The sequence below is a fragment of the Acinetobacter sp. UBA3106 genome, from assembly GCA_002365595.1.
Lineage (GTDB): Bacteria > Pseudomonadota > Gammaproteobacteria > Pseudomonadales > Moraxellaceae > Acinetobacter.
Genome location: DFAM01000002.1, coordinates 1 through 57671, shown reverse-complemented (window position 1 = coordinate 57671; position 57671 = coordinate 1). Strand labels below are relative to the sequence as shown.

General features: G+C 41.4%; 50 protein-coding genes and 2 tRNA genes (1 of these 52 running past the window's edge). 20 read left to right on the top strand and 32 right to left on the bottom strand.

Translation table 11 applies throughout. From position 1 onward, the window contains the following. On the bottom strand, window positions 1-179 hold the start of the coding sequence (locus B4C48_RS01035; RefSeq protein ID WP_291352565.1) for an ABC transporter permease. It extends 2302 nt beyond the left edge of the window; only the first 179 of its 2481 coding nucleotides appear in the window; it begins with the start codon at window positions 177-179; the stop codon falls past the left edge of the window. Between the two features lies 1 nt (window position 180). Then, window positions 181-909, bottom strand: coding sequence for an ABC transporter ATP-binding protein (locus tag B4C48_RS01030; RefSeq protein WP_291352564.1), 729 nt, complete (start codon window positions 907-909; stop codon window positions 181-183). A 56-nt stretch (window positions 910-965) separates the two neighbouring features. Here B4C48_RS01030 and B4C48_RS01025 point away from each other — a divergent pair, with 56 nt between their 5' ends. Next, window positions 966-1550 (top strand): arylesterase, encoded by a 585-nt coding sequence (locus B4C48_RS01025; protein ID WP_414631489.1) that lies wholly within the window; start codon window positions 966-968, stop codon window positions 1548-1550. 35 nt (window positions 1551-1585) lie between these two features. Here B4C48_RS01025 and B4C48_RS01020 read toward each other — a convergent pair whose 3' ends face one another. After that, window positions 1586-2200, bottom strand: a complete 615-nt coding sequence (locus B4C48_RS01020; protein WP_291352560.1) for a carbonic anhydrase — start codon at window positions 2198-2200, stop codon at window positions 1586-1588. 306 nt (window positions 2201-2506) lie between these two features. Between B4C48_RS01020 and B4C48_RS01015 the strand changes: the two genes are divergently transcribed. Then, complete coding sequence (locus B4C48_RS01015) at window positions 2507-3535, top strand: alpha/beta fold hydrolase (RefSeq protein WP_291352558.1); 1029 nt, start codon at window positions 2507-2509, stop codon at window positions 3533-3535. 15 nt (window positions 3536-3550) lie between these two features. After that, window positions 3551-4558: a hypothetical protein gene (locus B4C48_RS01010; protein WP_291352556.1), complete on the top strand. Its 1008-nt coding sequence runs from the start codon at window positions 3551-3553 to the stop codon at window positions 4556-4558. 93 nt (window positions 4559-4651) lie between these two features. Here B4C48_RS01010 and nfuA read toward each other — a convergent pair whose 3' ends face one another. Then, window positions 4652-5290 (bottom strand): Fe-S biogenesis protein NfuA, encoded by a 639-nt coding sequence (gene nfuA, locus B4C48_RS01005; RefSeq protein ID WP_291352554.1) that lies wholly within the window; start codon window positions 5288-5290, stop codon window positions 4652-4654. 158 nt (window positions 5291-5448) lie between these two features. Here nfuA and B4C48_RS01000 point away from each other — a divergent pair, with 158 nt between their 5' ends. Further along, a complete protein-coding gene (locus B4C48_RS01000; RefSeq protein ID WP_291352552.1) occupies window positions 5449-6066 on the top strand; it encodes a rhomboid family intramembrane serine protease in 618 nt (205 codons plus the stop codon). Window positions 6067-6668: 602 nt separating this feature from the next. Beyond that, window positions 6669-8219 (top strand): hypothetical protein, encoded by a 1551-nt coding sequence (locus B4C48_RS00995; RefSeq protein ID WP_291352550.1) that lies wholly within the window; start codon window positions 6669-6671, stop codon window positions 8217-8219. A 173-nt stretch (window positions 8220-8392) separates the two neighbouring features. Here the strand turns inward: B4C48_RS00995 and B4C48_RS00990 are convergent, their stop codons facing one another. Beyond that, window positions 8393-10012, bottom strand: coding sequence for an inorganic phosphate transporter (locus B4C48_RS00990; protein WP_291352548.1), 1620 nt, complete (start codon window positions 10010-10012; stop codon window positions 8393-8395). Between the two features lie 468 nt (window positions 10013-10480). Between B4C48_RS00990 and metH the strand changes: the two genes are divergently transcribed. Further along, on the top strand, window positions 10481-14170 hold the full coding sequence (metH, locus tag B4C48_RS00985; RefSeq protein WP_291352546.1) for a methionine synthase: 3690 nt from the start codon (window positions 10481-10483) through the stop codon (window positions 14168-14170). Between the two features lie 61 nt (window positions 14171-14231). Here the strand turns inward: metH and B4C48_RS00980 are convergent, their stop codons facing one another. Beyond that, window positions 14232-16640 carry an AAA family ATPase gene (locus B4C48_RS00980; RefSeq protein ID WP_291352544.1) on the bottom strand — a complete coding sequence of 803 codons (2409 nt, stop codon included), beginning with the start codon at window positions 16638-16640 and terminating at the stop codon, window positions 14232-14234. Window positions 16641-17030: 390 nt separating this feature from the next. On the opposite strand from B4C48_RS00980, the gene dhaK reads away from it, so the two are divergent. Beyond that, complete coding sequence (gene dhaK, locus B4C48_RS00975; protein ID WP_291352542.1) at window positions 17031-18761, top strand: dihydroxyacetone kinase subunit DhaK; 1731 nt, start codon at window positions 17031-17033, stop codon at window positions 18759-18761. A gap of 223 nt (window positions 18762-18984) precedes the next feature. Here dhaK and B4C48_RS00970 read toward each other — a convergent pair whose 3' ends face one another. Together B4C48_RS00970 and def are read right to left on the bottom strand one after the other, a co-directional pair. Next, window positions 18985-20199 (bottom strand): GGDEF domain-containing protein, encoded by a 1215-nt coding sequence (locus tag B4C48_RS00970; protein ID WP_291352540.1) that lies wholly within the window; start codon window positions 20197-20199, stop codon window positions 18985-18987. Between the two features lie 82 nt (window positions 20200-20281). Then, on the bottom strand, window positions 20282-20764 hold the full coding sequence (gene def / locus B4C48_RS00965) for a peptide deformylase (protein WP_291352538.1): 483 nt from the start codon (window positions 20762-20764) through the stop codon (window positions 20282-20284). Between the two features lie 218 nt (window positions 20765-20982). Here def and B4C48_RS00960 point away from each other — a divergent pair, with 218 nt between their 5' ends. Continuing rightward, a complete protein-coding gene (locus B4C48_RS00960) occupies window positions 20983-21186 on the top strand; it encodes an amino acid transport protein (protein WP_291352536.1) in 204 nt (67 codons plus the stop codon). A 139-nt stretch (window positions 21187-21325) separates the two neighbouring features. After that, a complete protein-coding gene (locus tag B4C48_RS00955) occupies window positions 21326-22648 on the top strand; it encodes an MFS transporter (RefSeq protein ID WP_291352534.1) in 1323 nt (440 codons plus the stop codon). 40 nt (window positions 22649-22688) lie between these two features. On the opposite strand, the gene B4C48_RS00950 is transcribed toward B4C48_RS00955, so the two are convergent. The 3 genes from B4C48_RS00950 to pnuC all read right to left on the bottom strand — a co-directional run bounded on the left by B4C48_RS00950 (window position 22689) and on the right by pnuC (window position 24201). Next, a complete protein-coding gene (locus tag B4C48_RS00950) occupies window positions 22689-23186 on the bottom strand; it encodes a DUF2505 family protein (RefSeq protein WP_291352532.1) in 498 nt (165 codons plus the stop codon). A gap of 137 nt (window positions 23187-23323) precedes the next feature. Next, complete coding sequence (locus B4C48_RS00945) at window positions 23324-23599, bottom strand: hypothetical protein (protein WP_291352530.1); 276 nt, start codon at window positions 23597-23599, stop codon at window positions 23324-23326. Window positions 23600-23616: 17 nt separating this feature from the next. Further along, window positions 23617-24201, bottom strand: coding sequence for a nicotinamide riboside transporter PnuC (pnuC, locus tag B4C48_RS00940; RefSeq protein WP_291352528.1), 585 nt, complete (start codon window positions 24199-24201; stop codon window positions 23617-23619). A gap of 223 nt (window positions 24202-24424) precedes the next feature. Between pnuC and B4C48_RS00935 the strand changes: the two genes are divergently transcribed. The 3 genes from B4C48_RS00935 to B4C48_RS00925 are packed head-to-tail and all read left to right on the top strand — an operon-like array spanning window position 24425 to window position 26728. After that, on the top strand, window positions 24425-25210 hold the full coding sequence (locus tag B4C48_RS00935; RefSeq protein ID WP_291352526.1) for a crotonase/enoyl-CoA hydratase family protein: 786 nt from the start codon (window positions 24425-24427) through the stop codon (window positions 25208-25210). 44 nt (window positions 25211-25254) lie between these two features. Next, on the top strand, window positions 25255-26157 hold the full coding sequence (locus B4C48_RS00930; protein ID WP_291352524.1) for an alpha/beta fold hydrolase: 903 nt from the start codon (window positions 25255-25257) through the stop codon (window positions 26155-26157). A 13-nt stretch (window positions 26158-26170) separates the two neighbouring features. Beyond that, window positions 26171-26728 carry a TetR/AcrR family transcriptional regulator gene (locus tag B4C48_RS00925; RefSeq protein ID WP_291352522.1) on the top strand — a complete coding sequence of 186 codons (558 nt, stop codon included), beginning with the start codon at window positions 26171-26173 and terminating at the stop codon, window positions 26726-26728. Between the two features lie 80 nt (window positions 26729-26808). Here the strand turns inward: B4C48_RS00925 and B4C48_RS00920 are convergent, their stop codons facing one another. Then, window positions 26809-27291 carry a hypothetical protein gene (locus B4C48_RS00920; RefSeq protein WP_291352520.1) on the bottom strand — a complete coding sequence of 161 codons (483 nt, stop codon included), beginning with the start codon at window positions 27289-27291 and terminating at the stop codon, window positions 26809-26811. A gap of 338 nt (window positions 27292-27629) precedes the next feature. On the opposite strand from B4C48_RS00920, the gene B4C48_RS00915 reads away from it, so the two are divergent. Then, a complete protein-coding gene (locus tag B4C48_RS00915; RefSeq protein ID WP_291352518.1) occupies window positions 27630-28580 on the top strand; it encodes a DMT family transporter in 951 nt (316 codons plus the stop codon). A gap of 80 nt (window positions 28581-28660) precedes the next feature. Here the strand turns inward: B4C48_RS00915 and pgaD are convergent, their stop codons facing one another. From pgaD to B4C48_RS00875, 8 genes are all read right to left on the bottom strand, one after another. Further along, the gene (pgaD, locus tag B4C48_RS00910; RefSeq protein WP_291352516.1) at window positions 28661-29074 is read right to left on the bottom strand and encodes a poly-beta-1,6-N-acetyl-D-glucosamine biosynthesis protein PgaD; all 414 of its coding nucleotides are present in this window, start codon (window positions 29072-29074) and stop codon (window positions 28661-28663) included. After that, a complete protein-coding gene (pgaC, locus tag B4C48_RS00905; protein ID WP_291352514.1) occupies window positions 29064-30356 on the bottom strand; it encodes a poly-beta-1,6-N-acetyl-D-glucosamine synthase in 1293 nt (430 codons plus the stop codon). The genes pgaD and pgaC overlap by 11 nt, the downstream gene beginning before the upstream one ends. Window positions 30357-30367: 11 nt before the next feature. Next, entirely contained in the window at window positions 30368-32362 is a 1995-nt protein-coding gene (gene pgaB / locus B4C48_RS00900) for a poly-beta-1,6-N-acetyl-D-glucosamine N-deacetylase PgaB (protein ID WP_291352512.1), read from the bottom strand. Between the two features lie 253 nt (window positions 32363-32615). Next, window positions 32616-34412 (bottom strand): sensor domain-containing diguanylate cyclase, encoded by a 1797-nt coding sequence (locus B4C48_RS00895; protein ID WP_409449770.1) that lies wholly within the window; start codon window positions 34410-34412, stop codon window positions 32616-32618. 205 nt (window positions 34413-34617) lie between these two features. Then, entirely contained in the window at window positions 34618-34956 is a 339-nt protein-coding gene (locus B4C48_RS00890; RefSeq protein ID WP_291352510.1) for an FKBP-type peptidyl-prolyl cis-trans isomerase, read from the bottom strand. 85 nt (window positions 34957-35041) lie between these two features. Next, window positions 35042-35665 (bottom strand): MgtC/SapB family protein, encoded by a 624-nt coding sequence (locus B4C48_RS00885; RefSeq protein ID WP_291352508.1) that lies wholly within the window; start codon window positions 35663-35665, stop codon window positions 35042-35044. Window positions 35666-35754: 89 nt separating this feature from the next. Next, the gene (locus tag B4C48_RS00880; protein WP_291352506.1) at window positions 35755-36285 is read right to left on the bottom strand and encodes a YaeQ family protein; all 531 of its coding nucleotides are present in this window, start codon (window positions 36283-36285) and stop codon (window positions 35755-35757) included. Window positions 36286-36347: 62 nt separating this feature from the next. Beyond that, window positions 36348-37358 carry a CobW family GTP-binding protein gene (locus B4C48_RS00875; RefSeq protein ID WP_291352504.1) on the bottom strand — a complete coding sequence of 337 codons (1011 nt, stop codon included), beginning with the start codon at window positions 37356-37358 and terminating at the stop codon, window positions 36348-36350. A 593-nt stretch (window positions 37359-37951) separates the two neighbouring features. On the opposite strand from B4C48_RS00875, the gene B4C48_RS00870 reads away from it, so the two are divergent. Next, complete coding sequence (locus B4C48_RS00870; protein WP_291352502.1) at window positions 37952-38170, top strand: hypothetical protein; 219 nt, start codon at window positions 37952-37954, stop codon at window positions 38168-38170. 327 nt (window positions 38171-38497) lie between these two features. Beyond that, complete coding sequence (locus tag B4C48_RS00865) at window positions 38498-40105, top strand: bifunctional 3-(3-hydroxy-phenyl)propionate/3-hydroxycinnamic acid hydroxylase (RefSeq protein WP_291352500.1); 1608 nt, start codon at window positions 38498-38500, stop codon at window positions 40103-40105. Window positions 40106-40200: 95 nt separating this feature from the next. Here the strand turns inward: B4C48_RS00865 and B4C48_RS00860 are convergent, their stop codons facing one another. The 8 genes from B4C48_RS00860 to B4C48_RS00825 form a co-directional block, all read right to left on the bottom strand. Beyond that, window positions 40201-40815, bottom strand: coding sequence for a glutathione S-transferase family protein (locus tag B4C48_RS00860; RefSeq protein ID WP_291352644.1), 615 nt, complete (start codon window positions 40813-40815; stop codon window positions 40201-40203). A 142-nt stretch (window positions 40816-40957) separates the two neighbouring features. Beyond that, window positions 40958-41851 carry a LysR substrate-binding domain-containing protein gene (locus B4C48_RS00855; RefSeq protein WP_291352498.1) on the bottom strand — a complete coding sequence of 298 codons (894 nt, stop codon included), beginning with the start codon at window positions 41849-41851 and terminating at the stop codon, window positions 40958-40960. 15 nt (window positions 41852-41866) lie between these two features. Continuing rightward, window positions 41867-43060, bottom strand: coding sequence for an MFS transporter (locus B4C48_RS00850; protein WP_291352496.1), 1194 nt, complete (start codon window positions 43058-43060; stop codon window positions 41867-41869). A 27-nt stretch (window positions 43061-43087) separates the two neighbouring features. Further along, window positions 43088-43651: a TetR/AcrR family transcriptional regulator gene (locus B4C48_RS00845; RefSeq protein ID WP_291352494.1), complete on the bottom strand. Its 564-nt coding sequence runs from the start codon at window positions 43649-43651 to the stop codon at window positions 43088-43090. A gap of 154 nt (window positions 43652-43805) precedes the next feature. Next, window positions 43806-44327: an acyl-CoA thioesterase gene (locus tag B4C48_RS00840; protein WP_086199282.1), complete on the bottom strand. Its 522-nt coding sequence runs from the start codon at window positions 44325-44327 to the stop codon at window positions 43806-43808. 367 nt (window positions 44328-44694) lie between these two features. After that, window positions 44695-44892, bottom strand: a complete 198-nt coding sequence (locus B4C48_RS00835; RefSeq protein ID WP_291352490.1) for a hypothetical protein — start codon at window positions 44890-44892, stop codon at window positions 44695-44697. 319 nt (window positions 44893-45211) lie between these two features. Beyond that, window positions 45212-46204, bottom strand: coding sequence for a patatin-like phospholipase family protein (locus tag B4C48_RS00830; RefSeq protein ID WP_291352488.1), 993 nt, complete (start codon window positions 46202-46204; stop codon window positions 45212-45214). 307 nt (window positions 46205-46511) lie between these two features. Further along, the gene (locus tag B4C48_RS00825; protein ID WP_291352486.1) at window positions 46512-47819 is read right to left on the bottom strand and encodes a DcaP family trimeric outer membrane transporter; all 1308 of its coding nucleotides are present in this window, start codon (window positions 47817-47819) and stop codon (window positions 46512-46514) included. A gap of 392 nt (window positions 47820-48211) precedes the next feature. Here B4C48_RS00825 and B4C48_RS00820 point away from each other — a divergent pair, with 392 nt between their 5' ends. Then, a complete protein-coding gene (locus B4C48_RS00820) occupies window positions 48212-48919 on the top strand; it encodes a nitroreductase (protein ID WP_291352484.1) in 708 nt (235 codons plus the stop codon). Between the two features lie 49 nt (window positions 48920-48968). Here the strand turns inward: B4C48_RS00820 and B4C48_RS00815 are convergent, their stop codons facing one another. Beyond that, entirely contained in the window at window positions 48969-50186 is a 1218-nt protein-coding gene (locus B4C48_RS00815; RefSeq protein ID WP_291352482.1) for a multidrug effflux MFS transporter, read from the bottom strand. A 135-nt stretch (window positions 50187-50321) separates the two neighbouring features. On the opposite strand from B4C48_RS00815, the gene yccS reads away from it, so the two are divergent. The 4 genes from yccS to B4C48_RS00795 all read left to right on the top strand — a co-directional run bounded on the left by yccS (window position 50322) and on the right by B4C48_RS00795 (window position 56859). Further along, window positions 50322-52496, top strand: a complete 2175-nt coding sequence (yccS, locus tag B4C48_RS00810) for a YccS family putative transporter (RefSeq protein ID WP_291352480.1) — start codon at window positions 50322-50324, stop codon at window positions 52494-52496. An 85-nt stretch (window positions 52497-52581) separates the two neighbouring features. Further along, a complete protein-coding gene (locus B4C48_RS00805; RefSeq protein WP_291352477.1) occupies window positions 52582-53142 on the top strand; it encodes a hypothetical protein in 561 nt (186 codons plus the stop codon). Between the two features lie 168 nt (window positions 53143-53310). Further along, window positions 53311-55971: a sulfite reductase flavoprotein subunit alpha gene (locus B4C48_RS00800; RefSeq protein ID WP_291352475.1), complete on the top strand. Its 2661-nt coding sequence runs from the start codon at window positions 53311-53313 to the stop codon at window positions 55969-55971. Window positions 55972-56076: 105 nt separating this feature from the next. After that, entirely contained in the window at window positions 56077-56859 is a 783-nt protein-coding gene (locus B4C48_RS00795; protein WP_291352472.1) for a YdcF family protein, read from the top strand. Window positions 56860-56861: 2 nt separating this feature from the next. Here B4C48_RS00795 and B4C48_RS00790 read toward each other — a convergent pair whose 3' ends face one another. The 3 genes from B4C48_RS00790 to B4C48_RS00780 form a co-directional block, all read right to left on the bottom strand. Then, window positions 56862-57323, bottom strand: a complete 462-nt coding sequence (locus B4C48_RS00790) for a DUF2750 domain-containing protein (RefSeq protein ID WP_291352470.1) — start codon at window positions 57321-57323, stop codon at window positions 56862-56864. Between the two features lie 74 nt (window positions 57324-57397). After that, window positions 57398-57473: transfer RNA gene (locus B4C48_RS00785), tRNA-Val, on the bottom strand. Window positions 57474-57563: 90 nt separating this feature from the next. After that, window positions 57564-57640: transfer RNA gene (locus tag B4C48_RS00780), tRNA-Asp, on the bottom strand. Between the last annotated feature and the right edge of the window lie 31 nt (window positions 57641-57671).

Below are 57671 nucleotides of genomic sequence, written 5' to 3'. Positions count from 1 at the left end.
AGTACTAGATCCCCTGCCAGCATTTCTGCGGCCTGTAAAGCTACGGCATTTTGAATCTGTTCATTGCTAAATTTCAGCGCAGTAGTGGCACTAATCGCCAGGGTCAAGGCAATGATCAGTAGATAAACACCCGTACTTTTAAAACTTTGAGTCAGCAATGGCCGAAATAACGGATTCATTTCAGCTCTCCCTCTGGTCATGTTCTATGAAATGACCATCGCGCAGTTCAAAATGTCGTTGGCATTGCTCGGCCAATGTCGAATCATGGGTCACCAGCACCAGTGTGGTACCGAATTCACGATTCAGCTGAAACAGCAATTGTTCAATTTCCTTCGCCGTTTGTGCATCCAGATTACCGGTGGGTTCATCGGCAAAAATAATTTGCGGATCGCTAATCAAGGCACGGGCAATCGCTACCCGCTGTTGTTCCCCACCAGACAGGACTTTAGGCGTTTGCGTGGCCTGACGTTCCAGGCCGACTTTTTTCAGCAAGGCCAAAGCCTTTTTTTCAGCTGCGGCAAAGTTAAAATTCTGCTGCAAACGTAGCGGTAACATCACATTTTCAACCGCCGTTAAGTGCGGTAACAGCTGAAAGGACTGAAACACAAAGCCAATATTTTTTAAGCGCACCAGTGCACGTTGTTCTTCGTTTAACTCTGCAATTGATTCACCACATACGACCAGTTTGCCTGAACTGGCCTGATCCAGTGTGGCCAGAATGCCCAGCAAGGTGGATTTACCTGAACCCGAACGTCCGGTAATTGCTACCTGTTCACCACGATAAATATCAAAGCTTAAATTTTCAAAAATGCTCAGCTCTTTTTGGGCAAATTTTATCTTTTGCGTCAGCTGCTGTGCAGAAATAATCACTTGTGGCATGATGGAATGGTCGCTATTAACGTGGGTCATAAAATCCCTATATGCAAAATCGCAATCTGAAAACTCTTGTATTTCCTTGCTTGGCCATGCTCAGCCTGGGTCTTACTCCAGTCATGGCATCTGCGAAAACCATTATGATCGTGGGTGACAGTATTAGTGCGGGTTATGGCATACAGGCACAGCAAGGCTGGGTAGCATTATTACAGAAACGTCTAGACCAACAGTATCCGAAACAGCATAAAGTGGTCAATGCCAGTGTCAGTGGTGAAACCACCAGTGGTGCCGTTGCGCGTTTACCGAAATTGCTGCAAACCCATAAGCCGCATATTGTGGTGATTGAACTGGGCGGAAATGATGGTTTACGCGGTCAGCCACCCCTGTTGATTCAAAAAAACCTGGCGACCTTAATCCAGCAAAGTCAGAAAACTAAAGCCAAGGTAGTGGTTTTGGGAATGAAAATTCCGCCCAATTACGGAACCGCTTATAGCAAGGCCTTTGAAAAAAATTATAAGATTGTCAGTCAGCAACACAATGTGCAATTGCTGCCATTCTTTTTAGAAGGTGTAGCCGGCAAGAAAAACCTGATGCAAGCCGATCTGGTTCATCCCAATACTTCTGCACAAAGCATCTTATTGAACAATGCTTATCCCTATATAAAAGGCGCTTTATAAAGCGCCTTTTTAAGAATCAGAAAATGTCTTCTATTTTAGAAGTCAAAAAAAGTAACTTCACCGGTTTCAAGCGAGTACTCAGCACCTACTACTTTTAATTTGCCTTGGGCAATCAGGTTTTCTAGTACTGCAGAACCATGACGCAGCTGATTCACCGATGCAAAAACGTTAGAGCGTACTGCATGTTTAGACAGTTTATCCAAATCATCTTTCAGCTCAGTTTGCATTAAAATTTCAACTGAAGGACGCACACGGTTCACAATTGACATTAAATTTGCTGAAGGCGGAGTCGCTGGATTGGTTAATGCATCTATCGTGGAGTGAATAGCACCGCAATGGGTATGGCCCAACACAATCACGACTGGACAGCCAAAACTGTCTGCGGCAAATTCAACACTACCAACCTGTGATGGCGCAACAATATTACCTGCTACACGAATAACAAATAAGTCACCTAGCCCCTGGTCAAAAACCATTTCAGCCGGTACACGCGAATCTGAACAACCCAATACGATGGCAAACGGCTCTTGGCTTTCTGCCATTTCTGCGCGTTGCTGGTGAGATAAAAGCTTCAAATGGGTCGTTTCACCGTTTACAAAACGCTGGTTCCCTTTTTTTAAACGATCTAAAGCTTCTTCTGCTGTTAGCATGCTGGTCTTCCAATGTTTTAAGTTGCAATATTTTAATGCCATCAAAACCGAAAGTCACTTGCAAAAAAGCATAGCTGTGCAGTTTATAACAACGTTACAAAATATTTTTATTAAGCCAAAAAATGACTCAGTTCACACTTTAAAGCCTTCAAGCTACCAGGTTCAAAAAACAATTGAGTGACATTTCTTTAATAATATTTACAATAAACTACAGACATTTAAAAAAATTAAATGCTGTCTGAAATTAGATAATTTTATTCTTTGCTTATAAAAATTATCGTCATGAGTCTTCAAGGATGATCATCAATGACACAGCACCGTTCAAATTTTTCTCAATTTGTACGCAACCTCTGTTTTGTTACCGCCTGCTGCTTAAGCAGTCTAACGCTGGCTCAAAGCAATAAGCCCAATATAGAAAAAATAAATTTGCAAAACTATCTGATTCAGGAACGCAATGAAGCAGGTTTAAAAGCTAAAACAATTCAAGTGGGTGAAATTAGCTGGACATATAATGAAGGGGGTTCACGGCAAAAACCGACCATTCTGCTGATTCATGGTTTAGCCGGAAATCGGGACAACTGGAATCGGGTGGCGCATTTTTTAACGCCCTACTATCACGTGATCATTCCAGACTTACCCAACAATGGTGACACCAGAACGCCTGAAGATTTTGATTCTTCGGTACCAAATGTCACAGAAAGCTTGCGCCGTTTTGTCGAAGCCATCGATGTTGAAGATAAGTTGAATGTAGCAGGGCATTCTTTAGGTGGATCGATTGCCACAGTTTATGCCTCACAATATCCATTTGATACCCAAAGTCTGTTTCTGCTCAATAGTGCCGGTATTTATACCAAGGCCAATACCCGTTATTCCAAGGATCTCTTGACCCTGAAACAGCTAATTGTGTCTAAACCTGGCGATCTGGAACAGGTGATGCATCGGGTCATGCAAAATCCACCCTACCTATCCAACGCCTTGAAATCCGCGCAAGAAAATTACCTGATTTCTCAAGCGGCAAAAAATGGCAAGCTGATTGATCAGCTGGTGGCACTGAACCGTATTTATACGCCAGAATCCTTTGCCCGTCTGACTCGAACGGTAGAAGCCCCTACCCTGATTCTTTGGGGCAAGCAGGACAAAATTATTAATGTTGAAGTGGCAAATGAATTAAAATCATTATTGAAACGCGCTGAGGCTCCTGTCATTCTTAACAATGTAGGACACATGCCAATTTTGGAAGCAGAGCAAGAAGTGGCAGCCTACTATTTACCCTTTCTTGCCAAAACCCAAAAAATGAAAAACCCGCTAGCGGATAAACTTATTCCATTAAATTAATTTTTTCGAGAAAGTATGCAAAAACATCCGATGATTGAGCAGTTGATTGAAGCTCATCTTGACTTTTTAGAGCAGGAGTTTGCACATACTGCAACGATTCAAACTGAATTCCTAAATTTTTATCAATGGTTTAGAAAGCAGCCGCTACAACAGATCTGGTCATTTGAGCAAATCAATGCGCTGCTGCAAAAGCAGATTTTAGCCACTCCCGCGAGTAGCTTTTTAATTGAACAGATTACCGAACATTTGCGTTTTGCCTTGATTCATCCGCTCAATGAAAGCACTAAAATCGCGGATGTCATTCCAGTTTTAACCATCGACAAGATTGCCCAGTACGTAGCAAGCAAAAGTGATCACCGTCAGCGTTTAATTAAAACCGTGGTGAATAATCCTGCTTTTTCCGCCATGATTACCCAACTTATTCAGCATTCCATTCAAGACTATGTCGATAATTCAGTCATGGCGAAACGGGTGCCTGGCGTGTCCCGTTTTATGAAAATGGGCAAATCGGTGTTGGAAACCGTGACCGATTCAAATCTGGATGAAACCATTGCGCATTATTTGCAAAAGAATATTTTAAAACTGAGCCAGATGAGCGAGCATGTGCTCAATCAGCATTTTGATGACGAAAAGCTCTATCATTTTCAGGCCAATCTTTGGCATAAAATTAAAGATATGCCTTTAACGGTACTGAAAAATTATATTGAAGTTCAAGACCTATCGAATACAGTAAATCTAGGTCATGAAATCTGGGACCATATCCGTCAAACGGACTATCTGAAACAGCAAGTGCATGATGGGGTCTATGCCTGGTACATCCGCAACCAGGAACGCCCGTTTGATCTGTTGCTGCGTGACCTGAATATTGATGAAGCCTTAATCCAAAATGAATTACAGCAGCTATTAGCGCCTGTGGTGCAAAAACTGGTTTCATCTGCATATTTACGTGAACGTGCCAGAGCATATTTAGAGAAATTTTATTATGCGGAAAAGGCACAGAACATTTTAAATCTGGATGCTTAATTGTCCATTATAAAAAAGCCGCATGATGCGGCTTTCTTGACTCATATATAAAAAATAACCTCCGTCATGGAGGTTATTTTTTATTATTCAGGCTTATTTAAAATAAGCACCTTCCGTGTTGCTGTGATCCGTTTGGTCAACTACACGTGCCAATTCAGGAACATGCTGTTTCAAGGTGGTTTCTACACCCTGTTTTAAGGTCAGGTCAATCGATGAACAGCCCTGGCAACCACCACCAAATTTCAGTACCGCAGTTAAACCGTGTTCTTCATCTTCAACCACTTCAACCAGTGCACAGTTACCGCCATGTCCTGCAAGTCCCGGGTTAATTTCAGACTGAAGTACATAGGTAATACGCTCTTCTACCGATGCATCTGGACCTACACGCGGCACTTTTGAATTTGGAGCACGGAATGTCAACTGACCACCAAAACGGTCTTTATTGTAGTCAATCACGGCATCCAGCAAATATGGAATAGACGGTGTGTCAATAAAGGCAGGAAAATCTGGGTAGTCCTGTTTATAGTCAGTTGGAACAACTTCGTCAGGTGCACTATATGCCATACAACATTCAGCACGTGGCGTACCAGGATTTTCCACAAAAACACGCACCCCAATACCTGGTGTATTTTGCTTATCTAACAAATCCTTTAAATACTCTTGAGCAGTCGGAGTAATCAATAAGTTTGGAATCTCTTCTGCAACTGCAGTGCTGGTGTTCTCAGTCGACATAACAATTTTTCCTCAAGCTGAAGTTGCCATTTTAACTGAAGATGCGGGGTAATTTAAGAAATTCAACTAAAATTGTCGGATTTATTGTGAAAGTTCAACTTGAGCTGCCATTTAATGGCATTATGAACCATAGATTTTGAAATGTAGAACTTGCTTTTATGTTGGATTTACCTTTTAACCATACCGTTACCCTGATTCTTATTACCGTCATTATCTCGCTGATTGCATTTTCAAAGCAGAATGTCATGAACCGACTTATTTTCTGGCCACCTGCCATGCAACGCGGACAATATGATCGTTTTATTACTCATGGTTTTGTCCATGCAGACGGGACGCATCTGTTATTTAACATGATTACCCTGTTCTTCTTTGGCAGCGTGATTGAAAGTTTTTACCGCCAATATTTTTTTAATCTGGGCTTTGTGCTGTTTTATTTGGGTGGTCTGATTTTTGCCATTTTGCCCAGCTACTTACAACACCGTAATGATCATCAATGGGCCAGTTTAGGCGCTTCTGGTGCTGTTGCAGCGGTACTGTTTGCCTATATTTTATTTGAACCGTGGAAACTGATTTTCGTGTTCTTTATACCCGTACCGGCAATTATTTTTGCGGTACTTTATATTGCATATAGCATCTGGTCTGGTAAACGTGGCAACTCCAATATCAACCATAGTGCCCATCTCTGGGGGGCGGCTTACGGTGTCATCATGACCATTATTATAGAGCCACGACTTATTCCTCACTTTTTCAACAAGCTGATGCAAGTGCCCTTTTAATATTTACTCTTAATACAAATTTTTTAAAGATGCTGCTCGTTCAGCATCTTTTTTATGGGGAAAATAAAATAATTTCTATTTGTTAATAATTGTCATTTGAATGGGTTTAATGATTTGTTAGTCTTCTGCAAATAGTCAAATACGATAATTTTTGAATAAAAACTAAAGCATTGATTTTAAGCTTTATCTGCGCTTCATTGGGTGTGACGGGTATAGTACATAGTGCAAATTTCACTTTAAATCGTGGTGCGGTGCATACATAAAAAAATGCGACTAAACAAGGCATTAAAGATTATTCCATATTAGGACAGTCTGAAGCCGCAAAGAAATAAAGTGATTTTTGTCGATGCCGATTCCTGGTATCTGATAGGTGCCGGTCTAAATAATACGGCATTTATGCTTAAAGAGATTTCAGTGGCTATGCAAAATCAAATTAGCAAGGTTCAGGATCTATTTAACAATCAAAGAGTTTAGGCTGCTTTTTCCGCTTTATTTTGAATAAAGATTTACATAATTTTGTCATTAAATGCTACCCCCACAATCAATTTGGCATAGATAATGTAGACATCTGTATATTAACGCGCAAAAAAGAGATATTTTGCATGTCTACTTCCTTAGATGGTCTTCAATTCCCCATCAATCCTACCAGCAAAAAAGCCAGCACTTCCCAAACAGGCAAGGAAATTATTGCTGAAGCCCTATCTATTGTTGACAACAAGTCCTCCATGGATGCACTTGCTGAAAAAAACTGGCGCAAGCACTATCCGATCTACTTCAAAGCCTTGGTAGAACACGGTATTCGCACTATCAACAACTCTATTACCATTGCCAAACAAGGCTTGCATAAAGCTCATCATAGTTTTGACTTTTATCGTAATGGTCAACGCTATTTACTCAAAGACATCATGAAAGATGTCGATACTGCCACTTTGTATACCATTCAGCTGAAAGGTGAAAGTGACACTGCACCAGAATGGTATGTACCTTATAAAGGGCAAAAATTACAAGGTCAGGCTTTACTGGATCAAATCCAGATCTGGCAAGATGCCGGCATTATTGAAAGCAGTCATGCCGATGCCTTACGTACAGCGCAGGCGCATCCGGAATGGTTTGATCTTTCTGACCGTACCATGGTGTTATTTGGGGCAGGATCTGAAGCCGGCCCGCTAACCTGGCTGGCACGATGGAAAGCTAATATTGTCGCTGTAGATTTACCCAACACTCGGGTATGGGACAAAATCTTAAACACCATTCAACAAGGTAATGCCACCCTCTATGCACCATGCGCAGAAAAATTGGCAGAAGATACCTCCACCACTGAACTGAAAGAAAAATTAGGTGCAGATTTACTGACCCAGACACCTGAAATTGCCCATTGGTTAAGCCAGAGTGAACATCAGCTGGACCTGGCTGCCATTGCCTATGTGGATGGCGAAAAGCATGTCCGTGTGGCCATGGCCATGGATAGCATTATGGAATATGTCAGTGAGCAAAAATCTGATACCAGTTTAATGTTTATGTGTACGCCCACCGATGTGTATGCCATTCCCAAGGAAGTGGTAGCAGCGTCTTATGACAAGTTTCAATGTCGTTCCAAATTCCGGCAGATGCTGAGTAAAGGCATTTCAACCATTAGCGCTCAGCACTTTTTCAGACAGAATTTGCATAACCTTATTCCTTCAGATAATGGTCAGGAATACGGTATTGCTGACTGTTTAGTGGTCGAGCAAGGTCCAAACTATGCCCTCGCCAAACGTATCCAGCAATGGCGTGCAACCCTGGCCCGTCATTATGGTCAACGTGTCAGCATTAATATTGCGCCTTCGACCACCACCCATTCAGTGACCAAAAATCCGTTATTGAAAGCGGCGTTTAATGGCGCCAGCCTGTTTGATGTGGAATCTTTTCATCCTGAAACCACCAATGCACTTATGGCGGCTTTATGGGTATATGACCTGCGTCACCCTGAATCGGTGGCAAATCCTGAAACTCATCTGGATCATCCCTTAGAATTGATGATGAAAGGTGCTAACCATGGCGGATTGTGGCGTGTGCCTTACTTAGCGCGTACTGCCCTGCCTTTTGCCGCACTGTATGGTTTTGCCAATGAAAAATTGCCGATTAAGCACGTGTTAGGCAAATTTAAGAAATAAGGTGGATTTTTCTCCCTTGATGAATATTTTTATTATCCTCTTGTTTTAGTCCTTCTCCTTCTAGGAGAGGGTCAGGGAGAGGTCAATATTGTTTAACTACTCCAAGGCGAGGACTTTATGAATGAGCATAAAAAACGCTGCAATTGCAGCGTTTTTTGTTTCAAACAGCAGTCTTAAACAAACTGTAAGAACAACCAGTACAGACCACCAGATAAACAGATCGTCGCTGGTAAAGTGAAAATCCATGCCGATAAAATCGTACGCACCATTTGTAAATTCAGACCTGATTTATTGGCGACCATGGTACCTGCGACTGCACTATTTAAAACGTGTGTTGTCGATACAGGCATACCCAAACCATCAGCAGCAGCAATCGTCGTCATTGCGACAAGTTCAGCTGACATGCCCTGACCATAAGTCATATGGTTTTTACCAATACGTTCACCGACAGTGACCACAATACGCTTCCAGCCGACCATGGTACCCAGACCAAGTGCAAGAGCAACGGCCACTTTCACCCAGGTCGGAATGTATTGCAGGAATGAATCCAGGTTTTTACGATATTCTTTAACTAACTTGTCTTGATCTTTTGACATTGCAGGAAGCTGTTCAGCTTTATCTAAACGCTTAAATGCAGTCGTGCTGAGATACATGTCATTACGGATCACAGAAACTTCAGCCTCTGGAATATTATCGATATCGCCATATTTGGCAACACGCTCACCCAAATGATCTGTCAAGCCCGCTAAAGCTGGAACCACTGCAGGGTTCATTTCTTTAGTTTGAATATATTTGGTAATGACAGTACGTGCCTGCTCATCCGTAATATTTTCATGCTGCGGATAAATAGCCGTAGCCGTTTGCTGAGACAATTGCTGAAAAGACTGAATATGTGCATTGTCTAAGTTCTTATTTAAAGAATACGCTAATGGTACACAACCAATCAAAATCAGCATAATCAAGCCCATACCTTTTTGACCATCATTTGAACCATGCGCGAAACTTACGCCAGTACAAGTGAAAATCAAAATCGCACGAATTAACGGCGGTGGCGGCTTATTGCCTTCAGGCGGATGAAAAAGCTCCAGCTGTTTACGGAAGATTTTTTTCACCAGTAAAAACAGGACAGCAGCAAAAGCAAAACCAATCAGCGGAGAAAACAGCAGTGCTTTACCCACTTTCATCACCTGCTCCATATCTATGCCGCTTGCGCCAGCGCCTGAATGAAGCAGATAGTTCATAATACCCACGCCTAAAATCGAACCGATTAAAGTATGTGAGCTTGATGCCGGAATACCCAAAAACCAGGTACCCAAATTCCACAGAATCGCGGCAATCAGCATGGCAAAAACCATGGCAAAGCCTGCGCCTGAACCGACATTCATAATCAGTTCGACAGGCAATAAAGCAATGATGCCGTAGGCTACTGCCCCACTTGCAACCATCACCCCGAGAAAATTACAAAAACCTGCCCACATTACAGCAACAGGGGCAGATAAAGCATTGGTATAAATAACTGTTGCTACTGCATTGGCCGTGTCATGAAAACCATTAACGAATTCAAAACCTAAAGCAATTAACAACGCAGTCGCTAAAAGAATAACGGAATATAAACTTAAGCTTGGAACATGAGCCAAATCGGTAGAAAGCTGAAAACCGATATACACCAAAGTAGAAATAATCACCGTGATAAACACCGGCATAAAAAATTTCGGTGTAGCAACATGCACATTCGTCGATTTCGCTGGTGCTGATGGCACCTGATCTTGGACGGGAGGAATATTAGAATTCATGCAGACGGTTCAAGGGGGATAATAAAATCCCCACTATTGTTCAGTTTAATTGTGACAATTATATGACAAACAGCTGTCATATAAAGCAATATTTCGTACTTTATTTGCTAAATATCCCGCTCGAATCCCGAGAAAACCACTTAACTTAAATTATATTTTTCATGTACTTAAAATAAAATCCTCATTTCCAATTGTCTATACTTCAGCCATTTTCAGTAATATTACAAAGCATGAAATAAATGACAGCCAAACTCTGCTGACTGAGATTCCACCTAGCATGCAGGCTAAAGATGACAACTTAATGAAGAATTTATGACAGCTGATTTAAAGGCCTGTCTTTAGGGCGTAAGGCTATTTATTCGGCAAGGTCGACAGTGCGCTCAGGAAATGTACCGAATATCAGTCATTATGAACTGAATTCTGTTAATATATTTGCCGATTTTATATTCCATCGGATTGGGGTTATTTATGTCCACGCTTGCCACCCTAAAAGAGCTGCTCGCTCAACGGATTCTGATTATCGACGGTGCAATGGGCACCATGATTCAGCGTCATAAACTCGAAGAAGCCGACTACCGTGGTGAGCGTTTTGCTGACTGGGCATCTGACTTAAAAGGTAACAATGACCTTTTGGTTCTGACACAACCGCATATTATTCAAGGTATTCACGAAGCTTATCTTGAAGCGGGTGCCGACATTATTGAAACCAACAGCTTTAACGGCACCAAGGTTTCAATGTCTGACTACCATATGGAAGATTTGGTTTCAGAGATTAACCGTGAAGCGGCGCGTATTGCCAAAGAAGCCTGCCAAAAATATTCAACCCCAGAAAAACCGCGTTTCGTAGCGGGTGTACTTGGCCCGACATCGCGTACCTGTTCAATTTCACCAAACGTGAATGACCCGGCTTTCCGTAACATTACGTTTGATGAACTGAAAGAAAACTATATTCAAGCTGCACACGCCTTGATTGAAGGCGGTGCAGATATTCTGCTGATTGAAACGGTATTCGATACCCTGAACTGTAAAGCAGCGATCTTTGCGGTGAAAGAAGTCTTCAACCAGATTGGTTATGAATTGCCATTGATGATTTCAGGCACGATTACCGATGCTTCAGGCCGTACCTTGACCGGTCAAACAGCAGAAGCGTTCTGGAACTCGGTTCGTCACGGTGACTTGCTGTCGATTGGTTTCAACTGTGCGCTTGGTGCAGATGCCATGCGTCCGCACGTAAAAACCATTTCCGATGTCGCCGATACCTTTGTTTCTGCCCATCCAAATGCCGGCTTGCCAAATGCCTTCGGTGGGTATGATGAAACTCCCGAAGAAACTGCGGCATTCATTAAAGAATTCGCAGAAAGCGGTCTGATTAACATTACTGGCGGTTGTTGTGGAACTACGCCGGATCATATCCGCGCCATTGCCAATGCAGTTAAAGACATCAAGCCGCGTCAGGTGCCTGAAACCAAACCGGCGTGCCGTTTAAGCGGTTTAGAACCATTTAACATTACTGAAGAATCATTATTCGTGAACGTCGGTGAACGTACCAACGTGACCGGTTCTAAGAAATTCTTACGCTTGATCCGTGAAGAAAACTTTGCCGAAGCCTTAGAAGTTGCACAGCAGCAAGTTGAAGCCGGTGCGCAAATCATCGACATCAACATGGATGAAGGCATGCTCGATTCACAAGGTGCAATGGTGCACTTCCTGAATCTGGTGGCATCTGAACCTGAAATTTCCCGCGTACCCATCATGATTGACTCGTCTAAATGGGAAATCATTGAAGCAGGCTTGAAATGCGTACAAGGTAAGCCGGTGGTTAACTCGATTTCCTTGAAAGAAGGTTATGACGAGTTTGTACACAAAGCGCGTCTCTGCCGTCAGTACGGTGCAGCTGTGATCGTGATGGCATTTGACGAAGATGGTCAGGCGGATACAGCGGCGCGTAAACGTGAAATCTGTAAGCGTTCTTATGATGTCTTGGTCAATGAAGTCGGCTTCCCTGCTGAAGACATCATCTTTGACCCGAACGTGTTTGCCGTGGCAACCGGTATTGAAGAACACAACAACTATGCTGTGGACTTTATTGAAGCCACAGGCTGGATCAAACAGAACCTTCCACATGCCATGATTTCTGGCGGTGTGTCGAATGTATCGTTCTCATTCCGCGGTAATGAACCTGTACGTGAAGCGATTCACTCGGTATTCCTTTACCATGCCATCAAACAAGGCATGACCATGGGTATTGTCAATGCGGGTCAAATGGCGATTTACGATGACATCCCAAGCGAATTAAAAGCTGCGGTTGAAGATGTCATCTTGAACCAAAACCAAGGCGAAAGCGGCCAGGAAGCAACAGAAAAACTGCTTGAAGTGGCGGAGCAATACCGTGGTCAGTCTGGCGCGCAAAAAGCCGTTGAAAATCTGGAATGGAGAGCCGAGTCCGTTGAAAAACGCCTTGAATATGCTTTGGTGAAAGGGATTACCACCTTTATTGATGAAGATACTGAAGAAGCGCGTTTAAAAGCCAAACGCCCATTGGATGTGATTGAAGGTCCGCTAATGGACGGCATGAATGTGGTCGGTGACTTGTTCGGTTCAGGTAAAATGTTCCTGCCGCAAGTGGTGAAATCTGCACGCGTAATGAAACAGGCTGTGGCCTGGTTGAACCCGTATATTGAAGCAGAAAAATCTGGCGGTCAGTCTAAAGGTAAAGTGTTGATGGCGACCGTAAAAGGCGACGTACACGATATCGGTAAAAATATTGTAGGCGTAGTACTGGGCTGTAACGGTTATGACATTGTTGACCTGGGCGTAATGGTGCCAGCAGAAAAAATCCTGCAAACTGCCATTGATGAGAAAGTCGATATTATTGGTTTATCTGGCTTGATCACTCCGTCACTGGATGAAATGGTCTTTGTTGCTAAAGAAATGCAGCGTAAAGGTTTTAATGTGCCGTTGATGATTGGCGGTGCAACGACTTCTAAAGCGCATACAGCAGTGAAAATTGACCCGCAATATTCAAATGATGCAGTGATTTATGTGGCCGATGCTTCACGTGCGGTAGGTGTTGCAACAACTTTACTTTCTAAAGAGATGAAGCCGAAGTTTGTTGCCGATACCCGTGCTGAATATGAAAAAGTGCGTGAACGTATTGCCAATAAACAGCCGAAAGCAGCCAAACTGTCTTATGCAGAATCGGTTGAAAATGGCTTGAAAATTGACTTCGCAGCCAACAAACCGGTGAAGCCAAACTTTATTGGTACGCAGACACTGACCAACTATCCACTGGAAACATTGGTGGAATACTTCGACTGGACGCCGTTCTTTATTTCCTGGAGCTTGGCAGGTAAGTTCCCTGCAATCCTGAAAGATGAAGTGGTCGGTGAAGCTGCGACTGACTTGTATAACCAGGCTCAGACAATGCTGAAAGACATCATCGAGAATAAACGTTTCGATGCGCGTGCGGTGTTCGGCATTTATCCTGCCAACCGTTCAGCTGCTGATTCGGTTGAAGTGTATGATGAAACAGGCGCAAGCGTAACGCATACCTTCCAGCACATTCGTCAGCAATCGGACAAAGTGACTGGTAAACCAAACTTGTCATTGGCGGATTTTGTTGCACCTAAAGGCGTAGCTGAAGATTACCTGGGTGGTTTCACCGTTTCAATCTTCGGTGCGGAAGAAATGGCGAACGAGTACAAAGCTAAAGGCGATGACTACTCTGCGATTCTTGCACAATCTTTAGGTGATCGTTTTGCCGAAGCCTTTGCCGAACACTTGCATGAGCGTATTCGTAAAGAGTTCTGGGGCAACCAGGCAGCTGAAACTTTAAGCAATGAAGAATTGATTAAAGAGAAGTATGTCGGTATCCGTCCTGCACCGGGCTACCCTGCTTGTCCTGAGCATTCGGAAAAAGCGCCATTGTTTGATTGGTTAGGTTCGACTGACAAGATCGGTACGCAATTGACGACCAGTTTTGCAATGTGGCCACCTTCATCTGTCAGCGGTTTCTATTATGCCAACCCTGAGTCGCAATACTTTAACGTGGGTAAAATTGCAGGCGATCAGCTTGAGGATTATGCGAAGCGTAAAGGCTGGACTTTGGATGAAGCGAAACGTTGGTTAGCGCCGAATTTGGATGATTCAATTGTTTAATTGATTCAGCAAGTTTAGAAATAAAAAATCCCCTCTAGTGAGGGGATTTTTTTATAATCAGTCAAACAACGGATTTGAGCAGAGCATCATATTGTTCCGGATCACTTGCTTGCAAAATATCCAAAATAGCCTTAGCTAACTTCTGGCTTTCAGGTATATCTAAAACTGAAATTCCTCTATCAAAACATTCTTGTAGATGTGACATTTCATTAGAAATCCTTTGGCATATTGTTGTAACTTTTGGATCAGAAATAAACTTTAAAAGTTTATCTTCATCCGATATTTTATTCGTTGGATATTTAAAATATAAATGAGCTTCCAAAAATTTTCTTAAATTATTCCCAAAACTATATACGTAATCTTCATTTAAATCAGATAATGGAATGGTAGCAACCATTAATATCTTAGAAAATAGATAATTATATTCCGTAGAGAAATTTTTCATGTATTTAGGCATAGGCTTTAAAAAGCTTTTGTCAATTGGACGTTCAAGAATAAAATATGAACACTCATTGCTATCAACTCTTTTAGTGCATTGTGGCGCATGGGTACAAGGTTGTACCAGTTGATCTTTCTTTACTATTGGCTGAGAAATTCTGTGTAAATATTTTAAAAAATCCAAATTATGAGTACTAATAAATAGCTGTTTATACTTATACTCTTTAGGCTGATTCGGCAGAATTATTGGTTTAGCTAGTTCATTTTCAATAAGGCTAAAAATATAAAAAATGTGATTTGAATCTAAACTACTAATTGGATCATCTATCCATATAATTGTATCTTTAAGGTTTTCCAATTCCTTCAATTTCGCCATAAAGTAACAGAATGAAATAAGGCTACATTCACCCTCACTTAGATGATGAGCCAACTCCCCATTTCTTTCAACTTTAAATGAAGAACCGTTATCACAATCAATCAGTCTTAAATGATTAATGGCAAAATAATGTTCTAAATAATTATTAACAAAGCCTATACCTGATATCTCTGATACTTTTTTCTTCCTTAATTCATCAATTGCGCTAGAAAAAATATTTCTTCTTTCATCAATTTCTCGTTTTTTTCTTCGGGCTTTATCAATTTCTTCAGAGTGTAAATTCAATTGCTTAAAATTTGTTTCATAATCATTTTTAACGATAAATTCAAAAATTGCCTGTATAGTTAAGCTATTCTTTTCTGCATCAATACTTTCATTAAATTGCTCTGATCTTAGGTTATGTTCTTCTATAATTTTTTCTACTTCTATAAAACTTAACTTCTTTGGAGCTTCACTAATATTAGAATCTATGGTGATAAAGAGATTTTTTAGCTTCTCTTCTAATTTTTCTTTCAAATCTTTTAGCCAAAGACCATTTTCTGTAATATTAACTTTTAACTTTGACAGTTCATCTTGGTACATTAAAGATAGATCTGAGTAGAAAAGTGAGCTATCGGGTAAAGATTTTAATAATAATCTTAGTTCACTCATATAATTTTCAATATGCATCATCAATTTTTGAATTTCCTTTTGGAAATCTAAAACCTCTTTATTAAAATATGCATCTAAATCTTCCAATGTTGTTTTTTCTAATTTTGAACCACAGAAACTACAGTTTTTTATATCATTTTGTTTATGAATATGAATACCATTTAGTACCCAATCTTCCACTAGAGGTGTATTTATCCTTTCCAATGTTATTGAAGGCTTAACTACTTTGTTAAGTAAGATTTTAGCTATGTCTTTTACTTCTTCTAAGTTAAATTCTTTTTCAAGCTTAAATCCTACTTTATTCTTTATAACTTCTTTAACTTTAATTTCTTTTAATTCTCTTGTTTCATCTGAAAATGGAACATATGTTAGATTTAATATCTCTCTTATCTTTTGCTCCAGTTGATCTTGCCTAAAAGTAACTGGCACATGAAAATATTTCGTATTATTCTTCATATAAACAGCATATTCTGCCAAAGTTCCCCTTATTTTTTTCTCTAATGCTGTAAATTTTAAATTTTCCTTATTTAACTCCTCAGAAGCTTCCTGAAGATAAGACTCGAAGGTATTAACAGTTTGGAGTTCAGTTTCTAAGTACTTTTCTAAAAAATTAAGTTGTTGTTCTATGTCTACATTGATTTCACCAACCACAGAAAAAGGTCTAATATTTCCATTTATATCGCTTTGCCAATCTAAATTCTTTTTTATGAAATCAACATTGTACACTTTTATATTTTTAGTACTTTGACCTATGTTATTTAATGAAGACTGAGTATCTTGAAAGTAAAAATTACATTCTGCATTTGGATAATAAGGATTTTTTTGCTTTTCTTCTATACATTGTACAAGTCTAGATAAAGTTGTTTTACCTGAATAATTTCGCGCATAAATAATATTCATTTTAGTAAATTTAAGAATATTATTTCCTTGATCTCTGACTACTTCATCCCAGTTAAAATTATGAAATAACCCGAAATTTTTAATATTACTAAAATTCAGTAACACATTTACCCCCAACATTTAAAAGTTTTTATATTTTTCAAGTTCTTATGTAAATATAAATTCAGTACGAAAAATTAACAAGACAAACAAGACTATTAATTAAATGCCATCTTAAATTTCTATCAATTCCCTCACCCCCGCCCTCTCCCAAAGGAACAGGGAGTTACATTTGATTTAAATACTTACATGACTTTAATAATGGAAGTACCCTCTCCTTTTAGGAGAGGGCTAGGGAGAGGTAAAATTAAGCAAGCAATAAAATCAACCGCCCCTTTTCTAACCCATCAATCCCAAACTATTCGTTTTTACACTTTTAAGTCAGCAAAAATCATCACTTTCATGAATAATAGACCAATAAATTTATCTCCCAAATCAATGACTATTGGTGTTCCAATGAAAAAACTCATGAACAACGCAGAAAATCTCGTTGTCGAAATGTGCAAAGGTTTTGTTCTTGCTCACCCTGAACTTAGCTTTAACGAATCTTATAAAATTATTTCACGTAAAGAAAAACACCAAAACGTGGCTTTAATCAGTGGCGGCGGCAGCGGTCATGAACCAGCGCATGCCGGCTTTGTCGGTACAGGCATGCTTGACGCTGCGGTGTATGGCGATGTATTTGCATCCCCTTCACAGATTCAGGTCTATAAAGCCTTGCAGCAAGTGGCATCGGACAAAGGCGTGCTGATGATCATCAAAAACTATTCTGGCGATATGATGAATTTCCAGAATGGCGCAGCACTTGCAACTGAAGACGGCATTAAGGTCGATTATGTGAAAGTCGCAGATGATATTGCCGTCAAAGACAGCTTATATACCGTAGGTCGCCGTGGTATTGCCGGAACAATCTTCGTGCATAAAATTGCCGGTGCAGCAGCCGCTAAAGGCTATGAATTGGCGCAAGTTAAAACCATTGCCCAAAAAGCCGCAGACAATGTCACGAGCTTAGGTTTTGCCTTTAACTCGTGTACCGTTCCTGCCAAAGGTACACCGACTTTCTCTTTAGCTGAAGATGAAATGGAATATGGGGTCGGTATTCATGGTGAACCGGGAATCCGCCGTGAAAAAATTCTGCCATCGAGTGAGCTGGCACAGCGCATTGTCGATGACCTGTTTTTAGACCGTCCAAACTTGACTGAAGTTGCAGTGCTGATTAACGGTTTTGGTTCAACGCCAATGCAAGAACTGTATCTGTTCAACCACGACGTATGCCAGCAGCTTGCTGCCAAAGGCATCAAAATTTACCGCACATTCGTTGGTAATTACATGACCAGTATCGATATGGCGGGTGCTTCGGTTTCCCTATTGGCTTTGGATGATGAACTTAAAACGTATTTAGATGCCGAAGCAAATACTCCTGCATTTAAATTGGATGGTGCAGCTGCTCTGCCTGTGGAGTTTGCAGTAAATGATGCACAAGCTGAACAGACTTTAAATACTGACATTGAAACCCTTGCAGAACATGCCGAAATTGTGAATGAACAATTCACCATTGAAAACATGCGCTATATCGTGGACGTGATGAGCGCCTGCATTATCAAAAATGAAGTGCCCTTCTGTGAACTCGATGCCCACGCCGGCGATGGCGACTTTGGCATGAGTGTGGCCAAAGGCTTTAAACAGCTGAAACGCCAGTGGCAAGAACTTGTTCAAACTGAAAATATGGATGATTTCTTGCTGAACTGCTCAATGATTATTATGGAACATTGTGGTGGTGCTTCAGGTCCAATCTGGGGCTCAGCATTCCGTGCTGCCAGCAAATCGGTCAAAGGTAAAGCAACCCTTTCTGTAGCTGATTTTGCTGCAATGCTACAAGATGCAGTCAAAGGCATTCAAACCACGGGCGAGCGTTCATTCGGTCGTGGTGCTGTGGTCGGTGATAAAACCCTGATTGATGCTCTGGTGCCTTGTGCAGATTCTTGGTCATCCAACACTAACAAATCATTTAAAGAAAACTTTGTACACGGTGCGCAAGCTGCCGTTCAAGGCGCTGAATCCACTAAAGACATCGTGGCACGTATGGGTCGTGCCGGTACGGTCGGTGAGCGTAGCCTTGGCTATCCCGATGCTGGTGCACATGGCTTAGGTGTAATCTTTACGGAAATTGCCGAGCATATTAAATAATACCTAGCCCATTCAAAAAAGCACCGAATCTATTCGGTGCTTTTTTATGCCTACTGATATTTACTCCCTTATAAGGTCATATTTCTTAGCTTTAAAAAAGAAGATGAATACCAAGCTGCTCAAGCTATATGAATGAAGTCTATGCAGTTATTTGTAGTTTATGATCCAGCTTAATGTGTGCCAGTATTTTTCTTCAATATCAGGAATCTTGAGGAATATAAACTTAAACAGCAGGATTTAAGTTGAGCTCCAACTCCAGATAATGCCGTACCTGATTACGTCCCCGCTGTTTGGCCAGATATAAGGCGCGGTCTGCCATACGAATGGTGTGTTCTTTTTTGGCATTCTCCTGAGCAAGTGCGACTCCAAAACTTGCACTGGTTTTTAAAGTTTCACCAGTTTCCAACACAAATTCTTCTTGTTCTATAATTTTACGGCAGCGTTCTGCAATCTCGATCGCCTGCTGCAAGTTTTGATCCTTTAAAATCAAAATAAACTCTTCACCACCAAAACGCCCAACCACATCCTGTATCCGTGTGGTGGTACATAAAATTGTTGCCACACGCTGCAAAACTTCATCTCCCACTTCATGCCCATAATCATCATTAATTTTTTTGAAGTAGTCTAAATCCAGCAGCACCACGGCATACGTTGCCTTTTTCTTGCTTTCCAAAGTGCTCAGCTGTTCACCAATATAACGACGATTAAAGACATTGGTCAGCGCATCGGTCTGACTCATTTTCTTAATCTTCATTTCACGCCGGCGCCACTGTGAGAGCAAAATTTCAAAAAACAGAATCGAAACCAGCAGAATAGGCAGATAGACCTCAGCCATGCTTTTGATCCAGAATGGATTATGATAAAACTCACTATGCGTCAAGCTATCACTAAACACAGGCGCATAACGGATGATCTCATTAAAAGTTAAGTAACTGATAATGAGGGTAAAAATGGAAGCAAAAACGGCCATGCCATAGATTATTTTTCGTGAATAAAATACCAGGCCAATCAGCACAATATTGACGAAACCGGCAATAGTGGCAGGACTATAAATCCCCACGGTATAACCTGCGTAAATCATTACAGCACCAAAAAACATAGGTGAAAAATAAGCAACAAATTTACGGAATTTTGCATTGCGTTTATATCTATAACTTAGCGCAATCAGGGCGATAAAAATGATTAAGGTAGCAAATACCGTAGTAATACGGATGAAAAAAAAGTCATGATTAATCCAGACCCGATTGTCTTTTGAATAGCAACTAAACAGATACCATTTAATCGCACTGACTTGGCATAAGGCTCCAAAAAAGCAGAGCAATACGCCCTTATCGAAGTTGGGCCACGTAATAATTAAGTTATCTGACTCAAATAAATGAAACTTGAATCTGCCCCAATAATAAGAAATCAACGTAGGTGTTTTTCTAAAAAAGCTCATTTTCTTTATGAATATCTTTATAATTTATAAAAATTTTTATTACTTAAATATTATATCCATAGTACAAAAATTAAACAATGCGTCATCCTATCCTTTCGATAAACAACACCCCATCCAAATGGTCTATTTCATGCTGCACAATTCGGGCAGGAAAGCCCGTTAAAGTCGTTTCTACCGCTACACCCTCCAGGGTTAAATAACGCAGCTGAATGGTTTGTGCACGTGCAACTTGTCCACGTTCATCCGGTACACTTAAACAGCCTTCTTCCCCTAAAACTGTCAATTCAGATTTTTCTAAAATTTCAGGATTAATCATCACCAGTGCATCCATTTCAGGTGCATCGGGATAACGCGGGTTCGGACGAGAGGCAACAATAATCATCCGTTTTGACACATAGATCTGAGGTGCAGCAATACCTACCCCATTTCGTTCCAGCATGGTGGCATACATGGCTTCGGCAAGTTGCTTTAACCATTCGCTATTCAGCTCGGTCTGTGCAACTTCAGCCGCTGTTAAGCTTAAAATGCTTTCACCGCGCTGTGCTACAGGTAAAATGGTGCTCATCAATTTATTCCTCATCGAGTGACAGTACTGGCCCAATATCTTTTTCATTGAGTATCATGTATACATATTAGTCTTAAAAACTGTGCTGATATATTCAGTTTTAATATGTGTAATGCACATTTATGCACGATTCGGATGTTTTGAAACAGCTCAGTATTTTAAGCACCTTTTAATTTTGTTTACCTATTATTCACCGCATTTCTTTATCAATAAAAAATATGGATACAACTCAGCTTCTTCTTGGTGTGGTTTTTAGTTCTATAGGCTTAGGCTATTTTTTATATGGGAAAAAGCAAAAAGTCATTGTGCCCTGGATCTGCGGCCTAGTACTGATGATTTTCCCTTATTTTATAGAAAATATCAGTATATTGACCAGTGTCGGGATCATGCTCTCAATTGCTCCTTACTTTATCCGGCTTTAATTGAGCGATAGATCAGACAGGTTTATTCATAAAATTAAGTTTTTGCACTGAAAAGAAAGATTGATTTTTCATCTAAAAAACAAAATATTAGAATTCCATCATATCTGATTTATTTTGCTGACTAACGGAAACCTGAAGCATGGACGCAATACCTCGTTTAACTGGTGAAGATAAACGCACGCTGGGCTTGTCATCTTTAGGCGGTGCACTCGAATTTTACGACTTCGTGATTTATGTCTTTTACGCCAAAATCATTTCAGAACTGTTTTTTCCCAGTGGTTTAAGTCCTTTCTGGGCCATGCTGAATACCTATGGCATTTTTGCAGCGGGTTATTTTTTCCGTCCGCTAGGCGGCGTGGTGATGGCACATTTTGGTGACCTGATTGGACGCAAGCGCTTGTTCAGTCTGTCCATTTTGCTGATGGCCTTACCTACGCTCATGATCGGGATCATGCCGACCTTTGAAAGCATTGGCTATGCTGCACCACTATTGCTATTACTCATGCGAGTAGTTCAAGGCATTGCCATTGGCGGGGAAATTCCAGCCGCTTGGACCTTTGTTTCGGAACATGTGCCCGCAAATAAAATTGGTTTTGCTAATGGTTTACTTACAGCCGGGTTATCGCTCGGCATCCTGCTGGGTGCCTTAATGTCATTGTTTATTTCGTTGAAATATAGCGAGACAGAAATTCATGACTGGGCATGGCGTATTCCCTTTATTCTGGGCGGGATCTTCGGTTTAATTGCGCTCTACCTGCGCAGTTATTTGAAAGAAACTCCCGTATTCAAAGCCATGCAGCAACGTAAGCAACTGGCTACAGAAATGCCGGTAAAACAGGTACTGGCACAACATAAAACCGCTGTGGTCATTGGCATGCTGTTTACCTGGTTCCTCACCGGCTGCGTGGTGGTTCTGATTTTGGCCATGCCGAACCTGCTCACCGGAGCCTTTGGTTTCGAACGTGCGGATGCATTTAAAATGCAGAGTGCAGCCATCATTATGCAAATGCTCGGCTGTATTATTGCAGGCTTGTTGGCAGACCGCCTCGGTGCAGGTAAAGTGATTTTATGGGGTTCACTCGCTGTTGCCCTGATTGCCGCTGTTTTCTACAACAGTTTGGGACATGTTTCAGCCGCAACGGTATTTATGCTGTATATGTTACTTGGACTGGCGTCCGGTACAGTCGGCATGGTTTCTTACAGTATGGTGAAAATGTTCCCGGCCCAAATTCGCTTCTCGGGTATTTCATTTTCTTATAACGTGGCCTATGCCATTGCAGGTGGCATTACCTTGCCCCTGGTACAATGGTTAAGCCTGTATAGCAAGATTGGCGCTATGTACTATATTGGTGTGGTCTGTTTAGTGGCATTCTTTAGTGCGCTGCTGTATAGAGCCAAGTTTGAAAGACACAATTTAGACCCATCTTCCATAATTCCCGCACAACATGCAGTGAAAGATTAAGTATAAAAAAAGCCCTTCAGTTGAAGGGCTTTTTTATTGATTAAGCGACCAAATTTTTCTTTAACTCATCTTCAACAATCTGGATTTCCAGCTGACTAAATTTACGAATTTCAGTTTCAGCATGTCTTTCCAACATTCCAGAAATCAAAGGAACCTTAATCTTGACATGCCAGTTCAAGCTGATGTGAATTTGCTGTTCATCCCCCGTCACCAAACGTTCACAGTTGGCTTCTAAAGGCATATTGGCACCCAATTTTATGCTGGACGTTAAAGCTGATAAATCTGTGATATCGGTACGCTTGACTCGAAAGGCATCTTTTAGAAATTTTTTCGCCATATCTGGAATATTGACATCCAGATTATAAGCACGGCGTAAGGTGTAAATATCACCACTCATTTTAGACTCAATAATTTCCAGTTTTTCACCTGGAATACGTCTACACACTGCTTCATGTAAGGCTGTATTTGCCACAAGGCGTTTGAACTGGTCAATGGATACGCCCTGAATGGTAGAATTCACAGTAAAACTATGTGCCATATTTAATAATCCTTTATTTTTCTAGTGGTTATTTTTAACAATTCTAACTTATTTGATCATCACTGATCTAGCCTATTTTGTCTAACTGCGTATTTAATTGAATTTTCCAGACCTTGTCATTGACCATCTATACCATACTATTCTGCATAGATGCCACTGTGAATCACCGTTTTTTCACCACAGGAAATACGGAGAAAATGCCTGCGATATTCAATGATGACATCAAACTGTTCAGCGCCATCATCCAGACCTGTCGCGGTCCAAATCGTGCCTTGGGGAAAATCCTGCAACCACACCGCTTTATAAAAGTCAGAAACAGAATCGAAGTTGATATATTTTTCTGGCTCGGCTTGAATTCGGCCTGCCAGTTCATCAAACCTGTGCAACTGGGCTTGAGCAAAGTCGATCAGCATCTCTCACTCCTTAGCAATTAAACCCCTTTGAACCGGGTCAAAGCCTGTTTCTTTTTCACCTGTTCCCACTGCCACCAGCCAAACGCGGCCAAACCGACAAAAGCTGCATATAAGCCGGCAGTTAAGAATAGGTCCTTATAAATGAACATGCCGACATAAATAATATCGACAAACACCCACAATACCCAGGTCGCAATATGCTTACGGCTGGTCCAATAGGTGGCCAGCAGACTAAATGCAGCCAGTTGTGAATCCAGCATAGGTACGGCGGCATCGGTAAAATGTTTTAGCGTCAAACCAAAAATTAATCCGCCCACGGCAGCCATTAACATCTGGAAAATCACTGTTTTTTTTGCAATCGGTTCAATCCGAATTTCATGATCTTGCTGTTTGCCTTTCAGCCAATGATAGAAACCGTAAAAGTTCACCACGATGAAAAAGAACTGCAATATGGTTTCGCCATAGAGTTTAAATTGATAAAAAAGATAGGCATACAGTACAAAAGCGGCAAAGTTAAACCACCAGCACCACATATTGCGTTTGATGGTGAGTGCCACCCCGATAAGACTAATAATGACCGCAACAATTTCTAAAGGTGACATGGCAATAATCAAACAGCAAAAGGGTGTTGCTATTATGAAAAAAAAAGTCCTGAACGCAAGATAAATTATACCAATCCACACATATCATCTGACCAGCTGCTCCCCTTCGGGCAGCTCTGAATGTTTAACCACAGTCAAACATACAAAACTGGACTGCACAGGTTTGACAGTTTTCTAACAACCATTTAAAAACTTAGAAACACAGTCAGTCTGGAAAATAAAAATGTCACAACAACAAGGAAAAGTCAGCCGGGAGATCCGTGGGTTTCTGTTCCTGATTGGTCTGGACCGCGCTGCCAAAAGAAATGCCTTTGATAGCCATATGATTCATGACTTGTCACTGGCCTTAACTGAATATGAAGATCATCCGGAGTTGCGTTGCGCCGTCATTTTTGCCCACGGCGATCATTTTACTGCCGGGCTGGATCTGGTCGAGTTGCAACCCAAACTGGAAACCGGGGTATTTGATTTTGATCCTGTACAAATTAACCCTTGGGGCACCAGCTCAAGAGCACGCAAGAAACCGGTGATTGTAGCGGTACAAGGTATTTGTTATACCGCCGGCATCGAGTTGATGCTGAATGCCGATATCGTCATTGCTCGGGACAATTGCCAGTTTGCGCAAATGGAAGTACAGCGTGGCATTTTACCCTTTGGCGGTGCAACCGTCCGTTTTGTACAGGCCGTAGGCTGGTCTAAAGCCATGCGTTATTTACTGACCGGAGATCATTTTGATGCCGCAACGGCGCTGGATTTAAACCTGATTACTGAAATTACCTCGGAACCTCCCCTGCAACGTGCCATCGAACTGGCTGAACATATTGCTAAGGCTGCCCCACTGGCCGTTCAGGCAACTTTGGCTTCTGCCAAAGAAGCCGCAGAACAGGGAGCAGAAACTGCATTTACCCATTTACAGCAACATCTAACGCCATTGCTTAAAACTCAGGATGTCCAGGAAGGTGTCATGGCGATGCTGCAACGCCGCGCCCCTGAATTTAAAGGCCGCTAATTAAACCACCAATAGTCTAAATCCAATAACAACACGAGTTTGCCATGCCACATCAGAAGCAGAAGTTACAAAGCAGCCATTTTAGTGTCAGTTCACATGCGTTTCCGGCCATAGATGGTTATCCCTTAAAAGGAACCCTCTACACGCCAGAACATGACATTAAAGCCAATATTGTGCTGTCCAGTGCTACCGGGGTTCCACAAGAATTCTACCGCCGCTTTGCCGAATATATGACCCAGTTTGGCTATCAGGTACTGACTTTTGATTATCGTGGTGTGGGCCAGTCTGCTCCTGCCAGCCTGAAAGGTTTTAAGATGTCTTATCTGGATTGGGGAGCATTGGACCTGGCTGGGGCAATTGATTATCTGGCCCAGGATCAGCTGCCTGTTTTTATGGTCGGTCATTCCTATGGCGGGCAAGCGCTGGGATTAACTCCAAATCATCACAAGGTTACTGCCATGTATTGCTTTGGTACCGGTGCCGGTTGGCATGGTTATATGCCGTTTAAGGAAAAGGTCAAAGTTCAGGTGATCTGGAATATTCTGTTCCCACCCATGGTTGCGCTTAAAGGTTATTTGCCCTGGAGCAAACTGAAAATGGGTGCAGATTTACCGATTGATGTTTATAAACAGTGGCGCAAATGGTGTAAAAATCCAACCTACTTCTTTGCCGACCCCGAGCAGCAGCTTTTAATCGAGAAATATGCACAGGTCAAAACGCCTATTTATGCCGTTTCTGCACTGGATGATGACTGGGCCTTACCCAATTCACGGCATGCCTTTATGCAACATTATGCTCAGGCGCCCATGCAGTTTATCAATATTTTCGCAAGCGATTATGGACTGAAACAGATTGGGCACATGGGTTATTTTCGTAAGGGTTCGGAAAAAATCTGGGATGACATAGACCGTACGTTCAATCAACACTTCGTCAAGCAAAACGGATAGGGACTAAATACAGATGCGCCCAAAGAAACTGAGCCGGGAACAGATTTTAACGGCCTGCGCCCTGCAATTTAAACGTCATGGCTATGCCGCGACCAGTATGGAGATTCTGGCCAAAGCCTGTGGATTGACCAAAGCTTCTTTTTACTATTATTACCCCAGTAAAGAGGCATTATTGATGGATGTTCTGGAACTGACCCACCAATACCTAAATAGCCATTTGTTTAAGCTGAACCAGCAAGATGAAATTTCGATTAGCCAACAGTTCGAATTGATGCATGAACGTGCGATCCGGTTTTTCAGTGATGAAGTCAAAGGCTGTTTAATCGGTATCATTTCAATTGAAGCACGCTATCAGTCCGAGCAGATTCTGGAAAAAGTCCGTCTGATCTTTCAGGACTGGCAAATGGCTTTTTATCAATTATTTAAAATGCAGCTGACAGACCATGAGGCTCAAATTTTGGCAAAACAAAGCTTGGCCGATTATGAAGGGGCCATTTTAATGTATCGCCTGAATGATGACCTGTTTTATCTGGATCAGGTCAAGCAACGCATCATAAAACAGCTAATATAAAATCGTCAGCCACTGGATAATACCGAATAACTGATTGAATTTTAAATAGAGTAAACTCAATTCAAGGGCAATCGCTTCAATCAGGCGCGGCTATGCTGTTCCTTGAATTCACATTTATGCTCACAACCGAAACGGTCAATATGGGTATAAAACACCCCATAGCGTCCGACGTAATATTCTAAAGACTGATCATAGAAGGTCCAGTAAATCGACCATTCGCCTAAGTCCAGCTTACGAATCCGGGTTTGTGCCTTGGCGGGCAGTTTTTTTAGAATGCCTTCTTGCACCACAATGGCTTGACTTAAATTACGTTCGGTCAGATGACGCTCAAAAAACATCTGGCAGACATCGTCAAACAGTTGTTGTTCATATTCCTCCACCTCCTCTACCCTTGCTTCCGGTTTGGATAAAGGCTGTGCCGAGGTCGCTTCAAATTTGATTAAATCGGCGAGCTGCCTGATTCTAAATTGTTGTGAATATTGATTGATCTGAATTTTTAAAAAGACTTTCCAAAGGACAATCAGTCCAATGCCAAAACATAACCCCAAGAGTATTTTCACCATAGCGTCACTCTCATGTTAAATAATTATTATTTTTATATTATATAAAACAATTAGAACAAAAATTATACAATTTTTTAAATTTTATGTTATAAAAAAAATGATTCCAAGGAATTTTACTCATGTTTCCTATTGCTTCATCTGTTCAACACACGCTTGTCACTTGCCGCGCTTTGTACCTTCAGGTCAACAAGGCCAGTTCACGACGCGTGGCGTTTTTACATGAGGTACCTTGGAATCTGTACCCTGATGATGATTTAGAATAAATCACTCACTAATAAATACCCCAAGGTCGCCTCAGTAGCGGCCTTTTTTATTGCCTAAAAACAAGGAAAAAGCTGATGAATCACCCTATCGATAAAAATGGATTCCCCACTCCACTGTCCCAGCCGGTTGTAGCCTCTTTTAACCGAAATTCACGCTTCGCTACAGCCGGTCAATTTGCTACTGTCGTGCTGATTTGGTCACTCACTCCACTTGCAGCCGTCTGGACAGTACATGAAATTCATTGGGCGTGGGGTTTATTGATCCGATTTAGCTTGGCTATTCCCATTGCTCTGGCATGTCAGGCCTATTTCAAAATCAGACTGCCATTGCACCTGCAAGCTTTGCTCAGTTATGCCGCAGGTGCACTTGGCCTGTTTGCATCCATGACCTTTTGCTATATGGGCGCATCCAAGGTACCTTCCACGGTGATATCTATCATCTATGGTAGCGCTCCATTCGTTTCAGGTTTACTGGCCATTTATATTTTTCGTAGTGAAAAATTCAGTGCTTATCAATGGCTGGGCTTAGTGATGGGTATGCTGGGCATGTATTTCGCATTGGGTTTAAATTCGCAAAACTTGCTCTTCGATTTATGGGGCATCGGTCTGGAAATTGTCGCGATGTTTTTATACGTCCTTTCTGTGTTTGCGGTGCGTGCGGTTGCTGCAAATATCCATCCGATCAGTCAAATGACCGGTGCCACGATGGTATCTTGGTTGGGGTATTGTAGTTTGCTGCCTTTTTTCTGGTCAGAACTGCCCGATGAGCTGCCTTCTTTACCCACTACAATGGCACTCGTCTATAGCGCGGTATTTTCATCTGTACTGGCGATGATTTTTTATTATCAGCTGCTAAACACCGTCAAGCCCACTACACTGATGCTGATGAACATTATGAGCCCGGTACTGGCTACACTGTGGGGCACCTGGCTTAATCACGAAATGTTAAGCTCGCATTTCAATCTGGGGCTGCTGTTACTATGTAGTGGCTTAGCCTGCTATGCTTTGCGCGTACCTGGCAAATAGCCAATACCATAATAAAGAAAAATCCCGGGCCGGATGCAGACTCGGGATTTGCTCAATTCAAGCTTTAAGCAAAAAAGACTTTATTCAATATGAATAATTTTGCCATGTTCATCATGATGAACCACTGTGACCTTTTGCTGGCGCCCCTGTTTAATGTCTTCCACAGCCAAACCAAAATGCTGTCCATAATCGGTAATATTTTTGGCCGAACTTGTCTTTACTGTTTTTGCAGGAACAAAATTCGACCATAACAGTAAGGCTACAGCACAGGCCAATAATGCACTCACCCCATGTTCAATGCCCAAGCCAAAGGCAGAAAACAGTTGATGAAACACATGATTTTTTTGCAGGCTGACAATTCCCAGCACAATCAATAATGGTCGCCATAACAACAACCACACCGCCCACATCATGGCAGTAGAGGTATTCGATGCATAACGTTTATGCCACGGCAAGCAATGACGTAAATCAATAATTAAAGGATTATTTCTCATGGATCACTTGCTCATTAGTAGAGGTCGAATGACGCATCCCGCGGTCTGGACTGACCCAGCGTGCGCGCTGACCGTCGCCGCGTAATAATACTTTAGGAAATGCCACAATACTGGCCGTCAGGGTGATCAGCCAGAATACAAAGGGATACCAGATCATCCAGAAATAATTCTTGCCCAGTGACGGTTCATAACGGCTGTCCATCCATTTGCTGAGCGCAAACTGCAACAGACAGGTCACGCCCAAGAGCATGCCGGTGCCATAAGGTAGAAATGGCGAACTGACGCCCGCTATGCCCAAGGGAACCACAAAATGGATTAACCAGAGAATAGCCATAAACAGCATCAAATAAGACCAGACCAGAGTCAGAACCAGTTCACACAATAATGGCCATAAAAAGTTCAGTTTTGGTTGAAATAACACATCGATATTTTTAATCAGCACCTGTGCCCCGCCCATAGCCCAGCGCAAGCGCTGTTTCCATAAGCCCTGAAAGGTTTCCGGCATTAAAATCCAGACCAGCGCGTTCGGTTCAAAGTGAATATTCCAGCCCGCACGTTGCAGCTTCCAGGTAATGTCGATATCTTCCGTCAGCATATCGGGTGACCAGTAGCCGACTTCATGCACGGCACTTTTACGAAAGGCAGTAATCACCCCAGAAACGGTAAACAACCGTCCAAAACTGCGCTGCGCGCGCTTAATCATGCCGACTATGGAAGAAAATTCTCCAACCTGAATGCGTCCAATTAGAGTCGAACGGGTACGAATTCGCGGATTACCGGTGACCGCAGCCACGGTTTCATCCTGCAGAAAATGGCGTAACATCCAGGTCGCAGCATGCGGATCAAGCAAGGCATCACCATCAATGCCAAGCAAATATTCTGCATCGGTGAGCAAGCTTCCCGCCTGCAGTGCCATGGCTTTGCCCTGATTATGCGCCAGATGCACCACACGCAGTTTTTCATGCTGATGCGCGAGACGGTTGAGCACGGCTGCGGTGTTATCGGAACTGCCATCATTAATGGCGATGACTTCAAAGTTAGGATAATCCAGCGCCAATGCATGGCCGAGTGTTTCTTCAGCATTATCTCCCTCATTAAAACAAGGCACCAGCACGGCTACCTTTGGATAATCAGGCAGTGCTTCAGGCTGTCGATACGGCGGATCTTGTCGCTCTTTCCAATAGAAAATCAGTGCACCGATCATCCATAAATACGACATAAATAATGGATAATAAAAAACGAAGTGCAATGCAGAATGCCAAAAATGCTGCAGCGTTGACATATGGAATGCCTTTAAGGAATAAGTTTGCTGGATTTCATATCAAAGGCTTTGCGCATTACGTGAGTATCTGGATAGTCCTGAATCGGATCATCCGGATAATACGCTTCATGCATCACACCTTGGGTATATAAAGACTCAATGGTCTTGGCCATTTCATCGGAAGGGACGTGTTGATTGGTTCGCCAGTTCACCGACTGTAATTCAAACACCGTTTTTTTCATGCCATTCGGATATTGCTTCACGCGATTAACGATGTCCCGATAAAAAGCATCCGGATCTGTAGCCTGCTCCATATAGGGCATCGCCATGATCGCAGTAAAGTCATAACGGTTAATCGACTGTTCCAAAGACTGTGAATACCAGTTTTCTGCATAAGGCTTCAGGGCAACCTGTGCATATAAGTTGCGTGCAGTCAGCAAGAATGGATGATACTGACGGACTTCCTGCGCCAGTTGCATGGCAAAGTCATCGATATATTTGGTTTTAAACGCTGTCCACTTTTCCAGCTCGGCATCATTACTGCGGATTTTGGCCAGATCGGTAGGTAGACCTATCGCAGCATAGGCTTTTAAGGCTTCAGGGCTGGCATCCTCATAGTCAGACAAGGTGGTGTCATCGTGGAATAAAATGCCGTTAAATGGCACAGTTTTGGCCAGGTCCTGATAAATCCCCTCAATCGTCTTACGTGCATCGACAGAAAAAGGACTTAAACGGTGATAGCCCATATTCAGATGCTTGGAATCATCGGATTGCTGGGTCAGCACCACCTCTTTAGACACCGGATTATCTTTAGGTAAATCCCAGGCCAGTAATGGCATCCAGGCATAGACCCGACTCACCTGAGTCCGGGTTTGAATTTGCCAGGCCACACGGTTAAACAGGTCAGCACGCATCGGTAAATAATGGTTCGGAAAATACACCATATCCGCAGAACCATTGGCATCCGGATCAGAAAAGGCCTGCAAATACACGGTATTGACTTTCATCGCCACAATCCGGTCAAGCAGATGATCCAGATTGCGTTCCTGCTGGATTGGATTTTTGTCGTAAATGTAATCCAGATCGATATGCATGATTTTTTGTGGACGGTTATTGTCGCCTAAATGTTGCTGACGATTTTGAATTTCCTGGGCCAAATCCGCCGTGGTCATATTGCCTTCCACCAAAATACGGTTGAGCTGCCCCAAAGAACTTTGTGCTGAATCTGCACCATCATCCAGACTAATCGCAATCGGCATGCCCAACTGTTTAGCAATATTCACGGTTTGCATGGTGTAATGACCATAAGGCCAGACCATTATCCGTGGTGATTTTAACCCGTGGGCAGTCAATAACTGGTTATTCTGCTTTAAATCACCCGTAATCCGTTGCTGATAATGTTGATCGGATTCATAGCTGGCAGATTTAGGATCGTATAACCGTGTCACTGCCGCCGGTTCCATATTGCCCTGCGGATTGCCCAAAATGCCGCGATGCAGGTTATAACTATGACTGGCAATTTCGACCAGGCCGCTTTCCTGCATCTCTTTCAGTTCAGCCCAGGACAACATTTGATTGCGCGGAATTTTCTCACCTGAAAAGTCAACGCTTTGCCCTGCTGTAGGCTCTAGCCATGAACCCACCACTGCCAGCACCACTGGAATTTTATTGGTCTTGGTTATTGGATAGGCATTTTTATAAAATGAAGCATAGCCATCATCCACGGTGAATAAAACCGGTTTGCTTGGCAAGCGGTATTTCCCTTGATGTGCTTTAATCAGCTGATCCACATTAATAAAATGAAAACCATTATTTTTAAGCCAGCTAATATGTTGCTGAAACTGCTGGGTCGTTACCGAATAGTCAGGAATCAATGCCGATTGATGATCGGTAATTTCATGGTAGCCAATTACCGTGAGGATGGGATTGCTGGCTGGCAGCGTTTTACTCCAGGCTAGATGAGGCAACTGCCATAAAACGGCGGAAAGAGATGCAGAAAGCAAGGTGGAAAGCAATCGAGTCTTCATGGAATGGTGCTCAAAAATCATTTTATGCTCTGAACACGCGACATCATTGATCAATAGAAAATGACACTTTTCATGATTTACGACATGCAGAACTTTGAATCTGCTTTTTATCCAATCAAGCTGAAATGAAACTTAAAAACCAATATTTTTTATAGTTAAATAATTAAAAAAATGTATAAATACAATAATATTTCAAGGAATATGCTGGCTTTTATGCTGATCAAAAGCGCTTAAAAAGCGGCTAACAAAAAAGCTAAGCTGATTGAGGCTGATATTGATCCCGCCCGGCACCTTTCGCTGCATACAGCTGAACATCGGCAGCTTTCATCAGTTCATGAATATCGGTATAAGGATGATTTCGATCCATCCAGGCAACGCCCATACTTATGGTCACATATTGCTTCTGGTCAGGCCGATTTAAATGTTCAAAGCGATGTTGTCTAATGGCGTTTAAAACCTGTTGCAACACGTTTAAAACCACTTCACTTGGTACGTTATGCAGCAGAATGGCAAACTCTTCCCCGCCATAACGCGCTACATAAGCAGAAGGGGGCAAGGCCTGCTGGATCACCTTAACCAAGTCTTTTAAAATGACATCACCCTTCAAGTGGCCATAATAATCATTATAATTTTTAAAATAATCCACATCTAGCATGGCAAATGCCAAGGTGTTATTACTGTGATTTTGGGTCAGATTAAATAAACGCTGTATCTCAATATTCAAAGCGCGGCGGTTAAATGCACCGGTTAATGCATCAATTTGAATTTGTCGTTCCAGTTGTTCATTTAACTGATTTAATTGCGCAGTCCGTTCTTTCACCTTATTGTCTAACGAGTTATTCAGCTCAATTAAATTATTATTCAGTTGCTCGATATAATGATTATGCCGTGCATAATTTTTTGCCTGCTGAAACATAATCAGCAAGGCGTAAAAACTGGTTGAAATAAAAGTTAAGTTAAAGGACTCGATCAGATTCAGATTTAATAAGAAATCATGTATGAAGGTCACGCATAACAAAATCACCGCCCACATGTTAATTGTCGAATATTTTTCTTTAGATTTTAGCGTGATATAAAAACCATAGGCAAAATTCAGAATCACCACAATACTAAATAGCGAACTATATAATGCTAAACTCTGGAATACTTCGGGAGTGGTAAAAAAAATCACCACAATATTAACCGCCAGAATGAACATTACAGCCGAATAAACGATTAAATTTAAATAACGGCGATTGAGCAAATACATATAACTTAAGAAAAATACAATTGCTAAAGCCGTAAATAAATATTCTAAGCGCTGTCCCCATAACCAGCTAATATTGGTAAATGTGGTGTAGGCATACGGTGCTGAAAATAAATTGTGTAAAGCCAAAAATAGGATGAAAAGACCAAATACAAAAACCCGAATACTGCTGCGCCCGATTTTTCCCTGAAAAAGTGAAAACATCAGGGTAAATAACCCCATACCGAATACTGCCCCACATACTAGGCCTATACTCATCATCAGTTGTTCAAACTGGCGGGTAATGGTTTTTGCGATCCCGATCCGCATAGAATTTTCTAAACCACCATGTACATTTTTAAAACTGGAGATTTGGAAAGTAATGGTCAGTTCTTCTTTATACGGCACCGTAAACGCTATTCTAGGCGCATTTTCTGATTGATGGCTTTTGGCATCTTTACCGATCTGACCCAAGCGAAGTACATAAGCTCCGTTTAAATACATACGATAGGCACTATATTGATTGGGAATGTAGATCGCGATATTTCGACCCAGATATTGTTTAGGGATTTTAAAATGCCCAATAAAGGTACCGTAGGTCTCATTACTCCCTATGATTTCCTTGAAAGAACCCGGTAAATTTACAGTGTGAGATTTTAAAATTGCGCTAGGCTGGATAATGAACTGTTCAGGATAATACTGCCATGTTCCCTGTAAGGCAGTACTGCTATTTTCAGTAAACTGGACATTATTGAATAATTTTTGCTGTACAGAAGAAGATTTCGAAGCAGTCGCCTCATTTGCCCACAGTTGCTTTCGCCCCAGGCATACGCATAAACAGAGCAATAAAAATAACTGGAAAAAATGAATTAATCTCTTGTTCTTATACAAATATAAATTGTCCTTAAATTATGCTTGTCCTTTAATTAATGTAGCGATAAAAAAATAAAACTCAAATTATTTTTCAATTATCTGCAAGATACAGCCATGTCTCTTGCAGAATACTTTTTAATCAACCATAAATGAGAGATTAATCACGTGTTTTCACATCAAACAATTCAATTTCAAAAATAAGATTGGAATTTGCAGGAATGATTTTACCCATTTTTCGCTCACCATAAGCCAAATGTGCAGGAACCAGTAATTTACGTTTACCACCGACCTTCATGCCCATAATGCCCTGATCCCAGCCTTTAATTACTCGGCCTGTTCCAATTACAGTTTCAAAGTAGTTGCCACGATCAATCGACGAATCAAACTTGGTTCCATCTTCCAGCCAGCCAGTATAATGTGTGGTAATTAGCGCGCCTTTCACCGCTTCTTTGCCTTCACCTACTTTTAAATCAATAATTTCTAATTCATTCATCATCATTTACCTAAACAGAGCACTAAATTTTCAATCACTATTATAAACCGGATTCAGATGAGTTCTTTATGCTTTAAATTATGTATATTTAAAAACTCAGCTCCTGGATATTGGAATCATTCAATAAATAAGCCGTCAATTTTTTATGATTTTCAGCCGAGCCGATTAAAATCCAGCGTCCACTCATGCGCTGCTCGGTTTTATGCTGCACACTGCGCACCACTTTCATGTTATAGGTCTTAAATAGCGCTTCATATTGATCTAAAGTTTTGCGCTGATAAGGACAAATAATTCGATAGGTACGTGCCTGGCTCAGGGTTTCTATCCCCTCCTGGACATAAATCAAAAAAATCAGCACGATCAAAACAATCAAGGTGGCGAACAGGCTTAACAGTTCATAACCTGCGCCAGCTGCCATACCCAAGGCGGCCGTCATCCAGATGGTAGTAGCAGTAGTAATGCCGGAAATACGGTTTTCATCTTTAAAAATCACCCCTGCGCCAACAAAACCCAAACCGGTCAGAATATTGGCGGCTATCCGGTCTTGGCTGTCGATGCCAATTTTTAAAGACATAATGGTAAATAGACATGAACTCAGACTGACCATAATCATGGTGCGAAGGCCGGCAGATTTACTGCGATATTCACGCTCTGCGCCAATAATTGCACCAATGCCCAGGGCAATCAGCAAACGATAGAGATCCGGATGCATATATTTTCCCTTTTTTCATTTTTATTGTTTTCAGGTATACGCAATTTTTTAGTGAGGATACAAGCCTAGACTTGCATCCTTATTTGTCCTTATTGTAACTGTTCCCACTCCACCACAACTTGTGCATGATCGCCAATCAAGGTCCATTCGCCATCCATCACATTTAACTGCAATTGCATGGTGCGCTCGCATAATTGCGGCAAGGCATCAGTAGTCGCGGTCGAGAGTTTCCACACTTGCACATTGCTTAAAGTTTTTAATTTGCTGTTGCGCTTATACCATTCATCCACAGCTGAACCATAAGTAACAACAGCCACTTGCTTGCAACGCGCGCTGGCTTTTTTGACTTTATCTTCATCCGGACTGCCCACTTCAATCCATTTCACCAGTTGACCGGTCAGGTCTTTTTGCCACAATGCCGGCTCATCGGTTTCAAATAAATCTTTGGTAAATTCCAAGGCTTCATCGGCAAAACGGGCATAGGCCAAAATACGCACCATCAAGCGTTCAATGGTTTCAGATGGATGTAAAGCCATGGTCAGTTGATAATCACCGTATTGATGATCATCCATATTGGCAATATTCAAATCTGCCTTATAAATCGTTGCTTTAAGCGCCATACAAGTATCCTCAAATTTGGCGCCTAGCATATAAGATTTAGACCGATTTTGCAGAGTTGTTTTTAGGGCTCATCTCGATTCAACTGACATTGAAATAACTGCTCTTCAAAATATTGCCAGTCGCGCTGGTCTTGCACAATAATTTCAATACGGTTATCAATGCCTTCTTCTGAAGACTGATAATTAAACTGTTCCGGATTAAAATTAAAAGTTTTCCAGCCCTGATTGGTATTAAAAATGGCTTTAATCCGCAGCCAGTCTTGCTGTTCACACAATAAATCCAGCAAGGCATAAAAGTCGAATTGCCAGCGCTTGGGTAATTTCCAGCCTGCCACACTATAACCTTGAGCAGTTTCAGCATAGTGATAAGGCAACTGTTTAATTTCTGGCAAGGACTGTCCTGCTGAAAATGTTTTCTGAATTTTCAATAAAGGCTGAATTTTGCGTTCAGTTCCCACATAAGGCTGGTCAATTTGCTGAAGTGAAATATGCTCCTGCCCGCTCATCAGCCAAGTCTGTTGATAGGCCTGATATTCAATTTTCAATGCTGCTAAAGCCTGATCATCTGCAAAATTCATCGTATCCGCATGAGACACCACAATAATTTGTGCTGCTTTTAACTGGTCTGCATACAGGTTCTGCTTGCTCCAATCACTATCATGCAAACGCGAGCCATCAATCACGGTCACTAATGCCCGCATGGCAATACTCTGTTGCCAGTGTGGCTCGGTCAGTTGTTCCAGTAATTGTGCAGGATGTCCCAAACCTGTGGGTTCGATAAATAACCGGTCCGGTTTGCTTTCTGATAATAACCGCGACAAGGCAATCTGCATCGGCAACTGGCTGCTACAGCACAGACAACCACCGAGTAACTCCTTAACTTCATAGCCTTGGGTTTGCGGTAATAGCTGCTGATCAACTCCAATTTGCCCAAACTCGTTCATCAGCACCGCCCAGACTTCATTTTCCGGCTTCTGGCTAAGTAAATGTTTAAGCAAGGTGGTTTTTCCAGCGCCTAAAAACCCGGAAATAATATGTGTCGGTACTGCTTGAGTGGGAGAAATCAGTTTCAAAACTTACTCGCTATTCATGGCCAGGGAGATTAATCAATGCAGTGATGAGGACAACTTAGCCGAAAAAGGTGCTCAAAAATCTGTATAGAACTCCACTTTAATTTTTTCCTCTAGCTCTGGCAATGTATTCACTTCATTTAAAAGACCTAGCAACCCGTTTGATCAAATTTTATTGAAATAACTCAGTAGACTATAAAAAATATCATCGGCAGCAATACGCTATTTTTAGTGCACTAAATCACTCAAAATAGAAAATAATCTCAAAAAATCTGCAAAATTTCTTTACATTTAATTGAAACAACCGGTTTGTTAAAACGATTATTTTCTGCTGTTTTTGTGTCTTTTAAGTAAGAAAATGCATTAAAAAAGCTTATATAGAAATATCTGCATACATTTTCTATGCATTGTTCAGCGCATTTTTTACAGTAAATAAACAGCACACACTTGCTTGTATTTTTCAGGTTAACCGCTCTGTTTCACTTTGTTGCTTTGATTGCCCGCTCTCCCGCAGGTCTTTAGCATGGGCCCTGTTCATATTTATGTGATGATAAATATGGATCGAATAACTTTTTAGAAAATAAAGGATGCTTAAAATGAAATTAACTCAAATCTTACTTGCCTCTACTTTAGCCATTGCTGCAGCAAGCACTTTTGCTGCAACTACGGATAAACAAAAAGAAGAAGCAAAAGTCATTGTTTCAACCCAGGAACAGCCTGCTACAACTTCGGAAAGTGCTGCTGATAAATCATCTGCTGCTCAGCCTGCTTCAGAAACTGCTGCTGAAGAAAAACCAGCTAAACCAGCACAATAAGGCTCTTAAACCTTAACTTACCTTACTCCCTCCCTATTGCTTATTTAACCTAAAGCACGATTGAGTGAGAAAAGCTGAATGATATACATCGTTCAGCTTTTTTATTTTTAACCCGATATTGATGAATGATAGAAAAAAATGATCATTAGGCTTAAAAAAAATATAGCCAATAATGAATATAATTGTTTATTTTCAATAATTTAATCAATTAAAACTATTTCTAATGTTTTTTTGTCATTCAATAGATCTACTATGGCATAGCTTGTTTAGACCCTCAATTTCACCGTTAATACCCTTAAATGTGGATTGATTGAATGGACATTCGCTATGAGCAACAAAACGAATTTCACGACTGAAGTGGCTATCTTGGGCGCAGGCCCTGTTGGTTTGACTATTGCGAACTATCTAAGTAAACAAGGCATTCAGGTCACGGTGATCGAACAACTGGACAGTTTGATTGATTATCCGCGTGCCATTGGTATTGATGATGAATCTTTACGTACCATTCAATCACTCGGTTTGGTTGACCAGGTCTTGCCGCATACTACGCCGAACCACGCTATGCGTTTCTTGACGCCAAAAGGTCGCTGTTTTGCCGACATTCAGCCACTCACCCGCGAATTCGGTTTCTCCCGTCGTAATGCCTTTATTCAGCCACAGGTCGATAATGTCTTACTGCAAGGTTTAAAGCAGTATGAAAAAACTGAAGTGCTTTTTTCACGTCAACTGAATGAATTTAGCCAGGATGCCAACGGCGTAACACTTAAAATTAAAGATAAAGACCAAAATGAAGAAACCGTGCATGCACAATACCTGATTGCCTGCGATGGCGGTAACTCAATTGTACGTCGTACTCTAAATATTGGCTTTGATGGTAAAACCGCACCAAACCAGTGGATCGTGATTGATATTGAAAATGATCCTCTGGCAACACCGCATATTTACCTATGCTGCGACCCGGTTCGTCCATACGTATCTGCTGCACTTCCGCATGGCATCCGCCGTTTCGAATTTATGGTGATGCCGGGTGAAACTCAGGAAGAACTGAGCAAACCTGAAAACATCGCCAAATTACTGTCTAAAGTATTACCGAATGCTGAAAATATCGAAGTGATCCGTCAGCGTGTTTATACACACAATGCCCGTATTGCTGATAAATTCCGTATTGACCGTATTTTACTTGCCGGCGATGCCGCACACATTATGCCGGTATGGCAAGGTCAGGGTTATAACAGCGGTATGCGCGATGCCTTTAACTTGGCCTGGAAAATGGCATTGGTCATTCAGGGCAAAGCTACCCCAGATTTATTAGATTCTTACCAGATTGAACGTAAAGACCATGCCAAAGCTATGATTGATCTTTCAGTAATGGCAGGCCACGTACTTGCGCCACCGAAAAAATGGCAAGGTTTCATCCGTGACGGTATTGCCTACGCATTGAATTACATCAAGCCGATTAAACAATATTTGCTTGAAATGCGTTTTAAACCGATGCCGAAATATCATGACGGTGCCTTGCTAGCAGACGGCAAGAAAGAATCTCCGGTCGGCAAGATGTTTATCCAGCCGCAAGTGAAACTTGAGTCGGGTGAACAAGTTTTACTGGATGAGGTGATTGGCAATGACTTTGCCATTATTGCCTGGGGAGTCGATCCTCAATGGGGCCTCTCGGATACCACCATGCAAGTCTGGAAAAAATTAGGCGTTAAATTTATTCAAGTCATTCCTGAAGTTCAGTTTGGCAATGAAAACCGCAAGCAATTTGACGGCGTGATTACTCTGGGTGATATTGGTACCGATATTCGCAGCTGGTTTGGTAAAACCTCTGAATCGGTTGTTATCTTACGTCCTGACCGCTTTGTGGCAGCGCTTACGATTCCACAAACGCTGGATCACGTGAGCCAACAACTGTTTAAAAAGCTACATGTAAAATAATGCAGATATAAAAATACATTCACTGAATCATATTCAGAGACCTGACCACGTGAAAGCGTGGTCTTTTTTATTTCCACTTATATTAAGTAATTAAATTAATCATTTATTTTCTGAAACCACGGTACATTTTTCATGGAGTCACGCTGTGCCAGAAGCTGAATAAACGGCTTGAACTCATCCAGATACGGCAAAATTTTAAAAGAGATGGCAAAAACCAGCCAGTAACCCAAAAATAAATCTGCTGCTGAAATTTTCTCACCCAGCAAATACAGATTTGCTTCTTGCATACCCTTTTTTAGAAATGCCAATACGCTCTCCTCATGACCAAAAGTCAGGCTCCGTTTTCTTTGTTCAATTTGCTCATTCGGCACGTTAAGCCCTTTTAAATCCATATATTCAGTCAAAGGACCATGAGCAAAGAATATCCATTTCAGATAGGCACCGCGCTTGGGATCATCCAGAGCGGGTGCCAAACCTTTTTCTATATATTTATCAGCCAAGTAAGCAAATATAGCCGCGACTTCAGAAATTACGATGCCCTGATCGACCAGACAAGGCACCTTTCCCATAGGATTAATACTCGTATATTCAGCCTGATGCATGTTTTCATAAGGCACTTCTATCTGTTCAATCTGGTCTTCAATATCTAGCTCTTTCAACAGAGGCATCAAGGTCATGCCACGCGACTGGGCATTGTTATATAGCTTCATCATTTTCATTCGATCTCTATTGTTATTTTATTTTTTGAGTATAAAGCGATTTCATTGCGTATAGATGAGTATTATGTGACAGATTCATCCGGTGACGATGCTTTCGCCCGTTTAAAAACATCACATGATTTGAACGTTTTTTTTAAAAGAACCCCATATAGAACTGCTCTTTCAAAATTTTTAAAATCAGTTCAATCAGCTCATTTTTTTGTTCTTTGCGATAACTGGCATACAGGTCAATCATCGGTAAAGGTTCGATGGTATTTTTCACAATAATTTTATCGCCCAAGAGCGGAATCACATAAGCCGGTACCAGACTCCAGCCTACCCCCATCCCGACTAAATTGACATTTAACAGAATATTGGTCGAGTGCTGTACGACGTTGACATCCAGTTTAGATTGCTTAAAGAAATCGGTAATAATTTTATGCAGCTGCGGTGAAGCATCCTCATCACTAATCACAAAATCTTGATGATTAAAACTCTTGATACTAATATGCCGCTGATCGGCAATCGGTGAATCTTTAGGTACGATTAAAGCCAGAGGTTCACTAAAAATTTGCACATGTTCCAGCTCATCTGATTCATCGACATAGCGGGTAAAGGCAATATCAATATCGCCTTTCTTTAACGCTTTCAGCTGGTTGGCATCGGTCAGGCTATGAAAGTTGATTTTGATATCGGGAAAATGAGCCCGTATATTCGGCATGATATAGGGAAAAATTTTCATTTCTGCCACAGGCACAAAGCCAATATTCAACTGGTCTTTGTTCAGGTTGGCAATTTTCCGCGCATCATCAATGGCTTTTTCTGCATGCTCCAAACTGAGCAATGCTTCTTTTAAAAAGGATTTTCCCGCTTCAGTCAGTTCAACTTTACGGTTGGATCGAACCAGTAACTGAACACCGACCTCATGTTCCAGATCTTTAATTTGCTGGCTCAAAGAGGGTTGCACCGTACACATGCGCTGTGCTGCCTTGGTAAAATTCAGTTCTTGTGCAACAGCAACAAAATAGCGTAAATGACGTAATTCCACGTGCCGGACCTCTCTTTATTTAGGTTGCTTCAGTGATGCCGAAACTGTGTATTTATAAACAAATAGCGTTAGTACAGTAATTCCAGCACAGAATAAATAACTCAGTTGATAACCATAATAGGCAATCATCAATCCTAAAATGACTGAACCGATTGCCATGCCCAAATCAAACAGGGTAAAGAATGTGGAAATGGCATGTCCCATACGCTGTTTGCCGACAGACTGAATGGCAATAGTTTGAAAACATGGAAACAGTGAGCCATAACCAATACCAATAAATATAGCAGATAACCAGAGCAGCCATTGATTGGAGATCAGACTGACCACGACCAGACCGATGGCAAAGAAAATAAAGGAAGGATAAATGACTGCACTGGCGCCCTTGCGATCATAAATTTTACCTACCCACGGCCGCACCACAATCATGGAAACAGCAAAGACAATGAAAAACAGGCTGGTATACGCCAGCAAATCTTTAGATTCGCTATACGCGGTAATGAAACTCATAATGCTGGAATATGCAAATGCAGTCAGCAATGCCACAAAGCCAATCGGTATGGCACGTGTTTCAATAATGTCATGCCAACCCAGACGGTTTTTTTCTTGAGTCTCAGCCGTGAAAGCAACCTTGTCCTGCTGTTGTACCGGAATGATTAAACAGAAGATAAAACCTAGACTGATCACAGCAGTTAATAACGCAAATAGCATCTTGAAATCAGTAAACTGCAACACAGTTAAGGCAATTAAAGGCCCAAACACTACGGCAAGGTTGGTCGACATGACAAAATAGCCCATGCCCTCGCCCTTGCGATGATCGGGAATAAAATCATTCGCTATGGGCACGGTCACGGTGGTTAATACACTAAACCAGATGCCGTGAATAAATCGGATCAGTAATAAAGCCCACATACTGTCGGCAAATAGATAGCTAAAAGCAAAAAGAACAAATAGCAATTCTGAACCGCGAAAAGCGATTTTTTTGCCTAATTTTTCCACAATCAGTCCGGAAAATGGCCGAACCGCAATGGAAGACACCAGAAACAGGGTCAATGCCAAACCTGCCTCTTTCACCGTTCCGCCTAAATCCTTCATGATGTAAATCGGTAGAATGGTCAACAAGGCATAATAATAGGTAAATAAAAACAGGTTATTGCATAGACACAATATAAACGAGCGATTCCATAAACGCTCAGTGTTTGTCGCAGACATAATGACCAACTTAGCGGTAGCCTGGTGCTACTTTTGAACCAGAACAGGTTGCATTACCAAACTTACAAGATTATGTATGTAAGCTTCATCCGGCTTGCAATTAAAGAAAATAATCTGATAGTGAATTGGCCCGTACAGCGTATCCAGCATCAGTTCAAAGGGATATTCGGCAATAATTTCTTTACGCTCGATTGCGATTTGAATCAACTTGCGGGTCTGTTCACGACGCGGTAATAAATATTGTCTAAAGAAATCACCGGCAGCTTCACGATGCTCTGCCATGACCACCAATAAGGCACGCCCGACTGGATGATTGAGTGCGAGGGACAATTTTAAAAGCTGCTGATTCAGATTAAATTCAAGACTTTGCTGAAAATCCAGATCAAAGACCGAAGCGGTTTGCTCTTTAAAGGCATCAAAAACCAGATCCGATTTATGCTTCCACCAGCGGTAAATGGTAGATTTACCTACACCTGCCCGAGCTGCAATATCTTCTACCGTTAAATGACTGTAGTCATATTCTTGTAGCGCTGCAGTTACTGCCTGCAAAATACATTGCTTGCGTCGGGAAGTTTTCTCTAATTCAGACATGAACCACCCAATCGAAACGATACGTATCGTTTCATATTAGGCTAATTTTTATTTCCTGTACAGACCTGATCATCCCTTTAAAAGCAAAAAAGACTGCTATAAAGCAGTCTTTTCATATATCAACTTTTAGTCGATTTTAATCTTTAATACAGTATTAGCATTGCGAGGTTTTTTTATAAATACTGCATGAGGGATGATGACTTTCTTGCAAACGTGCCACTTTACGATGTTCAGCAGCCTCGAAACGGCAACGTTTCCAGTCATTGTCCAGATTTAATGCCGGAATCTGTTTTGGTTTACCGTTTTCATCCACGGCCACCATAGTGAAGTAACAACTATTGGTATGACGTACGGTACGCTTCTGGATATTCTGTGCTTCTACGCGAATCCCGATTTCCATTGAAGTACGGCCAACATGGTTGACACTGGCAAGGAAAGTAACGAGTTCACCCACATGAATCGGCTCTTTGAAATTTACTTTATCCACCGACAAGGTCACCACATAACTGCCTGAATAACGGCTAGCACATGCGTATGCAACCTGATCCAATAACTTTAAAATTGTTCCGCCATGAACATTTCCTGAAAAGTTTGCCATATCAGGAGTCATTAAAACTGTCATGGTTAATTCAGACTGGTCATCTAATGCTGGAGCAATTTGATCTAATGGGGACATCGCGTTCTCTAGACTCTTTTATAGACAATAGTATAAGGAATGATTATATCGTTTTTCTGTGCATTAAAATGTCGAAATGGGCAATAAAACCATCATTATTATTTATAGTGATTTTACTATCATTCAAGAAAATATATATCTAATTCACCAACTCACTGACGCATAAGCAATTTTCTTATAGCCTGATTTTAATAGAATATTTGTTCTAAAAATAAGATTACAAAAAAATGGCGGCATATTTTAAAATGTACATTTGGATTATTACTCGACTACACAGGAATAAAGTGAAAAGTTAAAGTCATGTGTACATCAGTGCTATGGTTAAAGCTGTCTTATCAAACAGCTAAATAGCAATATTAGAATAAAATTAAGCCGTTACATTGCGCAGCATTTCTTTGGAAATATTGCCGTAACTCAATACATTTTGCTGGTCGAGCTGGGTTTCAACACTATAGGTGCCATCAGTATTTTCTGCAATTATAGTAAATACCAGATTTCCCATACTCGCCATTTTGACTTTTTGGCCTATGGTAAATTTTTCTATTTTCATATTGCTGCTATTCATTTAACCATCCTTACAGAAATATGTTTTAGCACCATTTCAATACAATCCAGTTTAGTCACTTTTGATTCATTGGTAAACTTAAATCATTGAACAAAAACATATTAATACAAAAATAATATAGAATGAAAGCTTTAATCGCTTAGTTTATTTTATTTAGTAATATCAATTAATTAGTTTATCTTTAGAGTATATTTCAGTGAGTTTTGATGATTTATCCATCAAAACCCACGTTCAAAGAGACTAAAACATAACAGCATCGCAATGATGAAATCGAATCCTTATCAAGATTCGACTTCATCATTACATTGTATTCAAGGTTCTAATCCTGAACGCTTAATTGCTGAATGGTATAACCGAATGGATAATGCTTTTGTTTCAATAACGTTGTAATTGTATTTAATTGATTCTGCGCTGCCTCTACTCCGGCTTGCATGGTCATTTCACGGCCTTTAACATCAAATATATGCCCTTTTTCCCTTAAGTCTGGCTGAATGATGATATCTGCGTGCTTGAGTTCTTCTTCAGCTAAACGGCTTTGCATAATATTGATATTTTGATTAAACATTCCCCAGACATTCCGGGTTTCGGTATGCATGGGTTGCGCCAGAATATCAACGGCGATCACAATATCCGCGCCTAAATCGCGTGCCACCTCTACCGGCACCGGACTCACCAGACCACCATCAACATATTCCTCTTTCCCAATTCTGGTCGGAATAAACATGCTTGGAATAGACACTGAAGCGCGTACTGCCTGTCCGGTATTGCCATAATTAAAGACGACTTTTTTGCCTTCCTTTAACTCCGTTGCGACCACGTACATGGGAATTTTTAAGGATTCCAACGGCGTATTATTAACTTGCTGATTAACGTAATTTTCAACTTTTTGGCCGTCAAAAAAACCTTTCATATCCAGCTTTACATCACGAACATCATTGGCTTTCATGCTTAAAGCAATAGTGCGTAGCTCTTCTGCTGTTTTGCCACTAGCATAAATGGAACCCACAATACTGCCTGCACTGGTACCTACAATCAAATCAGGGTGTATTCCTTGCTGCTCCAATACCTGAATGACTCCAATATGCGCATAGCCCCGCGCGCCTCCACTCCCCAGCACCAAGGCAACAATAGGACGGTTTTCCCGCTGTTTAAGTTTTTTAAAATTAATCCGGTCTGCCCGAACTTGAGCATCTGTAGCAGGTGGTTCAGATAGTCCTGTCGAACCAACAGTAAACTTGGGCGGAGTCACCGTTTGACATCCCCCTATACCCAATACTGCCAAAACAATAAAACTAAATTTGATGTTGCTCATGAACCACCTAAATATAAATAAAGCTGTTCGCAAAAAAGGCATACAGTTTAAGAATGATTAATTTGCAAAACTGTATTATTTCGTAAATTGTTCATCAAAAAAATAGCAGTCCTAAAAAGACGATAGCGCATAGATTTGCCATCCCATATTTATATTATCTCATCTTTTTACCCATTTTTACTTATGGAAAAGATGGGTATTACACAATGCTAATTAGATGGCTTTAATATTAATTGGAGATTAAAAATAAATTTTCAAATAAAAAAGAGGCGAATAAATCGCCTCTTTTCAAATTTCCAGTTTTGAATTAGAAATTATATCTTGCCATTAAGCCTACACGGTTATCTTTAAATGACTGTCCAGCAAAGGTATCACGCTTACCATTGATATATTCAACACCTAGGTCAATTGGCGCAACTGGTGTATAGATAAAGTTAATCCACGCCTGTTGAACTTTTTCATTGGCTGCAGTATTAAGACGCGCATAGTCAGTGCCATCATCAGCAAACAATGCACCATAAGCCAATGTCGAACGTAAGTTAGGTAAAATCTTATAGGTTGCACCTACTTGAACCGCATTAAATTCATTCTGCTCAATACTGTTATTTGCAGAATCGACAGAATAAGCGCTGTTGCTACCATAGAGGTAGTTACCGTTACCCACAACATGCGAAACATCAGCAGATACTTTTAAAGGATCAGCAACTTGATAGTTTACCCCTGCAGCAATACCCCAACCGGTTTTGTCATCATCTGCTGTGGTCGATTTATAATTTTCAACTAAAGCACGTGCTGATGCTGAACCTTTACCCTCAGCAAAACCTTGAACCAATTTCGCAGTTAAATTAGGTAAACGATATTTGATGCCATCACCCGTACTATCGCCTTCTTCAGCTGAAACGAACAGTTGAGTTTGTGGTGCAAGTTTAAAATTGTAGCGAACTTGTGGAACACGTTGAGTACCACCACCCACGTTGGTACTGAAATCAATCATTTCAGGCGCATGATTTGACAGGAAGTTAGAGGTGGTTTGACCAAATAACCAGTCATTATAAGTTAAATAACCGTGACGTAAACGCAGTCCGTCATTCGATCCATTGGTATCAGCAAAGTCAACTTCGATTTTACCGCCAACCTTGTTGTCTGCCCCTACAGGTGCTGAAAAATCTAAACCAAAACGTGTTGTTTTACCGGTCGCGCGTAGCTTGTCGTTTACAGTCGATGTTCCTGCACCAGCTGTACCGGCTTTAGCCACATTACCAAAGTCGTTATCCGCACCTTCAATAATGTAGTTAGCATCGCCACGCACGAAACCATACAGGTTTACACTTGCGCCGGCTTTAGTTTTAAAGCCTGTTGCAGACGCTTCAGCTTTAGCTGCAGGCGCTGCTGCAAGTTGAACAGGTTGTGCTTTAACTTGTTCAATTTGAGTTTGTTGCTGTTGTTGAACTTGCTGTTGTTGCTGAATTAAAGATTTTAATGCTTCTACTTCTTTACGTAAGTCCTGAATTTGTTTTTGTTCAGCTGTACCGGCCTGTGCTGCGCTAACCATTACCGCAGTGACTGCCAATGCTAAACCCTTAGCCATAAATTTACCGTTACGTAATTGACCCATTGTTAAAATCTCCGATCTGTTAAATATCCGCATCCATGCATTCAGTCATTTTTAAAAACCCAATAAATCTATGAAAAAACAACATTCAAAAATTAACAAGCTTAAAAAATCATTGCATTTTCAGCTTATGAGTACAGTAAAAAAACTTAAAATATTATAAATTTACAACATGTGACAAATCACACATCATGCCAAATCTAGCAATTTTTAGCTTTTATTAAAATCATTTTTCCCGAACAATGATTAGTAAATGATCTTATTTTTAGATTCAATTAAAAAATAATTCGAATATTCATATATTTATACACATTTCGTATACAGCTTAACAATTAGACATTCGACTAATGTATATAGTCAAAGGATGTTAAAAAACTCATTTCAAAAGGAATTTTATGATTTTAGCGCAAGTTCAGAACGTGGATGCTGCTATTACTTCTCGCCATTCCGTGCGTGCTTTTTTGAATCAGCCTGTTGATCCGCATATGATTAAAGATATTTTAGCAGTAGCAAGCCGGGCGCCATCAGGAACCAATACCCAACCCTGGAAGGTCTATGTGGTTAGCGGAAAAAAGCGTGATGAAATGGTCGAGCGTGTATGCAAGGCACAACTTGAACTTTATGAAAAACCTGAACTTGCACAGCAGCATCAAGAAACTTTTGCCTACTATCCAGAAAAATGGATTTCCCCTTTTATTGAGCGTCGCCGTGAAAATGGCTGGGGTCTATATGGTCTCTTAAATATTCAAAAAGGTGAAAAAGATAAAATGGCACAGCAACAACTGCGAAATTTTCAACTTTTTGATGCGCCGGTTGGGCTGTATTTCACCGTAAATAAAGCCATGGGTATTGGCTCAAAAATGGATATTGCCATGATGATTCAAAACGTGATAATTGCAGCAAAAGCACGCGGGCTGGATACCTGTCCTCAAGCAGCCTGGAATCATTTTCATGGCATCGTAATGGATGTGCTGAATGCCCCGGAAGATGAAGAACTGGTTTGTACAGTCGCGCTTGGTTATGCCGACCCCGAACATATCGTGAATAGCTTTATTACGCCACGTATTGCGGTTGAAGAATTTACTGTGTTTATGGATCAATAATTGGCTTCAATAAAAAAGAGACCTGGTTTTCAGATCTCTTTTTTTATATTTAGGTATTAAAACTTTTATTCTGAAGCTGTCTGCTGAGCTGCATAATGGAAAGCAATGTAATTCCCACGAAGATCAACATCAAAATCCCCATATTGAGCAATGAATTCCAGATGAGAAAATTCAAAATCACGCCGCCAAGCAAGCCACAAGCAAATTGCATACTTCCCATAATGGCACTGGCTGTACCGGCTTGCGCCCCCTGTTCCGACATGGCCAATGCCATCGCATTCGGGCCGGTAAAGCCAATGCCTGCCACTGCCCAGAACATGCCCATCAATACTACCCATAATGGGCTATGACCAATAAAACCTGCGACAAATAAAATGGATGCTCCAATTAACTGAATGATGCCGCCTATTTTCAGGCGGCTCATTACCGAAAATTGATGACCCAGCTTTTTATTTAAGGTCGATAACAACATGATACCAAAGGCATTCAGGCCAAATGCATAAGCAAATTGCTGTTGAGTTAATCCAAAATCATCCATCAACACTGCAGCAGAGGAACTGATATAACAGAATAAAATGCCACCAGAAAAACAGCCGGCCAACATTGGCCATTTAAAACTCGGGTCTTTAAAAATACTGCCATATAGCTGAATAATCTGGGCGACATTCAGCTTTAAACGGTGTTCAAGCGGCAAACTTTCTTTAAAGAAAAAGTGTACACAGACTAAACAGATCAACCCAATCATAGTTAAAAAACCAAATACTGCCTGCCAGGCAAAGAACTTCAATACAATGGCGCCTAAACTTGGCGCGATAACCGGGGCAATTCCCATCACAATCATCATACTGGCAAAGGCCTGAGCAGAAGCCTGCATATCCAGACGGTCACGAATGGCAGCCCGTGCAATCACTACCCCGACACAGCCCCCAACCGCCTGTAATATACGTGCAGCAATCAAGCTCCACTCATTGCTGGCAAAAATACACAGCAGACTTGCCACCACGTAAAGTGCCAAGCCAAAATAGAGCGGGGTTTTGCGCCCAATCCGGTCACTCAAGGGACCATAAATCAGCTGCCCCAAAGCCAGACCTAAAAAATAAGCTGGCAAAGTATTGGCCACCATTTGCGTACTGACACCAAAATCCTGTGCCATTTGTGGCAAGGCTGGTAAATACATATCAATAGAAAGTGGACCTAATGAGGTCAATAAGGCCAGCAGCATAATCCATGCCGTGGAATATTGTTGTGTAGACTGTTGTTCAGACATATCGATATTTAATTTTTAAATGCAGGCTTTAAAGACAAGCTTACACTGTACATAGTATTATTTCTAAGGATTGAGAGTGAAATTTCACATAATTTACTTCTCCATACATAAATCCTCTGGTGATTAGGACATAACTTGAAATCTTGGCTGACGCGTCTTAAACAAGCGACTTATAACACGACATTTATGTATAACCTGCGCATGATTATTGCATTTGCAGGAACCGCCTTTGTGCCCTATTTTATGGGGCATCAGTTAGCCACCATTCCCTTGACCCTGGGTGTGGTTGCTGCCGGCTTAAGTGATATTGATGACCGCTTTTCGGTTCGCATCATGAACCTGATTTATACTTATATCGGCTTCTTTATTACTGCTGTTTCGATTTATTTTTTATTTCCTTATCCAGTTTTGTTTGCTCTCGGGCTGATTGTATCTTGTATTGGTTTGATTCTGCTCGGTTCCTTGGGACGGCGTTATGCGACCATTTCCTATGGTTGTCTGGTGATTTCCGTTTACTCGATGCTCGGTGTTGAGTTATTTGACAACTGGTATAGCCAAGCCTTGCTGCTGGTTGCAGGTGCTGCATGGTATGGCCTGATTTCCACCATCAGTTTTTTACTGTTTCCTGTGCGTCAGGTTCAAGACAAACTCTCACAGTGCTATTCATCACTGGGTGACTTTCTGTTTGCCAAGTCCAATCTGTTTGATGTCGACATGACCCCAGACAGTTATCAGCAAAGCATGATTGAGCTATCGCTGGAAAATGGCAAGCTGGTCGGCATTTTCAATGAAATGAAAACTGCGCTTCTCACCCGCTTAAAAGGTGACCGGGGGCAAAAAGATACCCGTCGCAGCCTGCAATATTATTTTGTGGCGCAGGATATCCATGAACGTGCAGATTCAGCGCACATTGACTATCAGAAACTGGTCAAAATTTTTGAACATAGCGACATTTTATTTCGCTTTCAGCGGATTCTTTCTATCCAGGCGAAGGCCTGCAAAGATTTAAGTCACAGTATTTTGCACCGGGAAACCTATCAACATAACAAACGCTTTAAACACGCTTTTGCCAATTTAAAGCTATCTTTGGAGAAATTGCGCTCTGAACAGCAATATGACCAGGTGTGGGTCAATGCGCTATTTTCTCTGTATCAAAATTTAAAGTCGATTGATGCGCAACTGCGTAATGTCGAAACAGAGCGGCATATCAAGTTTGATAAAAGCAAACATATTGAAAACCAGCTGAAAGATGATGATTTAAAAGGCTGGGATGATATTGTCATCCGCATCAAACAACATTTAACGCCAGAATCTGTGCTGTTTAGACATGCAATCCGGGTCTCTATGGTCCTGCTGATTGGCTATATTTTTGTGCAAGTGACCAATATTGAATATGGCTACTGGATTTTACTGACAGCTCTTTTTGTCAGCCAACCCAACTTTAATGCCACCAAACGCCGTTTACGCCTGCGTATTGTCGGCACTTTGGTCGGTATTATTCTCGGTTATGCCATTTTGTACTTTATCCCTTCTATTGAGGGGCAATTATTATTGTTGATTTTAAGTGGTGTACTGTTCTTCGAATTGCGCAGTAAACAATATGCCCAAGCCACCGCCTTTATTACCATTCTTGCGCTGATTAACTTTAATCTGGATGGAATGGGCTTTGAAGCAGCCCTACCCCGCATGATTGATACCTTAATTGGCTGTGCTTTGGCATGGTTCGGAGTCAGCTTTATCTTCCCGGACTGGAAATTCCGCCGTCTACCGCGCACCATCCAACGCTCACTCACTGCTCAATGTGAATACTTAGCCGAAGTCATTCAACAGTATAAAAATGGACGTAATAACGGGTTGAAATATCGGGTGGTGCGTCGCGCTGCAAATAACAATGATGCAGATGTCGCTTCACTGATTTCGACCCTGGCCACAGAACCTGATTTTGATCCGGTACAAAAAAGCCTGGCTTTTGAATTCTTGTGTTTGAATCATACCCTGCTCAGTTATATTGCTGCACTGGGTGCACATCGTGAGAAAATTTCAGATCAAGAAGTTCTGCAGCTACTCGATCAGTCTCTGGATGACATTCAAGGTGCGTTGTTAAAAGATGAAGTGCCCGACCTGACAGCACAAAATATGTTGCATACCATACGGCAACGCTTGAGCCAAAATAACGAAGATGATCAAAAATCTCTGATCGTTTTGCAGCAATTATCGTTAATGCTCAGTATTCTGAATCAACTCAGTCGTTTAAAGCAAAGTTTGAGCCATGACCGTGATGAAAAGGCCACCGAATTAGCCTCATTATAAATAGGATGATTTTGGAACAATATACTCACTGAATTGGTATAAATAATGCTAAACTTTTTACAGTTCTAGATTTGTTATTTTCATTATGACCGCGAAAAATTTATACGCTTATACCCTACAGCCTGTGAACTATGAAATTTCAGAGGCTGAACAACGTCAAGCTCAACTTGCCATCTGGCGTAGCACCAATAAAATCGGCACCAAAGCCTGGATGATCATGGCAGCCGTTGCTGTACTTTCGATTGTTGGCATCATCTTGCTGAAAAACTATTCCACCATTTTCTGTTGGGTGGCATTGGTCTGTGTTGTTGCTTACTTCCTCGTGCGTAAATTCGGCCTGGAATGGTACGTGAAACGCAAGATGAATGAATTTCCGGTTCAGGAAATCAAAGGCATTCGCTTAGGCGTTCAACCCCACGGCTTGATTATGCGTCAACAAATGGGTGCACAAGAAGGTGTCGGTGCGATTGGCTGGAAAGATGTGTATGAATGGTATAACACGCCTGACTTTATGTTGATTAACTTCAAGGTAAAAGGTCAGCAAGGTGCTTATATCTTGCCAAAGCGTATGGATTCAAAGAATTTTTCATTCAATACCATTCGTAAGCACTTAACTGAAACTGTGGGCGAAGCAAAACAGATTTAAACGCTACTGCAAGCTAGACATAAAAAAACCTCCAGACTGGGGGTTTTTTAATTCCGACAAAATTAAATGATAATGAGAATAGATATTACCTACAAAATCGATATCATTTTGGAAAAGTTCAGTTATAATTCAGCGTAATTCTGTCTATTCTCAGCATCCTCTTCGGTTATGTTAAAAAAAATCTTTTTCCAGATTCACTGGTTTCTGGGTATTACTGCCGGGTTAATCCTCTCGATTATGGGGGTAACCGGTGCCATTTACTCCTATGAACAGCCTATCCAGAAATGGCTCAATCCAGATAGTTATACCGTCCAGGTTGAAAAACAAGATAAATTAACCCCTGCCGAGCTGTATCAGCATTTCCAGAAAACTGATCCAGAGATGAAAATTAACAGCATCACCGTGGCTAAAGACCCAACCGTATCTTCGAGCATTAATATTGTGAAAGAAGGTGCGCGTAAGGGTTATACCATGATGATTAACCCCTACACTGCTGAAGTTTTACCTGAAGTCAAAAGTCGAGAATTTTTTAAGTTTATCGAGCAGTTACATCGCAACCTGACCGTTGGACCCGTCGGCAAACAGATTACTGGTGCATGTACCCTCATGCTGCTGATCTTTATCTTCAGCGGTTTATATCTGCGCTGGCCCAAAAAGCATTCTTTTAAACAGTGGTTCATGATCAAACCACAACTGAAAGGCCGTAATTTTATTTGGGACCTACATGCCGTGGTGGGTACCTGGGTCGTGGTTTTCTTCCTGATTATTGCCTGTACGGGTCTAACCTGGTCTTATGGCTGGTGGCGTAGTGGCCTGTATACTGTGATGGGCGTTGAACAACAAAAAGAGTCCAAGGGTGAAACTGAAAAACCACGTGATGGTGAAGAACGCGGAAAGCGTGAAGGCTCAGAACCACGTAATTCAGCTACAGGTAACAGGGAAAAGGCTATCTCTGCGAATGATCACGGAGCAGCTGGTGAACAGCAGCGCGGTGAAAAACGTGAGAAAAAAGGCTTAAGCCCAGAGCAAATCAATCTGGCTCTCAGCCAAAGCTGGAACGGCTTTAATGCTCAGGTGGGCCGTGATTATTCAAGCATTACCCTGAATGTTCCTAAAAAGGCGAATGGTGAACTTGAAATTAGCTTTGTCGATGTGATTCCGCAACATGAACGTGCACGCAACAAAGCCACATTTGACTATCAGGCGTCTGCCATCAAAAAGATGGAAATTTACGAAGATAAAAAGCTCAATGAAAAAATCATGAGCAGCATACTGCCGGTTCACCGCGGTAGCTTCTTTGGTCCGGTATATCAATTCTTTGCGATGCTGGCTGCTCTGAGCATGCCATTGTTCTTTATTACCGGCTGGATGCTGTATCTGAAACGTCGCAAGCAAAAGAAACTGACTCAAGCAGCACGTCATAGCTTAACGGCGGTCAATATTGATGCCAATGCAAAACCTTGGCTGATTGTCTATGCGTCACAAACCGGTATGGCGGAACAGCTGGCATGGCGTACAGCCACCAGCCTGCAACAGGCCCGTCAACCCGCAACAGTAAAATCAGTACAACATTTAAGTCTGGATGATTTAAAAAATACCGAACAGGTTTTATTTGTAGCCAGTACTTACGGTACCGGTGAAGCACCTGACTTAGCCTCAGGCTTTGCCAAAAAAATACTAGGCAAAAAAGCTGATTTAGGTCATCTGCACTATGCCGTATTGGCCTTGGGTTCGCGTGAATATCCCGATACTTTCTGTCATTTTGGCCATGCGATTGATGACTGGTTAAAGCAAAATGGTGCACAGCAATTGTTTAATACGATTGAAGTGGATAATGCCAATCAAGAGCAGATTCAGGCATGGAATAACGCTTTAGCCAACGTAACTCAACTTGAGTTACAAGCCATGAATATCGAAAAAACGTTTGATAGCTGGACCTTAACCCAACGTGACCTGCTTAACCCGAATAGCTTGGGTGCACCAGCATTTAATATCGAGTTAAAGCCGAGTCATGAAGTGACCTGGCAAGCCGGTGATATTGCCGAGATTCAACCCGGCAACAGTGCTAATCGTATTGCCCAGTTTATGCAGCAGCATCAAATTCAGCCAAATACTTTGGTCGATTCTTTAAATATTACTATTGAACAGGCTTTATGGGATAAAGATTTAACTATTGAAGTTGAACCTTTTGCCAATATGGAGCATTTACTGGAGCAGCTTCCTGCGTTGCCTTCGCGTGAATATTCCATTGCCAGCATTCCTTCACAGCAAGTTCTGCGCTTAGTGGTGCGCCAACAGTCCGATACCCAAGGTCAATTGGGTCTGGGATCAGGCTGGCTCACCCAGCATGCCCCATTAAATAGCGAGATTGCACTGCGTATCCGTAATAATCCATCTTTCCACCTGATTAATGACAACCGTCCCGTAATTTGTATTGGTAACGGTACAGGTCTTGCCGGATTGATGAGTTTGTTACATGCACGTACCCGTCAGGATTACACCCAAAACTGGCTGATCTTTGGCGAACGTCAACGTGAACATGATTTCTTCTATCAAAGCACGATTGAAGCCTGGCAAACAACAGGCATGCTACAACGTCTGGATTTAGCCTTCTCACGTGATCAGGCAGAAAAAGTCTATGTGCATCATAAACTGCGTGAACAGGCTCAAGAGCTCAAAGCCTGGGTGAATAATGGTGCGGTAATCTATGTTTGCGGTAGCATTAACGGTATGGCCAGCGATGTCGATCAGGCCTTAACTGACGTTTTGGGTGAAGCAACCGTTGATCAGCTCCGTCAGGATGGCCGTTATCGTCGTGATGTCTACTAATTACTAATTAAATGTTATAAAAAACCGGGTCTCAGTACCCGGTTTTTTATCCTTAAAACATCCAATTTGTTTAAACTAACAATAACATTTACCCAGAGTAAGCTTATGTCCAGCAGTTTCAAACGTCGCCTGAGTTTTATCATTGGCAGTGTATTGGCTCTCGATAGCTTATGGCTACTTTCACTGGATAAAATGCATCTTGGTATTATTCTTCTTACGATCATCGGTATAGGCCTCATGCTCTATGCCTTGTGTTTTACCTGGATTCAAAACTTTGTTCAGCGCACCCCAATGAGAAAAACTTTATGGCGCTGTGCATGGGTAGGATTTTTTCTTTGGATCAGTACGTTATTTATATTTTTCAGTTATCTACAATATAGCATTCAGCAATCTAATACAGTTCAGCCTGCTTCTGCCCTCATTATACTGGGCAGTGGCATTGAAAAAGGCCAGCCTTCTCCCACATTAAAACAGCGTTTAGATGTCGGTGCCAATTATGCCAAACAGTACCCTGAAACACTGCTAGTGGTGACTGGAGGTAAAGGTTTCCAAGAACAGATTTCTGAAGCAACAGTAATGGCTGAATATCTGCAACAACAGCATCATATTGACCCATCACGGATTTTATTAGAAGCTAAAAGCACCAGCACTGCGGAAAATCTGCGCAATGTGCAGCCTTTACTGGCACAGCAGCATATATCTCTAAAACAGCCTATTGTTATTGTTACCAGTGACTTTCATATTTTACGTGCCAAGGCTATTGCCAAACATCAAGGTTATCAGCAATTACTCACCCTCAGTGCTCCAACACCGCTTTATATTCGCTACAACTCCTGGTTGCGCGAATATTTTGCCTTTATCAGCGGCTGGCTATTACGTGAATATTAAAATTAGTTCAAACGGATGTTACGTGGTAAAGGCAGCTTTTCATCTTTAAATAATTCAGGTTTTTGGACATAAATCTGATACAGGTAATTTTTGATATCTAATAATAGTTTTTCTGGTGCAACCAGCACATTTTGCCCTTCTGGTGTTAAATCCATCGATATACAGGTATTTTCCTGACGTAGAAAAGGAATCACTTTTTCAACAAAATCTTTAAGTGAAATATCCTGAACCTGATAATTGGCCCAATTGTCTTTGATTAGCAGTTTTGCCAGACCTTTACTTTGCCAAATGGCGAATGCACGCTGACCGGTAGGCGTTGCACATAATGCAAAACCATCATCATACAAGGCATGAACATAACCTTGAGCTACAATCGTTTCAACAAATTGTTTATAGATCTCTTGCGCGTTATAAGTATTATTTTGAGTTTTAGACGCAGCCTTGCGTTGATATGGATTTCTCATGATTTTTCAATAGTTAAAATTATTATTAACTAAAGAGTTTAGGAGATAAATAGGATTTGATCAAGGAGAATATATGGTGGGCGCTGACGGGATCGAACCGCCGACATTCTGCTTGTAAGGCAGACGCTCTACCAACTGAGCTAAGCGCCCTTGAGGAATAAAAATAGCGTTGCTATTTTTATGACGCAAGAAAGAAATCTTGCTTGATTATACACTTCCTAGCACAAGGAATCTAGAAAATGGCGCAGCGGACGGGACTCGAACCCGCGACCCCCGGCGTGACAGGCCGGTATTCTAACCAACTGAACTACCGCTGCATCACGATACTTATTTCTAAGTCATTATATC

What these genes read in the sequence shown, in the direction of transcription:
- B4C48_RS00970 (WP_291352540.1), bottom strand. Translation starts at nt 20,199, where the DNA reads ATGAGCTTTTTTAGAAAAACACCTACGTTGATTTCTTATTATTGGGGC.
- B4C48_RS00795 (WP_291352472.1), top strand. Translation starts at nt 56,077, where the DNA reads ATGTCCAGCAGTTTCAAACGTCGCCTGAGTTTTATCATTGGCAGTGTA.
- B4C48_RS00915 (WP_291352518.1), top strand. Translation starts at nt 27,630, where the DNA reads ATGAATCACCCTATCGATAAAAATGGATTCCCCACTCCACTGTCCCAG.
- B4C48_RS00845 (WP_291352494.1), bottom strand. Translation starts at nt 43,651, where the DNA reads ATGTCTGAATTAGAGAAAACTTCCCGACGCAAGCAATGTATTTTGCAG.
- B4C48_RS00930 (WP_291352524.1), top strand. Translation starts at nt 25,255, where the DNA reads ATGCCACATCAGAAGCAGAAGTTACAAAGCAGCCATTTTAGTGTCAGT.
- metH (WP_291352546.1), top strand. Translation starts at nt 10,481, where the DNA reads ATGTCCACGCTTGCCACCCTAAAAGAGCTGCTCGCTCAACGGATTCTG.
- B4C48_RS00800 (WP_291352475.1), top strand. Translation starts at nt 53,311, where the DNA reads ATGTTAAAAAAAATCTTTTTCCAGATTCACTGGTTTCTGGGTATTACT.
- nfuA (WP_291352554.1), bottom strand. Translation starts at nt 5,290, where the DNA reads ATGTCGACTGAGAACACCAGCACTGCAGTTGCAGAAGAGATTCCAAAC.
- B4C48_RS01010 (WP_291352556.1), top strand. Translation starts at nt 3,551, where the DNA reads ATGCAAAAACATCCGATGATTGAGCAGTTGATTGAAGCTCATCTTGAC.
- B4C48_RS00950 (WP_291352532.1), bottom strand. Translation starts at nt 23,186, where the DNA reads ATGGCACATAGTTTTACTGTGAATTCTACCATTCAGGGCGTATCCATT.
- B4C48_RS01020 (WP_291352560.1), bottom strand. Translation starts at nt 2,200, where the DNA reads ATGCTAACAGCAGAAGAAGCTTTAGATCGTTTAAAAAAAGGGAACCAG.
- B4C48_RS00885 (WP_291352508.1), bottom strand. Translation starts at nt 35,665, where the DNA reads ATGCATCCGGATCTCTATCGTTTGCTGATTGCCCTGGGCATTGGTGCA.
- B4C48_RS00960 (WP_291352536.1), top strand. Translation starts at nt 20,983, where the DNA reads ATGGATACAACTCAGCTTCTTCTTGGTGTGGTTTTTAGTTCTATAGGC.
- B4C48_RS00870 (WP_291352502.1), top strand. Translation starts at nt 37,952, where the DNA reads ATGAAATTAACTCAAATCTTACTTGCCTCTACTTTAGCCATTGCTGCA.
- B4C48_RS00860 (WP_291352644.1), bottom strand. Translation starts at nt 40,815, where the DNA reads ATGAAGCTATATAACAATGCCCAGTCGCGTGGCATGACCTTGATGCCT.
- B4C48_RS00935 (WP_291352526.1), top strand. Translation starts at nt 24,425, where the DNA reads ATGTCACAACAACAAGGAAAAGTCAGCCGGGAGATCCGTGGGTTTCTG.
- B4C48_RS00840 (WP_086199282.1), bottom strand. Translation starts at nt 44,327, where the DNA reads ATGTCCCCATTAGATCAAATTGCTCCAGCATTAGATGACCAGTCTGAA.
- B4C48_RS00920 (WP_291352520.1), bottom strand. Translation starts at nt 27,291, where the DNA reads ATGGTGAAAATACTCTTGGGGTTATGTTTTGGCATTGGACTGATTGTC.
- B4C48_RS00945 (WP_291352530.1), bottom strand. Translation starts at nt 23,599, where the DNA reads ATGCTGATCGACTTTGCTCAAGCCCAGTTGCACAGGTTTGATGAACTG.
- B4C48_RS00815 (WP_291352482.1), bottom strand. Translation starts at nt 50,186, where the DNA reads ATGTCTGAACAACAGTCTACACAACAATATTCCACGGCATGGATTATG.
- pnuC (WP_291352528.1), bottom strand. Translation starts at nt 24,201, where the DNA reads ATGTCACCTTTAGAAATTGTTGCGGTCATTATTAGTCTTATCGGGGTG.
- def (WP_291352538.1), bottom strand. Translation starts at nt 20,764, where the DNA reads ATGAGCACCATTTTACCTGTAGCACAGCGCGGTGAAAGCATTTTAAGC.
- B4C48_RS00890 (WP_291352510.1), bottom strand. Translation starts at nt 34,956, where the DNA reads ATGATGAATGAATTAGAAATTATTGATTTAAAAGTAGGTGAAGGCAAA.
- B4C48_RS00865 (WP_291352500.1), top strand. Translation starts at nt 38,498, where the DNA reads ATGAGCAACAAAACGAATTTCACGACTGAAGTGGCTATCTTGGGCGCA.
- B4C48_RS01030 (WP_291352564.1), bottom strand. Translation starts at nt 909, where the DNA reads ATGACCCACGTTAATAGCGACCATTCCATCATGCCACAAGTGATTATT.
- B4C48_RS00830 (WP_291352488.1), bottom strand. Translation starts at nt 46,204, where the DNA reads ATGAGCAACATCAAATTTAGTTTTATTGTTTTGGCAGTATTGGGTATA.
- B4C48_RS01025 (WP_414631489.1), top strand. Translation starts at nt 966, where the DNA reads ATGCTCAGCCTGGGTCTTACTCCAGTCATGGCATCTGCGAAAACCATT.
- B4C48_RS00790 (WP_291352470.1), bottom strand. Translation starts at nt 57,323, where the DNA reads ATGAGAAATCCATATCAACGCAAGGCTGCGTCTAAAACTCAAAATAAT.
- B4C48_RS00995 (WP_291352550.1), top strand. Translation starts at nt 6,669, where the DNA reads ATGTCTACTTCCTTAGATGGTCTTCAATTCCCCATCAATCCTACCAGC.
- B4C48_RS00880 (WP_291352506.1), bottom strand. Translation starts at nt 36,285, where the DNA reads ATGGCGCTTAAAGCAACGATTTATAAGGCAGATTTGAATATTGCCAAT.
- B4C48_RS00835 (WP_291352490.1), bottom strand. Translation starts at nt 44,892, where the DNA reads ATGAATAGCAGCAATATGAAAATAGAAAAATTTACCATAGGCCAAAAA.
- pgaC (WP_291352514.1), bottom strand. Translation starts at nt 30,356, where the DNA reads ATGTCAACGCTGCAGCATTTTTGGCATTCTGCATTGCACTTCGTTTTT.
- dhaK (WP_291352542.1), top strand. Translation starts at nt 17,031, where the DNA reads ATGAAAAAACTCATGAACAACGCAGAAAATCTCGTTGTCGAAATGTGC.
- B4C48_RS00925 (WP_291352522.1), top strand. Translation starts at nt 26,171, where the DNA reads ATGCGCCCAAAGAAACTGAGCCGGGAACAGATTTTAACGGCCTGCGCC.
- B4C48_RS01015 (WP_291352558.1), top strand. Translation starts at nt 2,507, where the DNA reads ATGACACAGCACCGTTCAAATTTTTCTCAATTTGTACGCAACCTCTGT.
- B4C48_RS01000 (WP_291352552.1), top strand. Translation starts at nt 5,449, where the DNA reads ATGTTGGATTTACCTTTTAACCATACCGTTACCCTGATTCTTATTACC.
- B4C48_RS00850 (WP_291352496.1), bottom strand. Translation starts at nt 43,060, where the DNA reads ATGTCTGCGACAAACACTGAGCGTTTATGGAATCGCTCGTTTATATTG.
- B4C48_RS00990 (WP_291352548.1), bottom strand. Translation starts at nt 10,012, where the DNA reads ATGAATTCTAATATTCCTCCCGTCCAAGATCAGGTGCCATCAGCACCA.
- B4C48_RS00825 (WP_291352486.1), bottom strand. Translation starts at nt 47,819, where the DNA reads ATGGGTCAATTACGTAACGGTAAATTTATGGCTAAGGGTTTAGCATTG.
- pgaB (WP_291352512.1), bottom strand. Translation starts at nt 32,362, where the DNA reads ATGAAGACTCGATTGCTTTCCACCTTGCTTTCTGCATCTCTTTCCGCC.
- pgaD (WP_291352516.1), bottom strand. Translation starts at nt 29,074, where the DNA reads ATGAGAAATAATCCTTTAATTATTGATTTACGTCATTGCTTGCCGTGG.
- B4C48_RS00955 (WP_291352534.1), top strand. Translation starts at nt 21,326, where the DNA reads ATGGACGCAATACCTCGTTTAACTGGTGAAGATAAACGCACGCTGGGC.
- B4C48_RS00805 (WP_291352477.1), top strand. Translation starts at nt 52,582, where the DNA reads ATGACCGCGAAAAATTTATACGCTTATACCCTACAGCCTGTGAACTAT.
- B4C48_RS00820 (WP_291352484.1), top strand. Translation starts at nt 48,212, where the DNA reads ATGATTTTAGCGCAAGTTCAGAACGTGGATGCTGCTATTACTTCTCGC.